This is a genomic window from Halomonas sp. MCCC 1A11062 (assembly GCF_021404355.1).
Lineage (GTDB): Bacteria > Pseudomonadota > Gammaproteobacteria > Pseudomonadales > Halomonadaceae > Halomonas > Halomonas aerodenitrificans.
In genome coordinates this window covers 57672-114303 of the sequence record NZ_JABFTW010000015.1, presented here as the reverse complement: position 1 = coordinate 114303, position 56632 = coordinate 57672, and the positions used below count along the sequence as shown (strand labels likewise).

General features: G+C 61.9%; 52 protein-coding genes and 3 pseudogenes (1 of these 55 running past the window's edge). 27 read left to right on the top strand and 28 right to left on the bottom strand.

From position 1 onward, the window contains the following. Positions 1-63 precede the first annotated feature (63 nt). Positions 64-219, bottom strand: coding sequence for a hypothetical protein (locus HOP58_RS16000; RefSeq protein WP_234260867.1), 156 nt, complete (start codon positions 217-219; stop codon positions 64-66). A 360-nt stretch (positions 220-579) separates the two neighbouring features. Here HOP58_RS16000 and HOP58_RS23185 point away from each other — a divergent pair. The 7 genes and pseudogenes from HOP58_RS23185 to HOP58_RS15965 all read left to right on the top strand — a co-directional run. Then, a pseudogene (locus tag HOP58_RS23185) lies at positions 580-780 on the top strand (GntR family transcriptional regulator); the annotation flags it as partial. Then, positions 760-1500, top strand: a pseudogene (locus HOP58_RS23180) (FCD domain-containing protein). The pseudogenes HOP58_RS23185 and HOP58_RS23180, both read left to right, overlap by 21 nt. A 64-nt stretch (positions 1501-1564) precedes the next feature. Continuing rightward, positions 1565-2152 carry a YdeI/OmpD-associated family protein gene (locus HOP58_RS15985; RefSeq protein ID WP_234260864.1) on the top strand — a complete coding sequence of 196 codons (588 nt, stop codon included), beginning with the start codon at positions 1565-1567 and terminating at the stop codon, positions 2150-2152. Positions 2153-2212: 60 nt separating this feature from the next. Then, positions 2213-3052: an isocitrate lyase/phosphoenolpyruvate mutase family protein gene (locus HOP58_RS15980; protein ID WP_234260863.1), complete on the top strand. Its 840-nt coding sequence runs from the start codon at positions 2213-2215 to the stop codon at positions 3050-3052. An 86-nt stretch (positions 3053-3138) separates the two neighbouring features. Then, a complete protein-coding gene (locus tag HOP58_RS15975; RefSeq protein ID WP_234260862.1) occupies positions 3139-3687 on the top strand; it encodes a nucleotidyltransferase family protein in 549 nt (182 codons plus the stop codon). 106 nt (positions 3688-3793) lie between these two features. Next, complete coding sequence (locus HOP58_RS15970; protein WP_234260861.1) at positions 3794-4300, top strand: DUF6622 family protein; 507 nt, start codon at positions 3794-3796, stop codon at positions 4298-4300. Positions 4301-4484: 184 nt separating this feature from the next. Next, the gene (locus HOP58_RS15965) at positions 4485-4784 is read left to right on the top strand and encodes a nuclease-related domain-containing protein (protein WP_234260860.1); all 300 of its coding nucleotides are present in this window, start codon (positions 4485-4487) and stop codon (positions 4782-4784) included. Between the two features lie 194 nt (positions 4785-4978). Here HOP58_RS15965 and HOP58_RS23275 read toward each other — a convergent pair. Both HOP58_RS23275 and HOP58_RS23270 read right to left on the bottom strand, forming a co-directional pair. Continuing rightward, positions 4979-5293, bottom strand: a pseudogene (locus HOP58_RS23275) (recombinase XerD); the annotation flags it as partial. Then, positions 5257-5835, bottom strand: coding sequence for a phage integrase N-terminal SAM-like domain-containing protein (locus tag HOP58_RS23270; RefSeq protein WP_346657476.1), 579 nt, complete (start codon positions 5833-5835; stop codon positions 5257-5259). The pseudogene HOP58_RS23275 and the gene HOP58_RS23270, both read right to left, overlap by 37 nt. A gap of 224 nt (positions 5836-6059) precedes the next feature. Between HOP58_RS23270 and HOP58_RS15955 the strand changes: the two genes are divergently transcribed. The 9 genes from HOP58_RS15955 to HOP58_RS15915 all read left to right on the top strand — a co-directional run bounded on the left by HOP58_RS15955 (position 6060) and on the right by HOP58_RS15915 (position 12538). Beyond that, entirely contained in the window at positions 6060-6521 is a 462-nt protein-coding gene (locus HOP58_RS15955) for a hypothetical protein (protein WP_234260859.1), read from the top strand. 103 nt (positions 6522-6624) lie between these two features. Beyond that, entirely contained in the window at positions 6625-7248 is a 624-nt protein-coding gene (locus HOP58_RS15950) for a RusA family crossover junction endodeoxyribonuclease (RefSeq protein ID WP_234260858.1), read from the top strand. A 119-nt stretch (positions 7249-7367) separates the two neighbouring features. Further along, a complete protein-coding gene (locus HOP58_RS15945; protein ID WP_234260857.1) occupies positions 7368-7538 on the top strand; it encodes a hypothetical protein in 171 nt (56 codons plus the stop codon). A gap of 356 nt (positions 7539-7894) precedes the next feature. Further along, positions 7895-8191: a hypothetical protein gene (locus tag HOP58_RS15940; protein ID WP_234260856.1), complete on the top strand. Its 297-nt coding sequence runs from the start codon at positions 7895-7897 to the stop codon at positions 8189-8191. Positions 8192-8281: 90 nt separating this feature from the next. After that, a complete protein-coding gene (locus HOP58_RS15935; RefSeq protein WP_234260855.1) occupies positions 8282-9193 on the top strand; it encodes a TIR domain-containing protein in 912 nt (303 codons plus the stop codon). Between the two features lie 911 nt (positions 9194-10104). Then, positions 10105-10419 (top strand): carboxymuconolactone decarboxylase family protein, encoded by a 315-nt coding sequence (locus tag HOP58_RS15930; RefSeq protein ID WP_234260854.1) that lies wholly within the window; start codon positions 10105-10107, stop codon positions 10417-10419. A 235-nt stretch (positions 10420-10654) separates the two neighbouring features. Next, entirely contained in the window at positions 10655-10969 is a 315-nt protein-coding gene (locus HOP58_RS15925; protein ID WP_234260853.1) for a monooxygenase, read from the top strand. Between the two features lie 195 nt (positions 10970-11164). Beyond that, entirely contained in the window at positions 11165-11650 is a 486-nt protein-coding gene (locus HOP58_RS15920) for a VOC family protein (protein WP_234260852.1), read from the top strand. 417 nt (positions 11651-12067) lie between these two features. Further along, on the top strand, positions 12068-12538 hold the full coding sequence (locus tag HOP58_RS15915; protein WP_234260851.1) for a GNAT family N-acetyltransferase: 471 nt from the start codon (positions 12068-12070) through the stop codon (positions 12536-12538). Positions 12539-12616: 78 nt separating this feature from the next. On the opposite strand, the gene nirD is transcribed toward HOP58_RS15915, so the two are convergent. The 5 genes from nirD to HOP58_RS15890 all read right to left on the bottom strand — a co-directional run bounded on the left by nirD (position 12617) and on the right by HOP58_RS15890 (position 18913). Then, on the bottom strand, positions 12617-12991 hold the full coding sequence (nirD, locus tag HOP58_RS15910; RefSeq protein ID WP_234260850.1) for a nitrite reductase small subunit NirD: 375 nt from the start codon (positions 12989-12991) through the stop codon (positions 12617-12619). A gap of 147 nt (positions 12992-13138) precedes the next feature. Then, positions 13139-15652, bottom strand: a complete 2514-nt coding sequence (gene nirB, locus HOP58_RS15905; RefSeq protein WP_234260849.1) for a nitrite reductase large subunit NirB — start codon at positions 15650-15652, stop codon at positions 13139-13141. After that, positions 15649-16959 (bottom strand): FAD-dependent oxidoreductase, encoded by a 1311-nt coding sequence (locus HOP58_RS15900; protein WP_234260848.1) that lies wholly within the window; start codon positions 16957-16959, stop codon positions 15649-15651. Before HOP58_RS15900 ends, nirB begins: the two co-directional genes overlap by 4 nt. 284 nt (positions 16960-17243) lie before the next feature. Next, positions 17244-18284 carry a CmpA/NrtA family ABC transporter substrate-binding protein gene (locus HOP58_RS15895; protein ID WP_234260847.1) on the bottom strand — a complete coding sequence of 347 codons (1041 nt, stop codon included), beginning with the start codon at positions 18282-18284 and terminating at the stop codon, positions 17244-17246. Further along, positions 18281-18913: an ANTAR domain-containing protein gene (locus HOP58_RS15890; RefSeq protein WP_234252909.1), complete on the bottom strand. Its 633-nt coding sequence runs from the start codon at positions 18911-18913 to the stop codon at positions 18281-18283. The genes HOP58_RS15895 and HOP58_RS15890 overlap by 4 nt, the downstream gene beginning before the upstream one ends. A 466-nt stretch (positions 18914-19379) precedes the next feature. Between HOP58_RS15890 and HOP58_RS15885 the strand changes: the two genes are divergently transcribed. The 3 genes from HOP58_RS15885 (at position 19380) to HOP58_RS15875 (ending at position 24270) form a co-directional block, all read left to right on the top strand. After that, the gene (locus HOP58_RS15885) at positions 19380-22169 is read left to right on the top strand and encodes a nitrate reductase (protein ID WP_234260846.1); all 2790 of its coding nucleotides are present in this window, start codon (positions 19380-19382) and stop codon (positions 22167-22169) included. Then, entirely contained in the window at positions 22129-23079 is a 951-nt protein-coding gene (cobA, locus tag HOP58_RS15880) for a uroporphyrinogen-III C-methyltransferase (RefSeq protein WP_010629460.1), read from the top strand. Before HOP58_RS15885 ends, cobA begins: the two co-directional genes overlap by 41 nt. 126 nt (positions 23080-23205) lie before the next feature. After that, entirely contained in the window at positions 23206-24270 is a 1065-nt protein-coding gene (locus tag HOP58_RS15875) for an AI-2E family transporter (RefSeq protein WP_010629459.1), read from the top strand. A gap of 18 nt (positions 24271-24288) precedes the next feature. On the opposite strand, the gene HOP58_RS15870 is transcribed toward HOP58_RS15875, so the two are convergent. From HOP58_RS15870 to HOP58_RS15855, 4 genes are all read right to left on the bottom strand, one after another. Beyond that, positions 24289-26781 carry an EAL domain-containing protein gene (locus HOP58_RS15870; protein WP_234260845.1) on the bottom strand — a complete coding sequence of 831 codons (2493 nt, stop codon included), beginning with the start codon at positions 26779-26781 and terminating at the stop codon, positions 24289-24291. Then, positions 26774-28108, bottom strand: a complete 1335-nt coding sequence (locus HOP58_RS15865; protein ID WP_234260844.1) for an HD domain-containing phosphohydrolase — start codon at positions 28106-28108, stop codon at positions 26774-26776. The genes HOP58_RS15870 and HOP58_RS15865 overlap by 8 nt, the downstream gene beginning before the upstream one ends. An 85-nt stretch (positions 28109-28193) precedes the next feature. Then, a complete protein-coding gene (locus HOP58_RS15860; RefSeq protein ID WP_234260843.1) occupies positions 28194-28679 on the bottom strand; it encodes a peroxiredoxin in 486 nt (161 codons plus the stop codon). A gap of 92 nt (positions 28680-28771) precedes the next feature. Then, positions 28772-29191 carry a GFA family protein gene (locus tag HOP58_RS15855; protein ID WP_346657474.1) on the bottom strand — a complete coding sequence of 140 codons (420 nt, stop codon included), beginning with the start codon at positions 29189-29191 and terminating at the stop codon, positions 28772-28774. A gap of 265 nt (positions 29192-29456) precedes the next feature. On the opposite strand from HOP58_RS15855, the gene HOP58_RS15850 reads away from it, so the two are divergent. After that, positions 29457-30668, top strand: a complete 1212-nt coding sequence (locus tag HOP58_RS15850; protein WP_234260842.1) for a cardiolipin synthase B — start codon at positions 29457-29459, stop codon at positions 30666-30668. A gap of 21 nt (positions 30669-30689) precedes the next feature. Here HOP58_RS15850 and HOP58_RS15845 read toward each other — a convergent pair whose 3' ends face one another. Next, entirely contained in the window at positions 30690-31589 is a 900-nt protein-coding gene (locus HOP58_RS15845; RefSeq protein ID WP_234252914.1) for a LysR family transcriptional regulator, read from the bottom strand. A 131-nt stretch (positions 31590-31720) separates the two neighbouring features. Between HOP58_RS15845 and HOP58_RS15840 the strand changes: the two genes are divergently transcribed. Genes HOP58_RS15840 through HOP58_RS15825 form a run of 4 tightly spaced genes read left to right on the top strand, consistent with a single transcriptional unit; the run spans position 31721 to position 36403 of the window. After that, entirely contained in the window at positions 31721-32695 is a 975-nt protein-coding gene (locus tag HOP58_RS15840; protein ID WP_010629452.1) for a TAXI family TRAP transporter solute-binding subunit, read from the top strand. Between the two features lie 21 nt (positions 32696-32716). After that, positions 32717-34630: a TRAP transporter fused permease subunit gene (locus HOP58_RS15835; RefSeq protein ID WP_234252915.1), complete on the top strand. Its 1914-nt coding sequence runs from the start codon at positions 32717-32719 to the stop codon at positions 34628-34630. After that, on the top strand, positions 34627-36045 hold the full coding sequence (locus HOP58_RS15830; RefSeq protein WP_234260841.1) for an acyclic terpene utilization AtuA family protein: 1419 nt from the start codon (positions 34627-34629) through the stop codon (positions 36043-36045). Before HOP58_RS15835 ends, HOP58_RS15830 begins: the two co-directional genes overlap by 4 nt. Continuing rightward, a complete protein-coding gene (locus HOP58_RS15825; protein WP_191223381.1) occupies positions 36032-36403 on the top strand; it encodes a hypothetical protein in 372 nt (123 codons plus the stop codon). The genes HOP58_RS15830 and HOP58_RS15825 overlap by 14 nt, the downstream gene beginning before the upstream one ends. A gap of 65 nt (positions 36404-36468) precedes the next feature. Here HOP58_RS15825 and HOP58_RS15820 read toward each other — a convergent pair whose 3' ends face one another. The 6 genes from HOP58_RS15820 to HOP58_RS15795 form a co-directional block, all read right to left on the bottom strand. Next, positions 36469-37329 carry an ABC transporter ATP-binding protein gene (locus HOP58_RS15820; protein WP_234251421.1) on the bottom strand — a complete coding sequence of 287 codons (861 nt, stop codon included), beginning with the start codon at positions 37327-37329 and terminating at the stop codon, positions 36469-36471. A gap of 11 nt (positions 37330-37340) precedes the next feature. Continuing rightward, positions 37341-38195 carry a nitrate ABC transporter permease gene (ntrB, locus tag HOP58_RS15815; protein ID WP_234245114.1) on the bottom strand — a complete coding sequence of 285 codons (855 nt, stop codon included), beginning with the start codon at positions 38193-38195 and terminating at the stop codon, positions 37341-37343. Positions 38196-38220: 25 nt separating this feature from the next. Continuing rightward, entirely contained in the window at positions 38221-39525 is a 1305-nt protein-coding gene (locus HOP58_RS15810) for a CmpA/NrtA family ABC transporter substrate-binding protein (RefSeq protein ID WP_103968969.1), read from the bottom strand. 317 nt (positions 39526-39842) lie between these two features. Beyond that, on the bottom strand, positions 39843-41135 hold the full coding sequence (locus tag HOP58_RS15805; RefSeq protein ID WP_234238424.1) for a nitrate regulatory protein: 1293 nt from the start codon (positions 41133-41135) through the stop codon (positions 39843-39845). A 90-nt stretch (positions 41136-41225) separates the two neighbouring features. Next, positions 41226-42578 carry a NarK family nitrate/nitrite MFS transporter gene (locus tag HOP58_RS15800; RefSeq protein WP_103968967.1) on the bottom strand — a complete coding sequence of 451 codons (1353 nt, stop codon included), beginning with the start codon at positions 42576-42578 and terminating at the stop codon, positions 41226-41228. A gap of 336 nt (positions 42579-42914) precedes the next feature. Next, positions 42915-43640, bottom strand: coding sequence for a murein L,D-transpeptidase catalytic domain family protein (locus HOP58_RS15795; RefSeq protein WP_234260840.1), 726 nt, complete (start codon positions 43638-43640; stop codon positions 42915-42917). Between the two features lie 195 nt (positions 43641-43835). On the opposite strand from HOP58_RS15795, the gene HOP58_RS15790 reads away from it, so the two are divergent. Further along, positions 43836-45461 carry a L,D-transpeptidase family protein gene (locus HOP58_RS15790; protein WP_234260839.1) on the top strand — a complete coding sequence of 542 codons (1626 nt, stop codon included), beginning with the start codon at positions 43836-43838 and terminating at the stop codon, positions 45459-45461. 72 nt (positions 45462-45533) lie between these two features. On the opposite strand, the gene HOP58_RS15785 is transcribed toward HOP58_RS15790, so the two are convergent. The 4 genes from HOP58_RS15785 to HOP58_RS15770 form a co-directional block, all read right to left on the bottom strand. Beyond that, positions 45534-45800, bottom strand: a complete 267-nt coding sequence (locus HOP58_RS15785) for a hypothetical protein (protein WP_191223384.1) — start codon at positions 45798-45800, stop codon at positions 45534-45536. A 537-nt stretch (positions 45801-46337) separates the two neighbouring features. Continuing rightward, a complete protein-coding gene (locus HOP58_RS15780) occupies positions 46338-48197 on the bottom strand; it encodes an ABC transporter ATP-binding protein (protein ID WP_234260838.1) in 1860 nt (619 codons plus the stop codon). Between the two features lie 95 nt (positions 48198-48292). After that, positions 48293-50047: a peptidoglycan DD-metalloendopeptidase family protein gene (locus HOP58_RS15775; RefSeq protein ID WP_234260837.1), complete on the bottom strand. Its 1755-nt coding sequence runs from the start codon at positions 50045-50047 to the stop codon at positions 48293-48295. Positions 50048-50278: 231 nt separating this feature from the next. After that, positions 50279-51127, bottom strand: a complete 849-nt coding sequence (locus tag HOP58_RS15770) for a pirin family protein (protein ID WP_234260836.1) — start codon at positions 51125-51127, stop codon at positions 50279-50281. A gap of 99 nt (positions 51128-51226) precedes the next feature. On the opposite strand from HOP58_RS15770, the gene HOP58_RS15765 reads away from it, so the two are divergent. Then, the gene (locus HOP58_RS15765) at positions 51227-52126 is read left to right on the top strand and encodes a LysR family transcriptional regulator (RefSeq protein WP_234252925.1); all 900 of its coding nucleotides are present in this window, start codon (positions 51227-51229) and stop codon (positions 52124-52126) included. A 99-nt stretch (positions 52127-52225) separates the two neighbouring features. Then, positions 52226-53230, top strand: coding sequence for a glutathione S-transferase family protein (locus HOP58_RS15760; RefSeq protein WP_010629436.1), 1005 nt, complete (start codon positions 52226-52228; stop codon positions 53228-53230). Here the strand turns inward: HOP58_RS15760 and HOP58_RS15755 are convergent. The 5 genes in view from HOP58_RS15755 to HOP58_RS15735 are tightly spaced (at most 60 nt apart) and all read right to left on the bottom strand, a layout consistent with a single transcriptional unit that may run on beyond the window. Continuing rightward, positions 53227-53676: a YaiI/YqxD family protein gene (locus HOP58_RS15755; protein WP_234252926.1), complete on the bottom strand. Its 450-nt coding sequence runs from the start codon at positions 53674-53676 to the stop codon at positions 53227-53229. The genes HOP58_RS15760 and HOP58_RS15755 overlap by 4 nt on opposite strands. A gap of 60 nt (positions 53677-53736) precedes the next feature. Further along, positions 53737-54582: a phosphodiesterase gene (locus HOP58_RS15750; protein WP_010629434.1), complete on the bottom strand. Its 846-nt coding sequence runs from the start codon at positions 54580-54582 to the stop codon at positions 53737-53739. Next, positions 54575-55654, bottom strand: a complete 1080-nt coding sequence (locus tag HOP58_RS15745) for an ABC transporter ATP-binding protein (RefSeq protein WP_010629433.1) — start codon at positions 55652-55654, stop codon at positions 54575-54577. Before HOP58_RS15745 ends, HOP58_RS15750 begins: the two co-directional genes overlap by 8 nt. Further along, positions 55651-56442, bottom strand: a complete 792-nt coding sequence (locus tag HOP58_RS15740; protein WP_010629432.1) for an ABC transporter permease subunit — start codon at positions 56440-56442, stop codon at positions 55651-55653. Before HOP58_RS15740 ends, HOP58_RS15745 begins: the two co-directional genes overlap by 4 nt. Beyond that, positions 56439-56632: the 3' end of an ABC transporter permease gene (locus HOP58_RS15735; protein WP_010629431.1), read on the bottom strand. 646 nt of this gene lie beyond the right edge of the window; the window shows 194 of its 840 coding nt (coding positions 647-840); its start codon lies off the right edge, out of view; it ends in the stop codon at positions 56439-56441. Before HOP58_RS15735 ends, HOP58_RS15740 begins: the two co-directional genes overlap by 4 nt.

Sequence of the window (56632 nt, the reverse complement as noted above, 5' to 3'; positions counted from 1 at the left end):
CTTCCAGAAGCTGGAACTGGTCGTCAGCAACGTCAAGTTCCAGGACGGGGAGCAAGTGGTTGATCAATCAGACAGGAATGCGGCCTGATCGCCATCCACCAGATTTGACGATAACTCGTTGCCGGCCACCCTGAGGCGTTCTGTAGCCAGCACCGAGGATGAGATCAGCATGCCTGCGGTGAGCACGGAAGCGAGTTTCAAAAAGTGCGACTTGGACATCGGGGGAACCTCCTTTTTTGTAGGTAAATCAGGTCGAGGTGGGAGAACCCCGGCCGCTTTCTGCACAGGCAAGCAGCATGCCAAGCGCGGTGCCAATCCCTGCCGCTATCCTTGAGATGAGCGCAATTTATTGATGTCTATTGAAAACTATTTTGTATTTCTTTTATTTTATAGAAATTGTCGAATGAATTGCATACAATCTGAAAGATAGACAGCGCACTCAATTTGTGCAAGAACTTTAGGCAGGCTCGATCACGGTGCACGCCTGGATCAGATGCAAGGGAGCCGGACGCACGGGCTTCAGCCACACACGCGGCTACGGCATACTGGGTCCAGCCATTACAGAAAGGACGTAATCTCATGGACGGCTCTACCACGAAACTTGGCATAGAGCAGATCGCAGAACGCATCACCGACGCGGTCATGGAGCATCGGCTGCCGCCGGGCATCAAACTGGTGGAGGAGAAGCTGGCGGGTGTCTTCGGGGTAAGCCGAACCAAGATCCGCCAAGCCTTGACCTTGCTGGCCAAGGAGGGGCTGGTGACGCTCCACCCGAATCGTGGGGCTTTCGTAACGCGGCCCTCCGCAGAGGAGGCTCGGGATCTCTTTGCCACGCGTCGTCTAGTGGAGCCTGAGATCGTTCGCAACGTCATCCAGCGGGCTTGCCCTGAAGATTTGAAGAAACTACGCGCACACTTAGAAGAAGAAGCCGAAGCACGCCGACTTGGAGATCGACGTCGCATCATTCGACTCTCGGGGCAGTTTCATATGCTGCTCGCTCAGGTCAGCGGTAACAGTTTCATTGAAAAGCTCATGGCAGAACTCTGCCCGTTAACCTGCTTGATCATTGCGCTGTACGATGAGCCCCAGACCCCCGCCTGCCCAGAGGACGAACACGGCGAGATCGTCGAGGCAATAGCTCAACGAGATGAAAAGCGAGCAATAAGCCTCATGCTGCATCACTTACAGCATATCGAACAGGCGCTTCATCTGGACCATCCGGCGGAGCGAGACATCCACTGGGAGGCTCTGTACGGGTAAGGCCCGCTACCTGAATATACACACGTCGCCTTCAGCGTCAGTAGAGAGGCCTTCGCCCGCTGTACCAAGGTCATTCGCGAGCAGGGCGTGACGATCTGGAAGGAGAACCGCAGCGAAGGCGACTCCCTCTACTTTCTCGACCCGGACGGCCACAAGCTGGAGATTCACTCCGGTGATCTGCAAAGCCGACTGGCGGCATTGAGAGATAACCCCTATGAAGGGTTGGAGTGGTTCATATAGCGGGGCCCAGGAGTGAGTAAGTACTGACTGGGTAGCCTCGCCGCCAATAACGAGAACAAGGACAATGAACGATACCAATCCAAAAGTGGAAGCCTTGCTGAGCCAGCCGCAATGGAATGACGAGCGCAAGAAGCTGCGCGAAATAGCGCTCTCATGCCAACTGACCGAGAGCGTGAAGTGGGGCAAGCTTTGCTACTCGGTGCAGAACGGCAACGTAGCCATAATCTTCAGTATGAAAGACTACTGCGCGCTCGGCTTTTTCAAGGGCAGCCTGTTGAAGGACCCCGAAGGAATTCTCGTTGCCCCTGGCGAGCACTCCCAGGCGATGCGCCAGGCTCGCTTCACACAGCTGAGCGAGATCGAAGCGCAGGCTGCCATACTGGAAGCCTATCTCCTCGAGGCCATCGAGCTGGAGAAGGTCGGTGCCAAGGTGGACTTCAGCGAGAAGCATGAGCTGACGTACCCGATAGAACTTCAGAGAGCGCTGGATGGAAACACTGCCCTGAAAGCTGCCTTCGAAGCGCTCACCCCCGGCCGTCAGAGAGGCTACATTCTGCATTTTTCCGGCGCCAAGCAATCGAGCACGCGAGCGTCACGAATCGAGAAGTGCATGCCCGATATTCTGGCCGGAAAGGGGTTAAACGGTCGTTGATACCGGGCGTGATGGGTTAGTGAGTACTGACTGGGGTTGGTTGCGCCATTAGGAGGTGTCATGGTCGATCTTGAGTTAAGACGCGCGGAATTTGCCAGACTTCATGAGTCCGGTTGCTTCGTGATTCCCAATCCCTGGGATATCGGTACGGCGCGCTTTCTCCAGCACTGCGGTTTTCGCGCGCTGGCAACCACCAGCGCAGGATTTCAATTCAGCCAGGGCCAGGCCGACAGCGTGCTCGGTCTTTCTTGCGAAGCGGCACTTGCCCACATCACCGAAATGGTGAACGCCACCGATCTGCCGGTGAATGCGGATTTCCAGTCCGGCTATGCACACGAGCCCGAAGGCGTGGCGGCGAATGTCGCCCGCTGTGTCGGAACCGGCGTGGCCGGGCTCTCCATCGAAGACGCCACCGGAGAACCCGGGCAGCTATACGACCTGGCGCTTGCCGTGGAGCGCATCCGCGCTGCCCGCACTGCGATAGATGAGGCGGGAGCTCAGGTTCTGCTCACTGCACGGGCAGAAAGCTACCTGGTGGGCCAGCCGGAGCCCCTGAAGGACGTGTTACAACGTCTGACAGCCTACGCGGAGGCGGGCGCTGATGTGCTATTCGCCCCAGGGCCGCGAACGCGAGAGGAGCTGAGCGCCATCGTCAGTGCCGTCGCGCCCAAGCCGGTCAACGCCATCGTCATGGGCAATATGGGGCTGGCGGTTCAGGATCTCGCCGAACTTGGCGTGCGGCGTATCAGCGTTGGCTCGGCGCTAGCCCGCACCGCCTGGGGCGCCTTCATACGGGCTGCCAGAATGATGGCAGAGGAAGGGAGCTTCGAAGGCCTGGGCAATGCGGCAAGCTTCGATGAGTTGAATGCTATTTTCGAAGCCTATGATGCTCGGACGTAAGAAGCTTTTTTCCGGCCAGTTTTTGCATGAATGGTGTCTTGTGAAGTGAACAAGACCTAAGCCTGGAAAAATGGGCGGAGCGACTTATGAAAGAGAAGCTAATCGAGTGGATTCGGTCGGACCACTATAGAATGGCCGCACTGGAAGCCGCCAGCCGGCTACAGCTCAAGGATTGGTGCTTGGCAGCCGGCTTTGTCCGTAACCTGGCGTGGGATAGACTTCATGGCTATGTTCAGCCCACGCCGCTAAGCGACATCGACTTGGTTTACTTTGACCGTGCTTACGCTTCTGCAGAGAGAGATGAGGCTCTTGAGGCACGGCTCCACACCATGTCGTCACACCCATGGTCGGTCAAGAACCAGGCGAGGATGCATACTCGGAACGGAGACCCACCTTACTCATCGACAGCGCAGGCAATGAGCCATTGGGTGGAAGTGGAGACAGCTGTCGGGGTGACGTTCGATCGTGAAGCGGATGAGCTCAAGCTGGTAGCCCCGTTCGGGGTTCGTCCCTTGTTTGAGAAAACGATCACGATGAACGCGAAGCGGAGAAAGCCAAAAGAATTCGCGGCGCGAATACGGGATAAGGGTTGGCAGCGTACCTGGCCACAGCTCACTGTAATTTATGACTCCTGATCACCAATCCTCTTCATGGAAAGGTCTTAGGGGTTAGTAAGCACTGACTGGAGGAGCTGGCTTTGCCTCGCTATGCTGGGGCGAAACACAACGCCAGGGAATACCGATGCTGATCGAGATAATAAGAAACACACCGCTATGGGTATGGCCGCTGCTGCTGTTTTTGCTCTACCGGGGCTATCAGCAGAGCCAGGACAGAACCATCGGCCTTTCCAAGCTGGGTATCATCCCGGCGATTTTCCTCTTCCTCGGGCTCTCTGGCCTGATCAATGCATTTGGCGCCGAGCCGGTAAGTCTCACGCTCTGGTCGCTCGGTATCGGTCTCGCTGTACTCCTTCATCTCAAGCTCGAACTGCCCAGAGGTGTGCGTTTCTCACCGCAGGACCAAACCTTCCACGTGCCGGGCAGCTGGCAGCCGCTCGCTCTCATGCTGACGATCTTCTGCGCCAAGTTTGCCGTTGGCGTAATGGTCGGCATGCAGCTTCCCATAGCTGATACGGCCACCTTCGCTGCTACTGTCAGTCTCGTATACGGCCTACTCGGCGGTATGTTCTTGGGCCGAGCCGTGGTGATCTGGCGGGCTTCTCAGCTTGGGGCGAAGCGGGTTACGTAACGAGTCAAGCTCGTCGACTCGATGTAAGCCTTTGCTTACAAGGAGTAAGCCATTGACTTGATCGACACGACCAAGGTCAAAAGTCAGTCTCGTTACGTAGAATTACACGATAGAAAGCGCTAGCGTGACCTAAGCAGACTGAAGCAAACGTCACTAGCCGAATCGCTGAAGCGAGAGGAAGCCTTTGGACTATTCGATCCTCTTTGAAGCCGCAAGGCCGCTATGGTGGGTGCTGCCCCTCATCGTGCTCTTGGGCGTGCTCAAGTCCCGCTGGTTCAAGGGCATGTTCGGCGAGGCCTTCGTCAAGCTGATCGCCAAGGTGCGGTTGCCGGCGGATGAGTACCGCGGCGTTCACAACGTCACGCTGCCTACGCCTGACGGCACCACCCAGATCGACCAAGATGTCACGACACGTGCCGATGGTTTATTTGGCAAGACTAGTGTGAATAAGTGCTTTGAATCGGATTCCAACATCGTCCGATGATGACATGTCGGCGGCCAGTAACTGCCATAGTGGGAGGCCGATGAGCGGCATTCCCGGGCGGTAGCGTGGCTGAATGCCTCGATTGTACTCAGCCCAGAGGACTGCGAACGCTGGCAAAGCCCTTGCCCAGTACATGCGTATATTTGAGTGGTTTCCACGCTCTTGTGCCCCAGCAATTCCTGAACGGTGCGGATATCGGTTCCCTGGCTCAGCAACTGAGTGGCGAAGCTGTGCCGCAGAGTATGGCAGGAGCCGGGGCGTGGTAGCGATGCGGGTCGCATGGCGTGTCTGACGGCTCTTTGCACTGCCGATGGGTGAATATGATGGAGAACCACCTTGCCATCCATATCGCAGCAAGGCCGGGTGGCAGGGAAAAGCCACTGCCAAGCCAAAGAGATGCCGGCATTGGGGTACTTGCGATCCAGCGCGTGAGGTAGCGTTACCGGTACGCGGCCATGCAGCAGCCGATAGTCTAGTTGCTGTTTGGCCGTGGAGATTTGATGCTGCAAGGCGGGAATACAAGTCGCTGGCAGCAAAGTGGTTCTGTCCTTGTCGCCTTGCCAGCTCTCACTGTAATCACCTGACGCTCGTAATCGATATCTCGAACTCGTAGGCGGCATGTTTCGATGAGCCGCAGCCCTGAACCGTACATCAATGTTCCCATCAGATACATGGAACCCGAAAGGTGGCTCAGTACGCGCATCACTTCCTCGTGGGATAGCACCACTGGCAGCCGGCGTGGTCGCTTGGCGCGTGAGAATTCACCGATCTCTCCCAAGGGCTGCTCGAGAACATGGCGATAGAGAAAGACGATAGCATTCAGCGCCTGGTTGTGCGTGGCAGCTGCCACTTGGCGCTCCACCGCAAGGTGCTCCAGGAAGGCACGCACCTCGGAACCGCCCATGCTGGCAGGGTGGCGCACGCCATGGAAGCGAATGAAGTAGCGAATCCAGTAGCAGTAGGTTTTCTCGGTACGCGGGCTGTAGCGCTTCACCCGCATGGTGGCCTTCACACGGTCCATAAGCTTCGGTGGCTTGTTGTGCGTATCCATCTGCTAGCTCCTTCTTGGAATGGATATACGTACAGTATTATTGGTTCCGACAAGACGTACAACCGCGCGAATTCTGGATAGGTGGCCGAGCTATACTTCGGCTCAAGAAAAATCAATGAGTTGGAAGAAATGCAGCGCGTCAGATAATTTTACTGAACGCGCAGGGATGTTCATCCAATATCAGAACGCGCAGTCCAATCACTGTTAACTTTTAAGGAGTAATCATGGATATATCAGCAACATTGGCGGCTATCTCAACTGCTAAAGAGTTCGCGACGTTGATGATTGGGCGGAAAGTGGACTCGGCTGTCACCGACAAAGCAATTGAGTTACAAGGTTCAATCATTGCGCTTCAAACCGGCATTCTCGAAATGCAGGCACAACTTCAAAATCTAACACAAGAAAAATTAAACCTCGAAAAATCACTTAAAGAAGCGCTGTGTTGGAAAGCTGAAGATGAAAAGCATGAACTGGTAACGATAGTAAAAGGGGTTCATGTTATTCGAAATAAAGACAGCAAAGGCAACAGGGTATCTGATGTTTGGTATTGTCAGAGTTGTTGGGAGAAACAAATCACGTCCGCTTTTCAGTATGTGACCCAAGATTATGGTGGAACCCATTACTTATGCAGTACCTGTAAAGCCCAAATATATGATCATTCAGACCCAGCAACTATTGCGATGTAAGTTTAAGCTAATAAGCGCCTTAAACATCGCGGCCTGCGGTCGCTGGACTCGCAATAAGTTGATCGCTGTTTAGGCGTGCGTTAGCTACAAACAAAGGGTAATGATGTGTGATTTTAGTGAAGTCCCATTTAAAAATGGGAGCATAAACTTTAAGGTCAATGTTACGCCGGTTTCTCTTCAGAATCGTGGTGATAGGAAGGCTGCCTTTAAACGTGAGCTTCAGGAGATTACGAAAACATCACCATTTGTTGTAACAGGGACGTGTTGGGTTTCGATAGATTATTACTGTCAGCACGTAAAAAGGATCAAGAATCCGGGTGCTTATGATATAGACAACATAATTAAGCCAATCCTGGACTCGCTAGTTGGGCAAGCAGGTTTAATTTTGGATGATGTGCTTGTTGATCGAGTCACTGTTAATTGGATTGATACTCCTCATGAAGATCATATCGAGATACAAGTTGAATATCCTGATTTACTGTTTTGCGGTAAAGATGATTTGATACTGATAAAGCATAGTTCTGGTTGGTGCTTCCCAATTCATCGGCAAATTGCGAAGAGCGATAAGGGTATGGATCTCATTCAGAAATATTTCGATATTTGGAACTCGATAGACGACGAACATGCTTTCAACGCTAGTGTTTGCATGCTACCTATTCAAAATTTCGTGTACTTTACCAAAGTTCGTGAAAGTGGTTTTGAGATAATTGAACTCAAATGTAGCTAACAAAGCAATTAAGTCGGATTCATGAACGCGCGCCGACTCGCTTACGCTCAAACATAACACGCGTTCATTCACCGGTTATTGCGGCGTTAGCCCCAAATTCTATAGAACGGAGACTTTACTTGCCTCAAGAGCTTGTTGAAATTTTAAAATACCTTATGAGTGCAGCCGCTGGGGCTGGACTAACCATTGCAATTGTCGCTATGTTTGGTGAGAAAATGTTATTCAAACATCTCGATCATAAATATGCAGAACGCTTGTCTAGAAAAAATATGAGCTTCAATCTGAGTTAAAGGAAACCAAAAACGCTTTAAATAGGTCGCTTCAACAGGATGTTGCCACATATAAAGCTGACCTGGAAGTTCTAAGTGGGCAGCGAGCTAGATATCTAGAAAGAAAAATAGACAGTATTCTAGAACTCAATAAATCTTACGTTTTCGCTGTCAATACATTTCTAGAGTACATTGATATCAATCATGCTTATATAGAGGAAGCTGCAAACTACTTCATATTTCAAGCCGAAGAAAAGGATTTTTCTGAGTTTTCAGATTATCGAGTTTATGCTGAAATCAAGAGGGAGTACTGGCCAAAAAGGCAAAAGCCTGCTGAGTCTGCAATTAATAAGTATTCGGAGGTGCTGGCATTAAGAATGCCAATTCTACCAAAGAGCTTTGCGTCAGCAGAGCTGAATCTTGTTTCTGAGCTAAATGAAATCATGGATAGAAGCAAAAGTCTTTTTTATAGAACAATGGGGCTCACATCTGAGATTATTGAACCAGAAGAAGAGATGACTCCAGAAGAATGTTTAGTGGACTTCAAAGAGCACATAACAGAAAGCCTAGAGTTAAAGAAAAAAGTTGAGTCTTACCACGAAAAACTTTTAACAAAAGCTCAGGAAAGCAACGTATTAATCGAAAGCCTGTTAACTTCTCAGGTACAGGGCTAACAAGGGTGTCAACGGGATGCATTTACGCTACGCTCCAATGCACCCGTTACACCGGCGTTATGCAAGATTAAAACAGGCAATGGAGTAAGAATGTCTATCTCAACAATTTCAAGTTTGATTGCTAGGTTGCAAAAAGAAGTATCAGATCTCCATCACAAAATGAGTTTGGAGACAAAAAAGGAGTCTGATTGTGGGAATCGGATCGGGCAAATTGAAAGGAGCATTACCAAAAGCACTAGCATTAGCACTTTGAAAAGCAAAAGCGCTGAAATCCAAAGAAAGCAGTCAGAAATAGCTAAGATACAAGTAAATAAAGCAGGTCTTTATAAAAAGCTATCCGACAAAGAAGGGCAGTTGCTAAAGGCTAAGCAAGATCTTCTTAAGGAAGAGGAAAAGGAACGTAAAAAGCAAGCTGTTGCCGACGAGAGAGAAAGGAAAAAACTAGCAGATATAGAAAAGAGGCATCAGAGAGAGCAGCTTGAATATCAGCGCCGGTTGCGAGCAGAGATCAATCAAACTGCGAATATGGCTGCTTCTGTGAAAGAGTTGGCGACCACCCAAAACATTTCGCATACAAATATTGTGAAATATGACTTGTTTATATCCCATGCCTCAGAAGATAAGGAAGAATTTGTTCGCCCGCTCGCTGAAACGCTGGAAAATATTGGGGTCAAAGTATGGTATGACGAATTCACTTTAAAAGTTGGTGACAGCTTGCGAACAAGCATCGATCAAGGGTTGGTAAACTCGAGATTTGGAACAGTGATTCTATCATCTGCTTTTTGCTCGAAGAATTGGACACAGTACGAGCTTGACTCTATGGTTGCGCGGGAAATGAATGGACATAAAATGATATTGCCGATATGGCACAAAATAACAAAGAATGAAGTTATTAATTTTAGCCCAGCACTTGCGGATAAAGTAGCGCTAAACACTTCTTTGCAGAGCATTGAGGAAATCGCCGGAGAGCTCGCAGAGGTAATTTTGGGAGCAAAGGCATAACAATGCGCTGCTACGGAAAATTTACTCGCTGGCGCTCCTAAATTTCCGCAGATCGCGGCGTTATACGGGTAAATATGATTGAGAACGTCAGGTCAAGTGACAGGTATATCTATCATTACACCAAGCCGTAGACGGCAATAGATTTTATTCTTCCGAATGGAAATTTAAGATTTGCGCCTTTTCGAGAAACCAATGATCCTAAAGAGTCAAAAGAGTGGTTTTTCTAATATGGGAGTAACGAGGGGCTAGACTTTGCCAAATACAACGCAACTGAGTTATCTTCTTGGTTATCGTCAGCTCTAAAAGATAGCGCTCAACTTCTATGTTTTTCGGGTGATAAAGAAAGTCTCTCTGGAAACCATCTTCAGGATATTTTTTCGAGAGGATTCTGCAAGTAACCATACAGGCATCTGCCTCGTTTTGATAAAGAACGGTTTACGCAGTAAGTTGAAAGCCAGCTTGGGGCTGATGGTCAAATACTTAAAGGGAATGTTGAGTATTACGATCAGGGTATTACCAGAAGACTATTTGATCAGCGTGAGCAGGAATTCATGATTAACCTTGATCACCTCGAGAAGGTTGGCAAATCGAGATACGTAACTGACCATTTGTTCACCCATTACAGGCGCCTATTTTTCAAAAAAATGAGCGACTGGAGGGACGAGAATGAGTGGCGCTACCTGGTTCATGCGCAGGACTCGGAACCCAAGTACGTCGAATATCGAACTTCCTTAGTTGGAATAATGTTCGGAGAGAACACCCGTGATGATAGAAACAGAGTGGTAAAGCTGGCAGTTATGCTCTACCACATGCCAAGGTAAAAGCTAACAAAGCGCTGCTGTCGAACAGGTTTTTCGCTGCGCTGCAAACTTGCCGCAGAGCAAGGCGTTAGGCCCTATAAGGAAGCTACCATGAGCGTGTCAAAAGCGTTTGCCTTATTCATGCAAGAGGCCCCGGCCCATGCCAAGGCTTGGGCGCAAGCCGCAGAAGCACTTGATATTGCTAGTGCTCTAGACAAGAAGACCGAAGAATTAGCTTACATTGCGGTGCTGGCAGCCACTGGAAATACCTCTGGCATTCCGTTTCATGTGCTTTCAGCAAAGTCGCACGGTGCGTCGAGGCAGGAGGTGTTGAGTGCCGTTCTTCTTGGCCTGCCCGCCGCTGGCGCAGTTGTTATTGGCGCTCTCCCCGCTGCCGTGGAGGCTTATGATGGGCAAAACCAATAAGCTATGGCATGAGAAACATCGTATGCCAAAGAACGCAACTGTTCAGCAGCGCATTGAGTGGCACTTGGCTCATGCGAAGGCTTGTGGATGTCGTCCGATTCCGCCATCCATACTCCAGCTAATCGAGGGGCATAAGCCGACTGATGGAGCCTAACAATTCATTCAAGTCGACACTGGAGTTCCCCCACTTCAGTAAATACGCATGGATTAGTCTCCCCCTGACGAGAGGAAGAAAATGCTCATTGCTATCACTAAGTTCAAGTTGCCCAAGCCCGTCACTCGGGGCGAGGCACGCGAAATCTTTTTGAGCACCGCTCCAAAATATCAAGGCATGTCGGGCCTCTTCCGCAAGCACTACGTCATATGGGAGGACGGCTCCACCGTCGGAGGAGTCTATTTGTGGAGATCGCGAGCGGATGCGGAGGCCCAGTATACTGAGAGCTGGAAATCCTTCGTCCGGGAGAAGTACGGCACAGAACCGTCTATTACGTATCTCGATAACCTGATCACCGTCGACAACATCACCGACGAGATGCTCACGCATGAGTAGCTGGGCTCTTCTGCGCATCCCCCGGCCTTCCATGCATACACCTAACCGGTCGTTACACCTGACATGCACCAGTAGGCTCTGCCTGCTGGTGCATGTCAGGTGAATTCCAGCGTTAACCACCCCTGTCGATTCCGACCAGCTCCGTTCGACGTTAGGTTGCCACTCACAGCAATCACCCACAGAAGGGAGCTGATCATGAAGCACATGGCAAAGAATACGATCTGCCTTTGGTACGATGACGCCGCTGAGGAAGCCGCGCGATTTTATGCCGAGACGTTCCCCGATTCCTCGCTCGACGCGGTGCACCGGGCCCCTGGTGATTTTCCGTCGGGTCAGGAGGGAAGCGTCCTGACGGTTGAGTTCACCGTACTAGGCGTTGCGTGCCTCGGGCTGAACGGCGGGCCTATGTTCAAGCACAGCGAGGCGTTCTCGTTTCAGGTGGCGACCGAAGACCAGGAGGAGACGGATCGCTACTGGAACGCCATCATCGGCAATGGCGGCGAGGAGAGCCAATGCGGGTGGTGCAAGGACAAGTGGGGCATCTCCTGGCAGATTACCCCGGTCGCGCTGACGAAGGCGTTCACCAGCCCCGACCGTGCCGCCGCCAAGCGGGCGTTCGATGCCATGATGACGATGAGGAAAATCGACATCGCCGAGATCGAGGCAGCCTTTCGCGGTTGAGATGAGAGCGGGGTTATCTAAAGCCGCCGGCGCTTTTTTCAGCGTCGGCGGTTTTTTTCTTTCCCCAAGGCAGTGCTCTAGTGCCTAGCTTGGCAGAAAGCCCAGAGTATGCAGATATGGGAACATATCTCCGATTAGGAATTTTGTTATTTGCTGCCATTCTTGTGATTGTAGAATTTTTTAGAATCTTGTTCCTTCGCTTCTGTGTGGTTAATGTGAAGGGAGTGAGCACGGTGTTTTGGCTTCCTGCTCCTGTTGATATAATTTTAATTTAACCGGTAGGGCGCTATGCTGAGTCCAGCATAGATAGCCTCTTGACAATGATATGGGTCTGATAGATTAATAGCGTAAAGGGCTATGCATTTTTCAGGAGTATGAGCTATCAAAACCCAACAATGCACCACCTACTTTCTTGAAATGAAATCACGGAGCGAGCTCAAACCAAAGCCGCTCCCCGCCACATTGACCATTGTCGAGTGTGAAGAGCCCCAGTATCAGCTCAATCGATTTTTGTACCAGTTGGTAGGTGCCGAGTGGGAGTGGGCTGACCTTAATACTTGGACGGACGATCAATGGAGAGCAGTGGTAGAAAGCGACGATCATCGTACTTGGGTGGCCTATTATCGAGGCAGTATCGCCGGTTATTTCGAGCTATTCCGGCCTGATGGAAAAAATGTCGAGATCCTCTACTTTGGGCTGGCGCCAACTGCCATCGGGAAGGGATTTGGTGGGCCTTTGCTGAGCCATGCAATCGAGTCGGCGTGGGATTGGCCCGGCACGCAGCGTGTTTGGGTTCACACCTGCACATTCGACCATCCGCGTGCGCTGGATAACTACCGGTCGCGAGGGCTGAAGGTGTTTAAGGAAGAGGTTTCGTACATCGACTGAGCTTGGGCTGTTCTTCACGGCTCCGAGAGCTTTAAGAGCAGCCCTCGGAGCCGTAGATTTAATCAGACCGCCAGTGTTTCAAGCCTCGATCCACACCTCATCGCCCTTGAAGCTCACCTTCCAGGTGCGCAGGGTGACGCTTTCGTCTTCCAGGCACAGGCCGTCTTCCAGGCGGAAGTGCTGCTTGTAGATCGGCGAGGCGACGACTGGCTGGCCCTTGAGGTCACCGACGATGCCGCGGGCGATGACGTTGGCGTTGGAGAAGGGGTCGTGGTGGTCAATGGCATAGAGTTCCTGCGCGTGGCCCGGCAGGTAGAAGATGGCCACTTGGGCCGGGCCTTCCGGGGTTTCCACCCAGGCGGCGACGCCGGAGTAGGGCACCAGGTCGGCGCGGGTGCAGAGGGTTTGCCAGGTCTGGGTCATGGTCTTGGCTGCTGCATTGGCGATTGTCATAAGAGATTCCTAGCAATGGTGTCGGGGAATCGGCGAGCGAGATGAAGCGCTAGGCGCGCGGCGGACCGAAGGCGAGACATAACGTGGGGTTAGGCGAGCCTTCGGGGTACCGCGCAACAACGCGCTTCGCTCGCGCAGCGATTTCCATCACGCTGGACGGAGCTGGCCGCGCTCGGTGGTGTAGATAATGTCCGGATCCGGGCGCGCGTCGTTGACGAAGCTGCGGAAGCGCTTGAGTTTCTCCGGGTCGCTGATGGCGTTGGCCCATTCGCACTCGTAGGTGTCGACCACGGCCTGCATCTGCCGCTCCAGCTCTTCGCCGATGCCGAGGCTGTCTTCGAGGATCACTTCCTTGAGGTAGTCCAGGCCGCCTTCCAGGTTCTCGCGCCACACCGAGGTGCGCTGCAGGCGGTCGGCGGTGCGGATGTAGAACATCAGGAAGCGATCGATGTAGCGGAACAGCTCTTCGTCGCTGAGGTCGGTGGCGAACAGTTCGGCGTGGCGCGGGCGCATGCCGCCGTTACCGGATACATACAGGTTCCAGCCGTTCTCGGTGGCGATCACACCAATGTCCTTGCTCTGGGCTTCGGCGCACTCGCGGGTACAGCCGGAAACCCCGAACTTGATCTTGTGCGGCGCGCGCAGGCCCTTGTAGCGGTGCTCCAGCCGGATCGCCATGCCGACGCTGTCCTGCACGCCGTAGCGGCACCAGGTGCTGCCCACGCAGGATTTCACCGTGCGTAGCGACTTGCCGTAGGCGTGGCCGGTTTCGAAGCCGGCTTCGATCAGCTCGCCCCAGATGGCCGGCAGGTCTTCCAGGCGGGCGCCGAACAGGTCGATGCGCTGGCCGCCGGTCACTTTGGTGTAGAGGTTGTACTTCTGCGCCACCTGCCCCAGCACCACCAGCTTGTCGGGGGTGATCTCCCCGCCGGCGATGCGAGGCACCACCGAGTAGGTGCCGTTCTTCTGCATGTTGGCCATGAAGGTGTCGTTGGTGTCCTGCAGCGGAATGTGGGCCGCGTCGGTGATCGGCTCGTTGAAGCAGGAAGCGAGAATCGAGGCCACTGCCGGCTTGCAGATATCGCAGCCAAGGCCGTGACCCACCTTGGAGCCATGCTTTTCCATCAGCTCGCTGAAGGTCTTGATGCCCTCCACCCGGACGATGTCGTAGAGCTCCTGACGGGTGTAGTGAAAGTGTTCGCAGATCGACTTGTCGACCTCCACGCCGCGGCTTTCGAGTTCGTGATCCACCAGGGTCTTGAGCAGGGCGGCACAGCCGCCGCAGCCGGTGCTGGCCTTGGTGGCGCCTTTCACCGTGCCCAGATCCACCGCGCCGCCGTCGATGGAGGCGCATACATCCGCCTTGGTGACGTTGTGGCACGAGCAGATCATGGCGGTGTCCGGCAGGGCGTCCGGCCCCAGCGCGGGGGCGGCACTGCTGCCGGCCGGCAGGATCAGCGAGGCCGGATCCTCGGGCAGTTTGATGCGGTTGGCGTAGTACTGCAGCAGGGTGTCGTAGTAGCTGTTGTCGCCCACCAGCATGGCGCCGACCAGGCGCTTGCCGTCGCTGGAGACCACCAGCTTGCGGTACTGCTGCTTGAGCGGGTCGAGAAAACGGAACTGGCGTGCTCCGGGTGTACGGTCGCCGTGGGCGTCGCCGATGGAGCCCACGTCGACGCCCATCAGCTTGAGCTTGGTGCTCATGTCGGCGCCCTTGAAGGGCTCATTGCCTTCGAGCAGCGTGACGGCGGCGGCCTTGGCCATCTGGTAGCCGGGGGCGACCAGGCCGAAGATGCTGTTATTCCACAGCGCCACTTCGCCGACGGCCAGGATGGCCGGGTCGCTGGTCAGGCAGTTGTCGTCGATCACTACGCCGCCGCGCTCGCCGATCTCCAGGCCGCAGTCGCGGGCCAGCTCGTCGCGGGGACGAATACCGGCGGAAAAGACGATGAGATCGGTTTCCAGCACCTTGTCGTCCTGAAACACCATGCGGTGGCGGCTGCGTTCGCCGTCGACGATCTCCTGGGTCGCGCGACCGGTGAGCACTTGTACGCCCAGCGATTCGATCTTCTCACGCAGCAGCTCGCCGCCTTCGGTGTCCACCTGCATCGGCATCAGCCGCGGGGCGAACTCCACCACGGCGGTGTCGAGGTTGAGCCCGCGCAGGGCATTGGCGGCTTCCAGGCCGAGCAGGCCGCCGCCTACTACCACACCGGTGGCGGCGTTTTCAGCGGCCTCGCGGATGGCGTCGAGGTCTTCCAGAGTGCGGTAGACTAGGCAGCCTTCACGGTCATTGCCGGGAATCGGCGGCACGAAGGGGTAGGAGCCGGTGGCCAGCACCAGGCGGTCGTAGGGGTAGCGGTCCTGATCGGTGACCACCTCGCCGGCATTGCGGTCGATGGCGAACACCGCTTCGGAAAGGCGCAACTCGATGCCGTGCTCGGCGTAGTAGTCGGCGGTGGAGAGGGCGAGCGAGGCGGCGTCACGCCCGCTGAAGTACTCGGAGAGGTGCACGCGGTCGTAGGCCAGGTGACGCTCCTCGCCGAACACGGTGATGGCGTAGCGCTCGGTGGCGCCGCGCTCGACCAGCTGCTCGACCAGGTGGTGGCCGACCATGCCGTTGCCGATGACGATCAGTTGCGGTTTGACGGGCGTGTTCATGCGGCCTCCTTCGCGGGGCGTTGCGGTGATTCGTTCAGTGCGTCGTCGAGCAGGGCCTGGGCGTCGGCGGCGCCGAGCAGCAGAGCGGCGCGGCAGACGCTGAGGTCGCGCCCGGCCAGGGCCTGCTCGAAGTACCAGGGGCCGGAGGCGGTGTCGCCGTAGAGCACGGCACCTTCCAGGCGGCCGTCACGCAGCAGCAGGCGGCGGTAGTCGCCCTGCTGGGGGTCGCGATAGCTGAGTACTTCGTGTTCGGGCTCGGGCTCGGTGGGGCCGAAGGCGTAGAGCGAGATGCCGCTGACCTTGAGCTTGGTGGCGGTCGGTTTCTCGACGTAGCCCTGGGTACTCTCGGCGCTCTCTGCACTAGCGCGGCAGAGCTTGTCGGTGAGCACCTCGACCTGGCGCCAGATCGGCTCGACCAGGCCGTAGAGATTGCCGAGGTGCTCGCAGCATTCGCCCAGGGCGTGAATGGCCGGGTCGCTGGTGGTGAGCCACTCGTCGACCACGATGCCGCGGTTGACCTCGAGTTCGGCCACCCGGCCAAGCTCGACCTGAGGCACGATGCCGATGGCCACTACCACGCAGTCGGCGGCCAGGTGGGTGCCGTCGGCGAGCAGGGCGGCGCACACCTGGCCCTCGGCGTCGGCCTCCAGGCGCTCGAGCTGGGCGTCGGTGTGAATGTCGAGCCCGCGACCGCGCAGCTCGCTTTCCAGCAGGCGGGCGGCGGTGAGGTCGAGCTGGCGGTTCATCAGGCGGTCTTCACGCTGCAGTAGGCTCACCTGCATGCCGCGTTTGCGCAGCCCTTCCGCCGCTTCCAGGCCGAGCAGGCCGCCGCCGATCACCACGGCGTTGCGGCCGGCTTCCGCGGCACGTGCCAGGGCGTCGGCATCGTGCAGGTCGCGGAATACGTGCACACAGCCTAGCTCGAGCCCCGGCACCGGCGGGCGGGCCGGGGTGGAGCCGGTGGCCAGCACCAGGCGGTCGTAGCCGAGTCGGCGACCGGCATCGGTGGTGAGCGTGCGTGCGTCGCGGTCGATGCTTTCCACCCGTTCGCCCAGTACCAGCTCGATGCCCTGCTCGGCGTACCACTCGGCGCTGCGCAAGGTCAGGGCATCGCGCCCCATTTCGCCGGCCAGCAGCGGTGAGAGCAGGATGCGATTGTAGGCCGGTGCGGTTTCGGCACCGATGACGGTGATCGCGGGCCGCTCGGGCCGGGCGAGCAGCGCTTCGACCAGGCGGTGGCCGGCCATGCCATTGCCGACGATGATCAGGCGGTCGGTTGTCGATGTCACGGGATGTCGCTGTGGCATGCGAACACCTCCTTTCGCTGCGCTTGTCGTGGTGGTGGCCCAGTGGCTGGGCACAAACGCAACGACGCCTCGGCGCGGCCCCTGTCGATGCGATGATCGAACCGGGTGCGCAGAGACGTCGTTGTCGCTAGCTGTGTGTGGCGACCTTCATTGATCGCCGGTTGATCATCGGTTTCAAGAAGCTGGCCAGGATGTGCCTAGCGGACGATTTTTTCTTCTATTTCATTGGGCTGGGGTAGGGCGGGAGGGCCGGTATCGGCATTGGCCCATACCGGCCGTGCACATCAATGGTGCGTTGCGGCATCGAAATGCACAGGGCTGTAGCACGCGGCGAGTTCGCCGGGCGAAAAGCGTCCTCCTTGAGCTTCCAGCTGCCTGGCGATGGGCTCGGCGAAGTGCAGTGCATCCTGCGGGGTGGGGCGCAGCATGCCGGCACCGTAGAGGCGCTGCCGAATGGGGGCAACGCCGAGTTCGAGCGACTCCAGATGCCGTACCGAATGGTCCAGGTAGGGCGGCAGGGCGAGCCATGCCAGCGCCTGGCGGCGGTTTTCCGGTGAGGCGGCCAGCCATTCGCTGGCCGCTACCAGGGCGCGCAGCAGGGCTCCCAGGGTGGCCGGGTTGCGCTCGGCCCAGGAGCGGGTCACGCCTAGCACTTTCTCTGGGTGGTCGGGCCATAGCTGGTCGCCGGTGGTCACCAGCCGTCCGGCGCCGCAGTGCCGGGCCAGGGTGCCCCAGGGCTCGCCGGCACAGAAGCCGTCGATCTCTCCGCTGCGCAACGCTTCCACCATGCGCGGCGGTGGCAGGGCCACCAGTTCCACGTGGCGTTCGGGATCGATGTCGCCGAGGGTCAGCCATTCGCGTAGCTGATAGTGCTGGCAGGAGTAGGGATAGACCATGGCCAGGCGGGGGCGCTTGTCGCTGCCGGGGCCGCGCAGCCAGTTGCCCAGTGCCAGTGCGCTGGCAGCCGGGTCGTCGCCTAGCGTCGCGCCGCTGGCCTCGCTCAGGGCCGTGGAAAGCGTCACGGTGTTGCCGTTACGGCTGAGCAGCAGCGGGGCCAGGGTGTCGCAGGGCGCCCGGCCCAGCCCCATGCTCATGGCCAGCGGCATGGGGGCGAGCATCTGGGCGCCGTCGAGCAGGCCGGCGGCGACCTTGTCGCGCAGAGTGGCCCAGGCGTTCTCCCGCGAGAGGGAGACGTCGAGCCCCTGATCGGCGAAGCAGCCGCACTCACGGGCGACGATCAGCAGGGCGGCATCGAGCAGCGGCACGAAGCCGAGGGTGAGGCGTTCCAGTTCCGGCGAGGTGGCGTGATGGTGCGGGTGGCTCATGAGCGGGGACCCCGTTTGTCGGCGGTTCGCCCCTGGGGCGATGTCAGGTTCAGGCGTTCGAGAACGTCAATGACGCTGTCGGCGACCTCGGCGATGCGCTGGCCACGGTCCATGGCCAGCTTGCGCAGCATGCGGTAGGCCTGCTCCTCGTCGCAGGATTGATGCTTCATCAGCAGGCCCTTGGCGCGTTCGATGCGCTTGCGTTCGGCCAGTTGGTTGCGTGCCTTGTCGAGCTCCTGACGCATGCTGTGAAAGGAGTCGAAGCGGGCAATGGCCACCTCAACGATGGCTTTGACCCGCTCGGGCACCAGGCCGTCGACCACGTAGGCGCTGACCCCGGCCTTGAGCGCGGCCTGCAGCATGTCGGAGTCGTGCTGGTCGGCGAAGAACACCACCGGTCGTGGGTTCTCGCGGTTGAGCAGGGCCATGCTCTCCAGGGTGTCGCGGTCGGGGCTCTCCATGTCGATGATCACCACGTCGGGCTGGTGACGCGCGACCATCTCGTTGAGGCTGGCGGGGCTGGTCAGTCGGCAGATGACCCGGTGACCCTCGGCCATCAGCGCCTCCTCGACCATGGCGGCGCGAACTACCTCGTCGTCGACCAGCAGGATGTTCAGGGGTGAGGGCATAGGCGTCGCTCGTGTCTGGCGTTATCGGGTCTGGCTCTGGTTTCGCTACCGAGTACCTGGCAAGAAACATGCAAAAGATATTCCAGTTGCGCATTTTCACGCCCATGCGCCCGCCAGGCGCCACTCTCCTGGTGAGTGAAAGGCCGCACAGCAGCAGCGGAATTGGCCACTCGGCACCAGCCTGGTGCATGGCCGGGCCGGGGCGCCGGGTCATGGTGCGAAGCAGCATGAAGCACGACGCTGGGCGGGAAGGCAAAGCATGACATCTGCCTGAAAGGGGATGGTTATTCTCGCCATGGCACGCTTTCTGCTTGATACACATCAGTGAATATCGACATGGGCGCACCGTCAGCGCCCGAGCGGCAACGACGCCCGCCAACCTTCCCTCAGTAATATCCCGGGGAAGCGTTGGCGGGCGTCGTCGTTTCGAGATCGTCGTTTCAAGAGTGCTCCAGAGGAGATCGACATGCGCGAAGCCCGAACCACCTGCCCCTACTGCGGCGTTGGCTGTGGCGTGGTGGCCAGCGTCGAGAAGAATGAGATCGTCGACGTGCAGGGCGACCCGCAGCATCCCGCCAACTTTGGCCGCCTGTGCGTGAAGGGCTCGGCCCTGCACGAGACGCTGGGTCATGGCGGTCGCCTGACCCGGCCCATCGTCGACGGTGTGGAGAGCGATTGGGCCACCGCACTGGATGCGGTGGCCAGCCGCCTGGGGGCGGTGCGCGATGCCCACGGTCCCGAAGCACTTGCTGCCTACCTATCCGGGCAGTTGCTCACCGAGGACTATTACGTTGCCAACAAGCTGTTCAAGGGCTTTCTCGGCACGCCTCACCTGGATACCAATTCGCGCCTGTGCATGGCCTCGGCGGTGGCGGCCCACAAGCGCGCCTTCGGCGCCGACGCGGTGCCGTGCTGCTACGAGGACCTCGAAGAGGCCGAGCTGGTGGTGCTGGTGGGCTCCAACCTGGCCTGGAACCATCCGGTGCTCTATCAGCGGCTGAAGGTGGCCAAGCAGCGCAACCCGCTGCTGCGGGTGGTGGTGATCGACCCGCGGGTGACCGACACCTGCGAGCTCGCCGACCTCTACCTGGGGCTCAAGCCGGGCAGCGACGCCCGCCTGTTCACCGGGCTGCTGGCGTGGATGGCTGCGCGCAACAAGCTCGACCGGGTGTATCTGGAGGCGCATACCCAGGGCTTCGAGGAGGCGCTGGCCGCGGCGCAAGAGCAGGATGCCGGCGTGGAAGCCATCGCCGCCGACTGCGACCTGGATGCGGAGCGTCTGGAGACTTTCTTCTACTGGTTTGCCAGCCACCTGCACGTGGTCACGATGTTCTCCCAGGGGGTGAACCAGTCGAGCAGCGGTACCGACAAGGGCAACGCCATCATCAACTGCCACCTGGCCGGCGGCAAGATCGGCCTGCCGGGGGCGGGGCCGTTCTCGATCACCGGCCAGCCCAACGCCATGGGCGGGCGCGAGGTGGGCGGGCTGGCCAACCAATTGGCCGCCCACATGGATTACGACACCCCCGGGGCGCGGGACCGTGTGACACGTTTCTGGACCACCGCGGGGCTGGTGCCGTGCCTGCCCGAAGGACCAGGCCACAAGGCGGTGGCGCTGTTCGAAGCGATCGAGCGCGGCGAAGTGCAGGCGCTGTGGATCATGGCCACCAACCCGGCGGTGAGCCTGCCGCGTACCGACCGGGTACGCGCGGCGCTGGCGAAATGCCCGCTGGTAATCGTTTCCGACTGCATGGCCAATGCCGACCTGCTGGCCTATGCCGATATCGTGCTGCCGGCTTCGAGCTGGTCGGAGAAGGACGGCACGGTGACCAACTCCGAGCGGCGCATCTCGCGCCAGCGCGGCATCCTGCCACCGCCGGGCGAGGCCCGGCACGACTGGTGGGCGCTGTGCGAGGTGGCCAAGCGGCTGGGCTTCGGCGAGGCCTTCGGCTACACCCACCCCAGCGAGATCTTCGACGAGCACGCCCGGCTCTCCGGCTTCGAGAACGGCGAGGGGCCGGGTGAGCGGCGCCGGCTGTTCGACATCTCCGGTCTGGCCGGGCTCGACCGCGCCGCCTACGATGCTTTAGAGCCGATCCAGTGGCCGGTCAATGTCGCTGCCCCCCGCGGCACCGCGCGGCTCTTCACCGACGGCCGCTTCGCCACGCCCGATGGGCTGGCGCGGATGGTAGCGGTGCGTTCGCGTGCGCCCGCCCAAGAGCTGGACGCGGCGCGCCCGCTGCGGCTCAATACTGGGCGCATTCGCGACCAGTGGCACACCATGACCCGTACCGCCCGCTCGCCGCGGCTGATGAACCACCGTGCCGAGCCGTTCATCGAGATCGCCCCGGAAGATGCCGCTGCGCTGGGGGTGGAAGAGCAGGGTCTGGCCTGCCTGCAGGGCGTCGGCGGTCGCTATGTCGGCCGCGTGCGGGTGTCGCGCGGGCAGCGCCGCGGCGAGGTGTTCGTGCCGATGCACTGGAACGGTTACTTCAGCGGCTCGGCCTTTTCCGGAGCGCTGATCGATAACCATGTCGACCCGGTTTCCGGCCAGCCGGAATCCAAGCACGGGGCGGTGGCGCTGGCGCCGCTGCCGGTGGAGTGGGAGGCCACCCTGCTGGTGGCGGACGACCTGGGTGTGGCCGAATCGCGCTGGTGCGACCGCAGCCAGTACTGGGCGCGGATTCCGCTGGGCGCCGCTCAGCGCTGGCAGCTGGCCGGCGGAGAACCAGCTAGCGCCAACGGCAGGATTGAAAGCGCCCGCGGCGAAATGGAAACCGCCTCGCCGGAGTGGCTGAGCTGGCTCGAGGCGACCCTGCCGGTGCCGCCCACCTTGTGGTGCACCGACCCGGCTAGCGGGCGCCTGCGTGCCGCGGGGGTCGATGACGCCGGGCGCCTGCGCTGGTGGTTCATGTCGGGGCCGCCCAAGGAGCTGCCCAACCTGGCCTGGCTCGCCGAGCGTTTCGGCGAAGCAGCAAGTGGCGAGAGCATGGCCGCCGAGCACCGCCGCCGCCTGCTGGCCGGCTGCGACGATGGCGCCGCCAACCAGGGGCCGGTGGTGTGTAGCTGCCATCAGGTGGGTCAACGCGCTATCCTAGGAGCCATCCGTGAAGGCGACGACAGCGTCGAGGCGCTGGGCGCCCGGCTAGCCTGTGGCACCCAGTGCGGAAGCTGCATTCCCGAGCTGAAATCGCTGATCGAAGAGGAGAAGGCCCATGCGCTCGCTGAGCCAATTGAAGACCCTGCTGTCGCCTGAGGCCTGGCTCAAGGCGCTGCTGCCGAAAACGCTGGGTCAGGCGGCACTGTCGCGCCTGCACGGCCTCGGCCATATCGTGCGCTCGCCGTTCGGCGGGTCGCGCTCCACGCCGGCGCCCACCGTGACCTTGGACGGTGAGTGTCGTGCCGGCTGCGTCTACCTGGTGGGGGCGGGCAGCGGTGACGTCGAGCTGCTAACGCTGAAGGCCGCGCGCCTGCTGCAGCAAGCCGATGCGGTGGTCTACGACCGCCTGGTGGGCGACGACGTGCTGGCGTTGATTCCCGCCGGCCACGAGCGCTACTACGTGGGCAAGGAGCGCGGCCACCACAGTGTGCCCCAGGCCGAGATCGGCGCGCTGCTGGTGAAGCTGGCACAGGAAGGTAAATCGGTGGTGCGACTGAAGGGCGGCGATCCCGGCGTGTTCGGTCGCATGGGCGAGGAGCTCGCTGCGCTGGCGGAGGGCGGCATTCAGGCCGAGATCGTGCCGGGCATCACCGCCGCCTCGGCGGCGGCGGCCGGCATGGGCATTCCGCTCACCGACCGCGCCCACGCCCAGCAGCTGCGCTTCATCACCGCCCAGCTGTGCCGCAAGGACGGCGAGCCCGACTGGGCCACCCTGGCGCGCCAGGACGAGACGCTGATCTTCTACATGGGGCTGACCAAGGTCGAGGCTATTTGCGCCGGGCTGCGGCGCAACGGGCTGCCCGACGACTGGCCGATCATGCTGGTGGCCAACGCCAGCCTGCCCGAACAGGCCTCGCTGGTGGGCACCCTGGCCGACATGCCCGCCAAACTGGCCGCCTCGCCGCTGCCTTCGCCCTGCCTGATCGTGGTCGGCAGCGTGGTGCGCATGACCGAGACGACCCCCGCCGCCGGAGACAAGGCTCTGGCAGCGCCGCCGACACCGTAACGCTCGTCACTCAAGAACACGCTCGCAGCTTCTGCTTATTAGGCGCAGCTCGCTGAAGGGGACTAGGCTGATTCTCGACCTCGACGCAGTCGGGCTGGATGCCCTCTCTTACGGCAAGGAGCTGCCATGCAGGAAATCGAGCGGAACGAGAGTGCGCTCTCACGTTTCACCCGACGCACGCTGATCGTCATCGGGCTTGCCAGCCTGGTGGCGGTGCTGCTGTTCTTCGCCAGTCAACTCATCGATGTGATGCTGCTGGTCTTTGCCAGCATTCTGGTTGCCGTGTCCATCGACGGTGCGGTGCGGCTGTGTCAGCGCTATCTGCCCTTGAGTCGACCCTGGGCGCTGTTGCTGGCGCTGCTCATGATCTGCCTGAGCATGGTGGGCTTGGGAGCTCTGATCGGCCCACGTATCGGCGAGCAGCTGCCGCAACTGGTGGCTGAACTGCCCCAGGCGTTCCAGCAGTTCCTGAACAACTTCCGTGAGCTGCCCGGCATCGAAACGGCGATGGCGGAAGTGGAGGAGCCGGCGCAACTGATCGGCGAGCCCGTCATCGACTATTTCACCAATTTCTTTGCCACCACCTTCGGCGCCATTGCCAGCTTCTTCCTGATCTTGCTGATCGGCTTCTATTTGGTGCTCAGCCCGGCCAAGTACATCGGCAACGTGTTGCTGCTGTGCCCGCCCGCAAAACGCGACCGGCTGGCCCAGGTGCTGTGCATGCAGGGCAGGGCACTGCGCCTGTGGCTGCTGAGCCGGCTCGTCTCGATGGTGTTCGTGGGCGTTTCCGTGGCGTTGGGGCTGGTCCTGCTCGGCGTGCCCATGGCTGGCGCCCTGGGCCTGGTGGCGGGGCTGTTCACCTTCATTCCCTACCTGGGGCCGATCATCGGTGCCATCCCGACGATCCTGATCGCCTTTCTCGAATCGCCCCAACTGGCGCTGTATGCCCTGATTCTCTATTTCGTGGTCGAGACCCTGGAGTCGAACCTGGTGATGCCGCTGGCCGCCAAGGGGCTGGTGCGACTGCCACCCGCCTATACCGTCATCGTGCAGCTGGCCGGGGCGGCCGTGGCCGGTGTGGCCGGCGTGATTCTCTCGACGCCCCTTGCGGTGGTTGCCGTGGTCACGCTGCAGGCGCTCTACATCAACGACGTGCTGGGGGACGACATCGAGGTTCTCGGCGGGCGCTAGAGGGCGGCCGGCTCACGCCTATCCCCCTCGACCGGTATCGTCGTGCAGTGAGACGGCCTCGCGTACGGTCTGGTGCACGATGAGGCGCAGTTCGTCATCGTCCCAGGGCTTGGTCAGGAACTTGTACACGGCGCCCTCGTTGATGGCTTCGGTGACCGTTTTCAGGTCGGTATAGCCGGAGAGCAGGATCTGCAGCGTTCGCGGGTAGAGTGCCTTGATGCGCTTGAGAAACTCCGTGCCGTTCATCTCGGGCATGCGCTGGTCGCTGATGACCAGGGCAACCTCCTCGGTGGCCAGCAGCTCGAAGGCCTGCTGGGCGCTGCTAGCGGTCAGGATGCGGTAGCCCTCGCGGCGCAGTGTGCGGGTCAGGGCGCGCAGGACGTTGATCTCATCGTCGACCAGCAGGATCGTCGGGGTCGAGGCGTCGGGCTGGGCAAGGTCGGTCTCGTGAGCCCTCGCGTTATGTTCTCTCATGAACGCGACCAGATCGTCGAAGGGCATGGGGCGAGCGAAGTAGAAGCCTTGGAAGAGATCGCACCAGAGCCTGCTGAGATAGGCATGGTGAGCCTGCGTCTCGACCCCCTCGGCGATGACCTTGAGCTGCAGGCGGTTGGCCATGGCGATGATGCCCTGGACGATGGCGGCATCGCGATGGTCGCTGATCACATCCTTGATGAAGGAGCGGTCGATCTTGATCTTGTCGATGGGCAGATGCTTGAGATAGCTCAGGCTGGAAAAGCCGGTACCGAAGTCGTCGATGACCACGCCGATACCATGCTGGCGCAGGGCGGACAGGGTCTCGATGGCCTTGTCGGTGCTGTCCATCAGGATGTTCTCGGTGAGCTCCAGCTCCAGCAGGGCGGCCGGCAGGCCGGTCTCTTCCAGCATGGCCAGCACGGCCTCGACGAACCCGCTGCGATGGAACTGCGTCGGCGAAAGGTTGACCGCCATCGGGAGCTGCCCCAACCCCATGTCCATGAGGCGGCGATTGTCCTGGCAGGCGGTGCGCACGACCCAGTCGTTGATGGCGACGATCTGGCCGGTTTCCTCGGCCAGGCCGATGAATTCTCCCGGCGGGATGAAACCACGCTCGGGATGGTGCCAGCGAATCAGCGCCTCGTAGCCGACCACGCGGCTGCTGGCACCGTGGAACTGCGGCTGATAGTGCAGCTCGAACTGACCCTCGTCGATGGCGCGCTGCAGGGCGCTGCGCAAGGCAACGCGATGGCTGACTCTGTCATCGAGCTCGCGCGAGAACCAGTAGTAGGTGTTGCGGCCGCGGCGCTTGGCCTGGTACATCGCCAGATCGGCCTGCTGAATGAGCTGGTCGGGTGCACCGCTGCCATCGTGCAGGGCGATGCCGATGCTGGCGGTGAGATGCAGCTCGCGCTGGTCGATGAGATAGGGGCGGGCGACGGCTGTGAGCAGGCGTTCGACGATGGCGATGATGTCGTCCGGTTCGGGCAGCATCACGATGAAGGCATCGCCGCCAATGCGCGCCACGGTATCGCTGCGGCGCACCTGCTGCACCAGTCTGGCGGCAACTTCGATCAGGATGCGATCGCCCTGCTCGTGACCCAGGCTGTCGTTGATCGACTGAAAATCGTCCAGGTCGAGGTAGAGCAGGGCGATACGCTGCGGCTGCCCCGGCGAGGGCGTGCAGCTCTGGCGCAGGCGCCGCTCCAGATAGTGGCGATTGGCCAGGCCGGTGAGAACGTCGTGGTCGGCATGATAGGCCAGCCGCGATTCGTACTCCCGCTCCGCCGAGATGTCGTTGAGGATGCCGATGTAGTGGCTGATCTGCTGCGTATCGTCCCTCACCGGAGAAATGTGTAGATCGTTCCAGAAGGGCGAGCCATCCTTACGATAGTTGCACAGGGTCATGTGGAAATCGCGCTGTGCGTCGAGCTCGCGACGAATGCGCTGACCCAGGGCAGGGTCGGGCTGGTCGCCCTGCAGAAAGCGGCAGTTACGCCCCATGACCTCGTCGCGGCTGTAGCCGGTGATGCGTTCGAACGCGGCATTGACGTAGACGATGGGCAGGTCGGGCGCGCGGGCATCGGCAATGACCACGCCGTTGACGCTGGATTCGATGCCTCGCTCGAGGATGCGCAGCTTTACATCGGCTTTCTTGCGCTGGCCGATGTCCTGGAAATAGATCGCCAGCCCCTCTTCGTTGGGGTGGACGCTCACCTTCACCCACAGATCGAGCTTGGCATAATAGGCCTCGAAGCTGGCCGGTACCGACTCGTCGAAGGCGCGACGATACTCCGTTTCGAAGCGGGTGCCCTTGACATCGGGAAAGGCGTCCCACAGCAGCTGGCCGACCAACGCTTCCCGAGGGCTTCCGATGATGCGCTCAGCCGCCGGATTGACGTTGGTGATGCACCACTCCTTGTCCACCTTGATGAAGCCATCGGTGATGCTTTCCAGTAGGCGATTCAGGCGCGCCTCGAGGCGCTTGCACTGCTCCTGGCAGCTTGCAAGCTGAAGCTCGAGAGCGTTACTCATCGTCCTTGTCCTCGCGATACACCAGGATCGTGTAGCGCTGATTCTCGGCTTCTTCGAGCAACATCAGCTTCTCGATCAGGTGGGCCGTGAGCTCCTTGCCCTCATGCAGCAGCAGCATGCCGCTGGTGGAACGAATGTCCTGAGCGAGTACCATCCTGGGCTGAAGCTGGCGGGTTTCCAGTGCCGTCACTGGGCGGCCATGGCTTTCGAGGTCGGGCGCCTTGTCCTGGCACAGGGCAATGAAAGCCCGGCACAGGCTGGGGTCGTAGAGGCGCCCGCTGAACTTGCGCAGCAGTTCCAGCGCACGTGGGCGAGTCACCTGCTGCGGCAGGATCATGCCGCGCTGCAGCTCGATGAAGTCGACGGCGAGCCCCAGCAGGCGTGAACCATAGGGAATGGCCTCGCCCTGCAGTCGGTCGGGAAAGCCATTGCCGTTCCAGTGCTCTCGGTGATGGCGAATCAGCCGTGCCGCCCCCTCCATGTGCTCCAGGGATATCAGCAGGTTTTCCCCTGTGGTCGGATAGAGGCGATAGAGCTGGCGTTGCTCGCCCGTGAGCTGTTCGGCGGGGGAAGCGATCATGCGGTCGCTCCAGGCCAGCTTGCCCAAGTTGTAGAGGGCGGCGGCCAGCTCCAGCTCATGCTGCAGCTTCTCGTCCAGGCCTTGCTCGGTGGCGAAGGCCTGCACCAGGACGCCTACCTTGGCATTGGTTTGATAGCGCGGCGGAAGACGCTGTCCCATCAGCGACGAGAAGACCTTGGTTGCCGTCACATAGCTTTTGCGCAGCTCCTCGAACGCCACTTCCAGCATGTCGGCGGTCTGTTTGAGTTCCTGGGTACGCGCTTCGACGCGCTGCTCCAGCGTCGCGTTGAGCGCGGCGAGCTCCTGGTTTTGAGCGCGCGTGAGCTCTTCGAGTCGTTTTCTCTCACTTTCGGTGCGCTGATGCTGGAGGGCCTGACGCAGGGTCAGGCGTAGCCCATCGTCGTCCCAGGGCTTGGCCAGATAGCCGTAGATATGGCCGTCGTTGATGGCACGCACGGTGGCGGCCAGATCGCTCTGCCCAGTGAGCAGCAGGCGCTGGCAGTCCGGCCATTGCTGGCGAACCCGTGAGCACAGCTCGGCGCCATCCATCTCGGGCATCAGGAAGTCGCACAGCAGCAGATCGATCGGTTCGCGTTCGAGTACTTCCAGAGCGGACGGCCCGCTTCCGGCGGTATGCAATACGTACCCTTCATGACGAAGCACTCGGGAGAGCGCGGCGAGCACATTGGGTTCATCGTCGACCAGTAGCAGCCTGGCGGGTACGGGTTCCTGTGCCACGTCTTCCATGCAGCTTCCTCCCATCCTGGTGAGAACTGTGCCGAAACGGCTTTATTAACACTTATCGGCAGATGAAGAGGAAGCTTTAGGAAATTCAGCCCGGGAGGTGCTCGAGAATGGTATCGACGCTGCTCTTGTCGATCACGCCACGTTCGGTATCGATGCCTACGTAGCTGACGACACCATCCTCGGCGATCAGCGCGAAGCGCAGGCTGCGGATGCCCATGCCGGCGCCGCTGGCGTCTTTCTCCATGCCCAGGGCACGGGTCAGCTCGGCATTGCCGTCGGCCAGCATCAGAATCGCCTGGGCATTCTGATCCTTCTGCCAGGCGCGCATCACGAAGGCGTCGTTGACCGACATGCAGGCCAGCGTATCCACTTTTTCCAGCACCTGGTCGGCCTTGATCACGAAGCCTGGCATGTGGGTATTCGAACAGCCCGGCGTGAAGGCCCCGGGTACGCCGAACAGCACCACGCGCTTGCCGCTGAAGATGTCGCCGGTGGAGATATCCTCGGGGCCGTCGGGGCCGATGGTCTTGATCGTTACGTCGGGGATCTTGTCGCCTACCGAAATGGGCATGGGCAGCTCCTTGTCTGGGGATGGGGTCTTGGCATCGCCTGGATACTGTAGAGCAATTCCTGGATCAGGGTCGTTGCCGAATGTAGCGAGTTTCAACTGCCCTGATAGGCATCGAAGACTTCCTGGCCGGTCATGTTGTGGGTCTCGTTGGCAAAACGGTAGTACTCGGGTTTCTGGTCGATGAAGATCTGGGTGTCGAAGGTCCAGGCTTCGCCGCCATCCACCAGGCCTACCGGAACGGCATAGTGATCGCCGGTCTTCAGCCGGTAGAAGAGGTGGGTGCCGCAGCGCTTGCAGAAACCTCGCTCCGCCCAGTCCGACGAGGGATAGACGGTGACGTTCTCCTCGCCTTCGATCTCGATGTCGCTGACCGACTCCAACGCCAGCAGCGGCCCGCCGCCCCAGGTGCGGCACATGCTGCAGTGGCAGGCGCCGACATTCTGCTTATGGGCGGCCACCGCCACGTTGACGGCACCGCACAGGCAGCTGCCGCGCGCGTTCATTCCATCCATCATCCATTTTCTCCTGCGTTACACGACGGAAAGGGTTACCGACTCCAGCAGTGTAGCTATACCGGCGCCAGGCCACTCGTCTCCTTTTCAAACTGTATGGATGGATATCCAACGCTGCCTGACCAGAGGCGAGGGAGCGATGTTTGCTACGGTGTGTAGAGTCAAATGACGTCAGGGAGACGGCACATTGCAGCGACGCAAGAAGCTCAAATGGATAGGAGCCACTGCACTGACGGTTGCGTTACTCTTCGCGATCGGTGCGGTCATGATGTCCAACCTCACCCCCAAGCCCAAACGTTTGGTCGAGCCGATAGTGATCGATCATGGCCTCGACGACCCACGCTTCATGCGGTCGTTGGGACAGATCCTTCCGCATCCCCTCGTTGGCGGCAACGGTATCGACCATATCGAGGGTGGCGAGGCGATTTATGCGGCCAAGCTCGACGCCATCGCTGCGGCGCAACATTCCATTAACTTCGAGGTTTTCGAATTCTTTGGTGACGAGGCGGCGGCGGCCTTCGCCGACGCGCTGGCCGAGGCGGCCGAGCGGGGCGTGGCCGTACGCGCATTGCTCGACTACGTGGGTACCATGCCCGCCGAGGAGGAACATCTCGAACGCATGGAGGAGGCCGGGGTGGAGGTGATTCGCTGGCGCGAGCCGGCCTGGTACCAACTGCCGCAGTTCAATCACCGCACCCACCGCAAGCTGCTCATCGTCGATGGTGAAATCGGCTTTACCGGGGGCGCCAACGTCACCGACAGCTGGCTGCCGGAAGACGACGCGCCGGGTTACCGCGACCACCACTTCCGCATTACCGGACCGGTAGTGGGCAACATGCAGGCGGCCTTCGTCGAGGTCTGGCTCGAGGCGAGCGGGGAGCTGCTGCACGGCGAAGACTACTTCCCCGAGCTAGAACCTCAGGGAGAGCTGCTCATGCAGATGGTCAGCAGCAAGCCTCGCGAGGGCATGCATCGGATTCGCATGATGTTCAAGTACGCCATCGCTGCCGCCCAGGAGCGCATCACGATCTCCTCGGCCTATTTCTACCCCGACCCAAGCTTCCTCGATGCGCTGACCGAAGCCGCCGAGCGAGGCGTCGAGGTGCGTATTCTGGTGCCCGGCGACAGCATCGATTACGGCTTCGTCCGGCATGCCTCGGTGAACCGCTGGGGCCCCATGCTCGAAGCAGGAGTGGAGATCTACGAGTATCAGCCTGCCATGTACCACGCCAAGCTGATCAGCATCGACGACCGCTGGGCCAGCATCGGCTCCACCAACATCGACAACCGTTCGTTTCGCATCAACAAGGAGGGCAACGTCAACGTCTACGACGAGGACTTCGCCCGCTACGTTCGTGGCCTGGTAGAGGACGATCTCGACGACGCCATTCTCTATACCGTCGAGCGCTGGGAAGAGCGCCCCTGGCACAAGCGCCTGGCGGGCTGGGTGAGCATGATCGCCGGCGCGCATTATTGAGCCGGCGGCGCATGGGGGGAGCTAGCCGAGCGATTCCTGCGCACGTTCCTGAATCAGGATGCGCAGCGCGGCGGCGGCGGCCGAGAGCGGGTGGCGGTGGCGGATGACGATACCCAGCGGCCTTTCCACGTCCGGCGCCGTCAACGGCCGGTACTCGATGCCCTGAGTGGATATCTGACGAAAGCTGAGCCGCGGCAGCACGCTGATGCCGAGCCCGGCGGCGACCATGCGCCCCACGGTGGCGATCTGACTGGCATCGCAGAGGATCTCGAGCGGCTCGCCCACCTCGGCCATGATGCGGTCGATCTCCTGGCGCGAGCTGGAGAGACGGTTGATGCCGATAAACGGGTGACCGGCCAGCTGCCGCCAGGCCAGGCTCTCGTGTGCCAGCAGTGGGTGGCCGCTGGGGCACACCGCCACGTAGCGGTCCATCAGCACCGGCTCGAAGGCCAGCTCCTCGGTGTCGTGGGGCGCCACGGAAAGGCCCAGGTCGGCGCGCCCCTCACGCACCATCTGACTGACCTGCTCGGCCAGCACGTCGTGCAGGCTCAGGTTGATGCGCGGGTAGCGGGCATGGAAGGCGGCGATGATGCCCGGCAGCAGGCCCGCCGCCAGGGTGGGCAGGGCAGCCACGGTGACCTTGCCGCGCTGCTTGGAGAAGCGCTCTTCGAGATCCTCGAAGGCCTCGGACCAGTCGTTGAGTAGACGCACCGCCACCGGCAGGAAGGCCTCGCCCTCCGGGGTCAGGGTCAGCTGGCGCGTGGTGCGCGAGAACAGCGCGCCGCCCACTGCCTCTTCCAGTTTGCGCAGGGCGATGGAGATCGCCGGCTGGGAGAGATGGATGCGTTCGCTGGCTTCGGCCAGGCTGCTCGACTGGGCCACGGCGACGAAGGCGCGCAGCTGCTTGATGCTGGGTTTCATTTAGAAAGTAAAACACAATTTAAAAACAATTCAATATACAAAATAGTTGGCCCAATCCAAGCTGCTTCATGGGGAAACCCACGTGCAACACGACAAGAACAAGCCCGCAAGCCGGGCCCAAGGAGCCACTCATGAAGCCAACGCTGAAGACCCTGCTGGCCGCCGCCGCCAGCGCCACCTTCCTTACCGCGGGCATGGCGCAAGCCAACGAGCGCCTGCTGATCGGTTCGACCTCCAGCTCGTCGAGCCACTACGGCTACTTCGTCGCCGTCAACCAGATCATCAACAGCCAGGTCGAGGGCGTGAGCGCCTCGGTGGCGGAAACCGGTGCCACCGTCGACAACCTGCGCCGCCTGAGTCGCAATCAGATCGACATGGGCCTGGTCACCACCAACACCGGCTACCACGCCTACGCCGGCCAGGAGGACTTCGACGGCCGCCCGGTCGACAGCCGCCTGCTGTGGGTCTATACCGTCGCTCCGCAGAACGTGGTGATGCGTCAGGATGCCGGCGTCTCGACCCTCGAGGACCTCGATGGTGTGCGCTTCAACCCGGGCATCACCGGTTCGGCCACCGAGAAGACTACCGAGGCGGTAATGCGTACCCTCGGCATCTCGCCCAACTACGTACGCGGTTCCACCACCGACATCGTCGATGCGATGAAGGATGGCCGGGTGATGGGCTCGGCCAAGTCCGGCGTCGGCAACCGTCTCGACGGTTCGAGCATGGACATCGCCACCTTCACCCCGATCAGCGTGATCTCGCTCACCGACGAGCAGGCCGCCACGCTGCGTGAGGAGATGCCCGACGTGGCCATCATCGACGTGCCCGAAGGTGCCGGTGAGGGTATTCCGGCCTACACCACCTGGGCCTTCGGCGTGGCCGTACACGCCCATCCGGATCTCGACGAGGAGACCGCCTACCAGATCGTCAAGGCGGTGATGGAAAACCCCGAGCCCCAGGCCAACGCCTTCTCCGCGGTGCGCGACGCCGATCTGGCGCAGATGACACTGGAAGTGGGCACCGTGCCGCTGCACGCCGGGGCGGCCCGCTACTTCGAGGAGCAGGGCCTGGAGATTCCCGACGCGCTGCGGCCCGTCGAGTAACGGCCAGGGGAGACGATTGCCATGCGCGAGAACCTGACCAAGCTGCTGGCCCTCTTGCTGGGCGGGCTGATCCTCTACACCTCGGCGACCGGCCCCTTCGAGAGCATGGTTCAGCGGGGCATCTTTCTTGCGCTGGTGATCCTGCTGGGGCTGACGCTCTATCCGCTGGGCGCGGGCAAGCGCTGGCGCCCGCTGGGGCTGGCCTGCGACCTGGGGCTGGCAGCCGGCGTGGTGCTGGCCTGCGGCTACGTGGTGATGAACTACGAACGCATTCTCGTCGAGCTGCCCTGGGCCACGCCGCGGGACATGCTATTCACCGCCGTGCTGGTGGTGGCGGTGCTGGAGCTGTCGCGGCGTGCCATCGGCGTTATCTTTCCGCTGCTGGTGTTGGCGGGGCTGGCCTACGCCTGGCTCGGCGCGGCGATTCCCGGACCGCTGGGGCATCGCGGCTTCGATCTCTACTACATCACCGAGACGCTCTATCTCGGCGATCTCGGTGTGTGGGGCATGCTGGTGGGCGTGGCCGCCACTACCATCGCCGCCTTCGTGCTGTTCGGCTGCCTGCTGTTGCACACCGGCGGCGGCCAGACCTTCATGGACCTGGCGCTGCGTATCAGCGGGCGCTCGCCGGGAGGTGCGGCCAAGGTGGCCACCGTGGCCTCGGGGCTATTCGGCATGGTCAGCGGCAGTGCGGTAGCCAACGTAGCCACCACCGGCAACTTCACCATTCCGATGATGAAGCGCCTCAAGTACCCGGCGCCCTTCGCTTCGGGGGTGGAGGCGGTGGCCTCCACCGGTGGTCAGATCGCGCCACCGATCCTCGGTGCGGCGGCCTTCATCATGGCCGAGATCCTCGGCGAGAGTTACCTGCGCATCGCCCTGGCGGCGCTGCTGCCGGCCATCCTGTTCTATCTCGGTGTGTTCCTGACCATTCATCTGGTGGCGCGGCGGCGCAACCTGCAGGTGGTGCCCGACGAGGAGCTACCCACCTGGCCCGAGGTGCTACGGCCGGAGCGGATCATCCCGATCCTGGCGGCGTTGGGCGGGCTCTTCTACGGCGTGCTTTCCGGGCGCTCGATCCAGATGTCGGCCTTCTACGGCATTCTGATGACGATACTGACCTTCGTGCCCTTTGCCCTGCTGGCGCGTACGCCGCTGCGCGAGATCGCCGGCAAGCTGCTCTCGGGGCTGATCGATGCCGGCAAGGGCATGGTGATCATCGGCGTGCTGCTGGCCGGCGCGCAGATGCTGGTGGCGATGATCGGCATGACCGGCATCGGCGTGACCCTGGCCAGCCTGATCGTCAACGTGGGCGGGCAGTCGCTGTTCCTGGTGGCCTTCATCGTCGGCGGGGTGTGTCTGATCCTGGGCATGGGCATTCCCACCACGGCGGCCTACGTGCTGGTGGCCTCGGTGCTCGCGCCAGCGCTCACCAGCATCGGCGTCGAACCGCTGATCGCCCACCTGTTCGTGTTCTACTTCGCCACCCTGTCGGTTATCACGCCGCCGGTGTGCGTGGCGGTATTCGTCGCGGCGGGCATCGCTGGGACCAACTGGCTGCCGGCGGCGGTAGAGGCGGTGCGCCTGGCGGCGGCGATCTACGTGATCCCGTTCCTGCTGCTGATCTATCCCGCCCTGGCCGGCTTCGGCAGCGCCATCGACATTCTGCTGGCCAGCTCCCAGGGCGTGGTGTTCGTGCTCGCCTTCGCCACGCTGATGTCGCGGGTCGCCGTCACCGGCAGCCGGCTGCTCGACGTGGCGGGCTTGGGGCTGGTGGTGGGTCTGGCGCTCATTCCCGGCTGGCTGACCACCACTGGCGCCTTGCTGCTGCTGGTGGCGCTCTACGCCCGGCGGCGTCAGCGTCTGGCAGCGGCTCCGGTCGCTGCTAAGGCCCCAGGTGCACATGGCATGACGGCCAAGGAGACCCACTCATGACCTTTCTGTTGGGCAGTGGCGCCGGCTTTTCCGGCGACCGTACCGATGCCGCCATTCCCGTGGTGAGAGAGCTGATCCGCCGCGGCCAGCCCGCCGCGCTGATCTTCGAGACCCTGGGCGAACGTACCCTCGCCGCGGCTCACCGCGCCCTGCGCGACGACCCGACGGCGGGCTACGAGCCATTGCTGGAAGAGCTGCTCACTCCGGTGCTCGACGACTGCCTGCAGCACGGCATCGCCATTCTCGGCAACTTCGGTGCGGCCAACCCGGACGGCGCCTGCGGCGTGGTAGCCGAACTGGCCGCCCGCAGCGAGCGGGGCGGGGCGAGAATCGGCCGGGTGCACGGCGACGATATCCGCGCACGGCTGGGTGAAGTCGATCTCAAGCGCTGGGAGGCGGAGAGCCGCGAGCTGCCCGGCGAAGAGGCGCTGATCTCGGCCAACGTCTATCTCGGTGCGGCACCGCTGGTCGAGGCGCTGGAGCTTGGCGCCGAGGTAGTGGTCAGCGGGCGGGTGGCCGATCCGGCGCTGTTCCTGGCGCCGCTGGTGCACCACTTCGGCTGGGCCTGGAACGACTGGGACCGCCTGGCTGCGGGCATGATGGCCGGCCATCTGGGCGAGTGCGGCGCGCAGGTCACGGGGGGCTATTTCGCCGACCCCGGCTGCAAGGAGGTGCCGGGCCTGGCCCAGGTCGGCTATCCGATCATCGAGGTGGAGGAAGACGGCAGCCTGGTGGTGACCAAGCCCGCCGGCACGGGCGGCACCGTCACCGAACGCACGGTCAAGGAACAGCTGCTCTACGAGGTGCACGACCCGGCCAACTACCTGACCCCCGACGTGGTGGTGGATCTTTCCGCCGTGCGGGTAGAGCAGATCGGCCCCGACCGGGTGGCGGTGCGCGGCATTCGCGGCAAGCCGGCACCGCAGCGGCTCAAGACCACCGTCTGCTACGAGGGCGGCTGGCAGGGCGAGGCGGAGATCTCCTACGCCGGCCCCAACGCGCTGGCCCGGGCTCAGCTGGCCGCCGAGGTGCTGCGCGAAAGGCTGACCTTCCGCGCGCCGCCGGAGCTGCGCACGCGGCTGGACATCGTCGGCCATGCCAGTGTGTTCGACAGCGATGCCGGTGATCTGCAGCGCAGCGTGCCGGCAGCCGCTGGCGGTGACTATCGACTGCGGCTGGCCGCCGAGCACGCCGAGCGACGCTGGGTGGAGCGCGCGACCCAGGAGCTGCTGGCGCTCTACTGCGCCGGCCCGGCCGGCGGCGGCGGGGTACGCCGGCAGTTCCAGCGGCGCGTATGCACCGCCTCCTACCTGGTTGAGCGCAGCGACGTGGAAGCCTTTGCCGCCCTGTTCGATACCACTCTTTTCGAGACGAAGATGGCCAACGAGAGGAGAGTCGCCCATGGCGCACGCTGACGTGAACTCGGCCGCGAGCCTCCGGGCGAAACATGCGGTAGCCCTGCACCGCCTGGCCCATGCCCGTGCCGGCGACAAGGGCGATCGGCTCAACCTGGCGCTGTTCGCCTATGAGCCGAAGCATTACGAGACGCTGGTGGAAGCGGTCACCGAGGAGCGGGTGCTGGCGCTGTTCGCCCATCGCGGGGCGAGCCGCGTTCGCCGCTACCTGATGCCGGGCCTGGCCGGCATGAACCTGGTGATCGACGACGTGCTGCAGGGCGGGGTCAATGGCGCCCTCAACCTGGACGGCCACGGCAAGACACTCTCTTACCTGCTGCTGGGCATGAGCGTGACGACCGAAGACGATTCGCTCTAGATTCGCTCCTGCAGGCAAAACGGGCCACCCTTGGGTGGCCCGTTTGCGCTGGGACAGGACGAGGCTCAGGCCTTGGCCATGCGCTTCTCCTTGGTCTTCTCCTTCTCGCTGCCAGCGCCGCGCCGCTGGGCCAGGCTCTCCACCTTGCGCTGCTTCTCGTAGAGAAAGCGCAGCACTTCCTGGCGGTAGTGGTTGTAGCGCGGGTCGTCGGCCAGGGCGATACGGTCGCGGGGTCGCGGTAGCTCGATGTCGAGTATCTCACCGATGCGCGCCGAGGGGCCGTTGGTCAGCATCACGATGCGATCCGAGAGCAGTACCGCCTCGTCTACGTCATGGGTGATCATGATCACGGTGTTGCCCAGCTCGTCCTGGATGCGCATCACCTCCTCCTGCAGGTGAGCGCGAGTCAGGGCGTCGAGTGCGCCGAAGGGCTCATCGAGCAGCAGCACCTTGGGCTCCATGGCGAGTGCTCGGGCGATGCCCACGCGCTGCTTCATGCCGCCGGAGATCTCCGCCGGGCGCTTGTCCAGCGCATGCCCCATGCCCACCATCTCCAGGTTCTTGACGATCCACGCGTGGCGCTCGGCCTTGCTCTTGGTGCGCGCACAGGTCTTGTTCACCGCCAAGGCCACGTTCTCGTAGACGGTGAGCCAGGGCAGCAGCGAGTGGTTCTGGAACACCACGCTGCGGTCGGGTCCCGGCGAATTGACCTCCTTGCCGTCGAGAATCACCGCCCCGGAGGTGGACTCGGTCAGCCCGGCGACGATGTTGAGCAGGGTCGACTTGCCGCAGCCGGAATGGCCGATGATGGAGATGTACTCGCCGCGGTCCACGGTCAGGTCGATGCCCTTGAGCACCTGGCTCTCCACGCCCTTGGCGGTGAAGGTCATGTCGACGTTCTCGATACTCAGATAGCGGTTGCTCATGTTGTTGCTCCTCAGCCTTGGGCGGTGCCGCGGGTCACCCGGCTGCCGATGAAGGCGACCAGGCGGTCGAGGACGAAGCCGACGATGCCGACGTAGACCAGCGCCAGGATGATGTCGCTGATCATCGAGGCGTTCCAGGCGTCCCAGATGAAGAAGCCGATGCCCACGCCGCCGATCAGCATCTCGGCGGCGACGATGGCCAGCCACGACAGGCCGACGCCGATGCGCAGCCCCGAGAAGATGTAGGGCGCGGCGGCGGGTAGCATGATGCGGGTGAAATACTCCATGCCGTTGAGGCGCAGCACCCGGGCCACGTTGCGGTAGTCCTCGGGGATGTTACGAATGCCCACCGAGGTGTTGATGATGATCGGCCAGATCGCGGTGATGAAGATCACGAAGATCGCCGAGGGAGTGCTGTCCTGGAAGCCGGCCAGCGAGATCGGCAGCCAGGCCAGCGGCGGCACGGTACGCAGCACCTGGAACACCGGGTCGAGGCCGCGCATGGCCCAGGTCGACTGCCCCACCAGCACGCCCAGCGCGATGCCTGCCACCACGGCCAGCGAATAGCCATAGGCCACCCGCTCGAGGCTGGCCAGTATCTGCCAGGCCATGCCCACGTCGTTGCCGCCATGGTTGTAGAACGGATTGACGATCAGCTCCCAGGTATCGCGCAGCACCTGGGAAGGGGGCGGCAGCACGGCACCAGGGGAGGAGCACAGCAGCTCCCACAGGATGCCGAGCAGGGCGATGATCACCACCGGTGGCAGCACCCGCTGCACCAGCACTTGCTGCATGGCGGCGAAATCGGGAGCCCAACGGAACGAGGCCGTCTTGGCCAGGGCGTTGCTGCGTTGCATGCTACTCATGACGATGTCTCCTTCTCGTACGAGATCAGGCGAGGCGCTTGATCTCGAGGCTGTCGAGATAGGCCTGGGGATCTTCGGGATCGAAGGTCTTGCCATCGAAGAACGTTTCCACGCCGCGTGAGGTGGAATCGGGAATGTCAGCGGAGTCGATGCCGAGAGCGGCAGCCGCTTCGCGCCACAGGTCCTCGCGGTTGACCTGTTCGATCAGCGCCTGGCTGTCGAAGTCCTGGGGCAGGTAGCCCCAGCGCTTGTTCTCGGTGAGGAACCACAGGTCATGGCTCTTGAACGGGTAGGAGGCCTGGTGTTTCCAGTAGCGCATCATCTGCGGATGGTCTTCGATCACCAGACCGGTGCCGTAGTCGAAGTTGCCCTGGATGCGGTCGATCAGATCGGCATAGGGGGCATGAATCCAGCGCCGACGGGAGCAGATCTGGGCCATCTCCTCGTGGTTGGCCGGATCCTCGCACCACATCTGCGCTTCCATGATCGCCATCAGCAGCGCCCGGGTGGCATTGGGATTGGCCTCGACGTAATCGCTTCTCAAGGCGAAGGCTTTTTCGGGGTGGTCGTTCCAGATCTCGCCGGTGGTATTGGCGGTATAGCCGATGCCCTGGTTGATCAGCTGACGGTTCCACGGCTCGCAGACGCAGAAGGTCTCCATGCTGCCGACCCGCATGTTGGCCACCATCTGGGCCGGCGGCACCACGATAGTGGAAATGTCGCGGTTGGGATCGATGCCGCCGGCGGCCATCCAGTAGCGAATCCACATGTCGTGGGTGCCACCGGGGAAGGTCATGGCGGCATTGACCGCATCGCCGCCGCTGCGCTTGGCGGCGATGGCCTCGGCGAACTCGGCGGTGTCGAGTCTCACCTTGAGTTCGGCATGCTCGTTGCCCACCGAGATGCACTGGCCGTTGAGGTTGAGCCGCGCCAGGATGCTCATCGGCACCGGCACGTTGTTTGGGGTCATGGCGCCGCTGGCAATGAGATAGGGCATCGGCGTGAGGATATGGGCACCGTCGATGCCGTTGCGCTGCGAACCAAGTACCAGGTTGTCGCGGGTGGTACCCCAGGAGGACTGCTTGAGTACCTCCACATCGGTCATGCCGTGGGCGGCGAAGAAGCCCTTTTCCACCGCCACGAACAGCGGCGCGGCGTCGGTCAGAGCGATGAAGCCGAGCTTGGCCGAGGTGGTTTCGGGCCGTCCGCTGGCCACGGCCCAGCTCAGCGGCAGGCTGCTGAGCAGAGCGGTACCGCCCACGACGCCGGCGGTCTGCTGCAGAAAACGGCGGCGGTCGAGTCCGGGATTGCCCTTGTTGGTCTTGTTCATGGATATGGCTCCCAATAAGAAGTGTCTGGCCAAATAAAGACGGCGCCTGCCCCGATTCGCATGACAATGTCACGGGAACCTGGGCAGACGCCGTTGTCTGGTCCTGGTGCTGCATGGAAGCGCTGAACCGTCGTTGACTCAGCGGACGGTAAGGCTTTGCAGCTTGGGTGCCATTGCGTCTTTTTATCGATTTATTTCATTTAAAATCAATTCGTTGCTATTTCGTTTGTGATGCCTGTCAAGAGGTGTGTCCGACTCACAGGCGCCGAGACGGTGCGCTCGGGTTGTGCGATGCACCATTGCTGCCTGTGTCATCTTCAGGACTCGATCCCCGTTTCGGCCGTTGGCTGGAGGATGTCGGCCAGCCCCAATACGGTCTGGGCGATCTCGGCCATGCTCTTGCTCTGGTCCATGGCCATCTTGCGCAGAAAGGCGTAGGCCTGCTCCTCGCTCATCTTCTGGTGGGACATGATCAGGCCCTTGGCACGCTCGATCAGCTTGCGCTCGCGCAGCGCCCGGCGTGTGTCCTCCAATTCGTCGCTCAGGGCCTGCAGGCGCCCGGCCTGGGCGCGCATCAGCTCCACCAGTGAGCGATTGAGCGAGGAGCCTACCACCCGGGCGGTGACCTCGCCGAGCTCCTGGCTGGCGCTGCCGTCGAGCAACTCCACCAACTGCTGACACACGCCCGGCAAGGCATCGTTCAGCTGTCGGGTCAGCTCCTCCCGCTGTGTCAGGCTACGCCGTGCATCCAGAGTCCGCGTCAGGCACAGGCTGGTCAGTTCGCCGATCATGAAGGTTTCGACCCGCTGCATGGCGTCGATCCGCCAAGTGGTCAATTCGTACCAGGTCTCGCCCAGGGTGCTGGCGTTCTCCGGCAGCGCAACGTCGCCGCAGGCCATCTCGCGCAGTTGCTGAATGCCGGCCAGCGTGCGGCCGGGCATCTCCTGCTGCCACAGTTGGCGCACCGCCTCGCTGGTGAATTCGAGGCAGGTGTCGAAGCAGCGCTGCTGGGCGTCGATCAGGTGCAGCAGCAGCTGGCGATGGGCGTCGTCGAAGGTGCCGGAAGTGAAGCCGGCGGCGCCGCAGGCGCGCTCCTGGCCGGCCAGCTCCTTGCCCTGCATCAGGTGAAAGATGGCAACCAGGGCCAGGGTGATGTCGGGGTCGCCGGCGGTATCGGCGACTTCGAACACCACCGAGAGCAGGGCGCTGATGAGCTGATTGTACGATTGCGTTGCCGCATCGGGGCTGGTGCCGAGTGCGGCGATGTCGTCACGCAGTGCGTCCAGGCCTTCCAGGGCGTGCCAGACGAAGGCGACCCGCTTCAGCAAGCGGGCGGTGGCGGCGGGGCGACCGGCGGTCTCGCCCAGTGCCTCCAGGCGGGTGCGCAGGGCGCGCTCGGTGGCCTGGCACTCGTCGATACGCTCCTGACGGCGCTCGGTAAAGCGCTGTCCGCCGGAGGCCAGATAGACGTTGGAGGCGCCACGCTCCTTTTGCAGCGCATGGATGAAACGACTGACGTCGCCGACGATGTCGCAGGCGGCGGTAAGGTGCTCGAGATCGTCGATTTCGCAGCGCTTGGCTGCCAGCAGCAGGCATTCGGCGGGTGTCATGGCTCACCTCATTCACGCAATGGCCGCCGCCCCGAGGGCGGCGGCCAGTTTGGGCAAGCATTGCGGCAGTGAATGCCGCTGTGCTTGCGATCAGCGCAGCGACAGCGCGCCGGCGCCGGTATCCTCGCCCACGGCCTGGCGATAGGCTTCGGCTTCCTCGGCTTCCGTTTCGTCGCTGAAGCGCACCAGCAGAGCGCAGGAGGCCAGCACCAGCACGATCAGGCCGAGGTAGAACAGGCCTTGCTGATAGGTGATGGCTTCGCTGCGGAAGAGGAAGGCGGCAGCCACGGCACCCACATTGCCACCGGCACCGACGATGCCGGCCACCGCGCCCAGGGCCTTCTTGTTGATGAAGGGCACCACGCCGTAGGTGGCACCTTCGGCCATCTGCACGAACAGGCTGAACACCAGCATGATGCCAATGGCGTACGACAGCACGTGCATCTGCGAGAAGGCCACCAGGGCAATGCCTTCGCAGATCAGGGCGATGAACAGCCAGCGCACGCGCCCCTTGAGGCCACCGTTGCGGGCAAACAGGTCGGAGAACACGCCGCCCAGGGTGCGGGCGAAGACGTTCATCAGCCCGAACAGACCGGCGATCATGCCGGCGGTGGCCAGGGTCAGGTCGAAGTGATCGAAGAAGTAAATGGCGGCGATGTTGTTGATGGTCAGCTCGACGCCGAAGCAGATGGCATAGACCACGAACAGCGCCCACACGCGGATGTCCTTGGCGGCGGACATGAAGCTCTTGCCGGCACTGTTCTCGCCGTTGGCGGGGGGCAGCTCGCCACGTGCGCGCAGCTCATCGAAGTTGCCGTTGGGAGCGTCCTGGGTGAACAGCCAGTAGCCGATGCCGGTGGCGAACATCACCACACCCGGCACCACCATGGCCAGACGCCAGCCCAGCGTCTCGCTGACGCCCAGCATCAGCAGCCCGGAGAAGATCAGCGGCATGACGATCTGCGTGGTACCGCCGCCCAGGTTACCCCAGCCGGCGCTGGTGGCGTTGGCCGTGCCCACCACGTTGGGGGCAAACATCATGGTGGTGTGGTACTGGGTGATGACGAACGAGGCGCCGATGGCGCCGATGGCCAGGCGCGCCAGCAGGAAGGTCTCGAAGCTGTTGGCGAAGCCGATGCTCATCACCGGAATGGAGCCCAGCACCAGCAGGCCGGTGTAGGTCTTGCGCGGCCCGATGCGATCGCACAGCACGCCGATCAGCAACCTCACGATCACCGTGATCAAGACCGAGGCGATGATGGTGTTGCCGATCTGGGTTTGGGTCAGGTTCAGGTCTTCGCGCACCACCGCCATCAGCGGGGCGATGCCGAACCAGCCGAAGAAGCAGATATGAAAGGCGAACCAGGAGAAGTGGAAGGCACGCATCTGTGGCGTGCGCAGGCTCAAGAGACGAATTCGGTTCGCCTTGTTGAGAATTTCCATGGGCTATGACCTCGTACGGATTGTCGATACATGAGTTCGCCCTTCTCCGTTGAAGGTCAGGTCTGACGCACTCGTACTTCCCCTGGAAGCCTGGTCCACGCCTACCCGGCAATTTGATTCATATCAAGCAATCCGTTTGCCATATTCTTTTGTTGTTCAGTTAAAACATCGAGTTATGGTTTGATGGGTGGATCGAAGCTCGTACGATCCTGGAAGAGAATGGCAAGAGAGCGGCAGGAGAGTCGCCACAGGGTGGCAAGAATGGTGCAGTGCCGCACGAAAATGCCCCCTGCTGGTGCTAGGGGGCGAGATCAGACCGGCAGGTTTCAGCTCGTGTCAGTACATGGCCAGTTGGGTGGCGTCGCGCTCACAGCTGAGAAAGGTGGAGTTTTCCAGCCATTCGGGATCGGGGAAGTAGGCGAACAGGTAGTGGTCTTCCTTGATACTGTCGATCAGCGGATAGGTCACTTCCTGGCGTACCGCCGGGCAGCCGTGGCTGCGCCCCAGCCGGCCGGTCTGGCGGATGAAGGCCTCGCTGACGTAATCGGCGCCGTGGATCACGATGGCACGCTGATAGGCCAGGTCGTTGACGCCTGGCTCCAGCCCCTCGAGACGCAGGGAGTAGCCGTTGCGTCCGTAGTAGCTGTTCATGGTGCGAAACAGGCCGAGGCTCGACTGATAGCTCTCGGGGGTGTTGGAGAACACCGTGGCCTCGGCATCGCCCGAGCCGCGGCCGTGAGAGACCAGCTCCTCGAACATCAGGCGCTCCTGGCTCAGGTCGAAGACCCACAGGCGCGGCTCGGTAGAGGGGCGGGAGAAGTCGATGACGGCCAGGCGTCTGGCGTCGGGCTCGGCGCAGGCCACGGCCTTGGCGGCAAGTTTCAGCACCACCGGGTTGGCGTCGGGAGCCAGGTTGGCCAGGGTCCGGCCGAGCGGTGCGGCAGCGGAATACGAAAGCCCCGCCTGGCTCAGGAAGTTGCCGGCATGGGCGGTGGGCAGGGTGACCAGCAGAGAGGCGGCCAGGGTCGAGAGCGGAAGTCGTAGCGTCGGTAAAAAGCGCATCGGCATGCCTATGGCGTTGAAATAGCGCAGCGGCAGCACCGCTAGCGGGGTAACGTAAAGAAAGGTGGTGGGCTCGGCCGGCTTGCAGCCACGGGCCAGGCACTATTATGAAGAGAGGGGCCAGGAAGGCCAGACCAGCCATCAACGGAGCAGGGGTTATCGATGCGCTTTATTACACGGATGGGAGTACTGGTAATGCTGCTTGCCTTCATGCCGGGAGCCTTGGCAGAGGAGCGAGCGCGGCAGTCGAGCGTTGACGATACGGGCGACAGGCCGAGTCTGTCTCGTGCGCTGGCCGACGAGAGCGAGTTGCTGCAAGCGTTTTATGCACGGCGCGACCATCGGCCGGCCTGGCAGGATGAGGAAACGATAGCCGGGCTCGTTTCAACGCTGCGGGCCCTGGAGGAGGACGGCCTGACCCCCGAGGATTACCGTCCCGACGAGATCGAGGCGGAGTACCGCAACGTGCGCGACGAGGACGCGGACAGCGAACGGCAACTCCGCTACGAGCTGTTTGCCAGCCGCATGTTGTTCACGGCGCTCAAGCATCTGCAGCGGGGCAAGGTCGATCCCCAGTCGCTGAGCGCGGATTGGGAGGTGCCGGTGGAAGCGCCCGACCTGGATCTAGGCGCGATATCGGATGCCATCGACCAGCAGCAGTTCGAACGCATTCTGGAAGAAGCGCGGCCGCCCTATACGCCCTACCTACGGCTGCGTGAAGGGCTGGCTCGCTATCGCGACATAGAACGGCAGGGCGGCTGGGAGCGGCTGCCGGAACGCGATAGTGCGCTGCGTGTGGGAGACGACGACGACGACGTGGAGCTTCTGCGTGAACGTCTGGCCGTGGCCGGTGTGCTCGAAAATGGGGCGACCGACGACGGGGATGAAGACAACAAGGCGACCGACAATGGCGCCGCTTCCGGGGAGGCTCGGGAGGGCGCCGATCCGCGGCGCTTCGACAGCGAACTGGAAGCGGCAGTGCGCCGTTTCCAGCGGCGGCACCTGCTGGAGCCCGACGGTATCGTCGGACGTCAGACGCTTGCGGCGCTCAACGTTCCCGTCGAGCGGCGTATCGATCAGATCCGCCTCAACATGGAGCGTGCCCGCTGGCTGCTGCACGGCCTGCCCGAGGCCTACGTGCTGGTCGACATCGCCGGCTACGAACTCAGCTATTTCCGGCCCAACGGTGAGGTCTGGCGCTCACGTATCGTGGTGGGGCAGCCCTATCGGCGTACGCCTTCGCTACGCTCCGAGATCACCCACATGACCGTCAATCCCACCTGGACGATTCCCCCCACCATCCTGCGCCAGGACGTGCTTCCGGCGGTGCGTCGCGACCTGGGCTATTTATGGCGGGAGCGAATTCAGGTGCTCAGCCCATCCGGGGAGCCGCTCGACCCATGGCGGGTCGACTGGGACAACCCCGGCAACATCGTGCTGCGCCAGGCGCCGGGTCCGCAGAATGCCCTGGGACTGCTCGCCATCCGCTTCCCCAACGATCATATGGTCTATCTGCACGACACGCCGGCCCAGGGCAACTTCTCGCGCCAGCAGCGTGCTTTCAGCTCCGGCTGCATCCGCGTCGAGAACATTCGTGAGCTGGCCCAACTGCTGTTCGACGATACCGACAGCGATCACGACATCGAGGCGCGCATCGACAGCGGGGAAACGCGCAACGTCTCGCTCGCCAACCGCATGCCGGTCATCCTGCACTACTGGACCGTCAACCCGGACGACGACGGCGCGCTCTCGTTCCGCCCCGACATCTACGAGCGTGACGACGAGCTGCTGCATGCATTGGATCGCCCGCTGGCCCTGTGAGCCAGCGAGCGTGCCCTGTGAGCCGGCGGGCATAAAAGAAAGCCCCGGCCACGTCCTGTGGCCGGGGCATGGCTAAGCCAGGCGTGCCCCGCAGCGCGGACAGACCTCGCGAGGGCTTTCGCTTGCAGCGGTGGCAGCGCCGGCAGTCGCTACGACGTCACTCTTGCCGGAGGCGATGCGTTCCGGGTTGGTCGGTACCAGCTTGCCGCGCTCCCAGCGCAGGCCGATGTCCTTGAGTATGCGTGGGTCGCAGTCGCGCAGCAGGGCATCGCGGCGACGGTTGGCGTAGTGGGCGCCCACGGCGCGCAGCAGACGACGGGTAGTGCGAAGTAGTGCCATGATCTCGGTCTCCTTGAGTGGAGGCCGGGAACTTGTGCGCGGTAGACGGGAAAAGTGCTATCCAGGCTTGGCCGCGACAAGTGCCGCGGCCAGCGTCCTTCAGGTGTCGTCGTTTCGACGGCCGGCCCACGGCAGCAGCAAACGGGTACGCATCGCGTTAATGCCTACGCGATGTTGCCGATTTGCCTTGTTGCCTGGAAGTAGCCAGCGCATGAGGAACGCTTCTCGATGGGTAATGAACGATGGATGGTGCCGCATCGACGATGCGACCTTTTTCTTATAGCCAATTGCTCAACAAGCGTCAACGGATACAGGGAGGGTTTTTCTAGGGAAGCGCTGAACAAATCGACGAGCGAGATGAAGCACAAGGCGCACGGAGCACAGTACCGAGCGAAGCGACAAACAGCCGTAGGCTGGCCCCGAAGGGGCGAGAAGCCCCAGGCTTCGAGTCAACCGGAGCATATGGGGTATATGTGAGGATTCCGAGCACCGCGCAACGCAGTGATTCGCTCGCGCAGGCATTTGTGCAGTGTTTCCCTAGCGATAGCCTTCCGCCTGCAGCCGGAAAAGCCTGGCATAACGGCCGTTCTGCGCCATCAGGCTTTCATGGTTGCCGCGCTCGATGACCTTGCCGTCGTCGATGACGAGGATCTGATCGGCGGCGCGCACGGTGGAGAAGCGGTGTGAGATGAGGATGGTCATCTTGTCGCGGCGGTGCTCGCGGAAGTCGGCGTAGACGGCCGCTTCGGCGGCGGCGTCCATGGCCGCGGTGGGTTCGTCGAGCACCAGGATGTCGGCGCTCTCGCGCATGTAGGCCCGCGCCAGGGCGATCTTCTGCCACTGGCCGCCGGAGAGTTCCTGGCCACCCTTGAACCAGCGGCCGAGCTGGGTGTGATAGCCGCCGGGCATGTGGCGGATGAACTCGTCGGCCAGGCCGCGCTCGGCCGCCTCCTGCCAACGCGCTTCGTCACCGAAGGCCTCGACGTCGCCGGCGCCGAGGTTCTCGCCCACCTTGAGCTGGTAACGCACGAAATCCTGGAAGATCACGCCGATGCGCCGGCGCAGGGTCGCCACGTCCCATTCGCGCAGGTCGCTGCCGTCGAGCAGGATGCGGCCTTCGCTGGGTTCGTAGAGTCGTGTCAGCAGCTTGATCAGCGTGGTCTTTCCCGAACCGTTGGCGCCCACCAGCGCCAGGCTTTGCCCGGGCGCGAGATGCAGCGTGATGTCTTGCAGCGCCGGCCGCTCGGCGCCAGGGTAGGAGAAGCCTACCCGCTCGAAGCGAATGCCGTCGCCGGGGCGGTCGCCCTGGGTGAGGCGGCCGGGTTCGGGCGTCACCGGCTGTTCCAGGTACTCATAGAGATTCGACAGGTAGAGGTTGTCCTCGTACATGCCGCTGATCGAGGTGAGGCTGGCCGAGAGCGCCGCCTGGCCCTGCTTGAACACCATCAGGTACATGGTCATCTCGCCCAGGGTCAGCGTGCCGGAGATCGTTTCCGCCACCACCCAGGCATAGGCGCCGTAGAAGGCCAGCGTGCCGAGCAGGCCGAGCAGAAAACCCCAGCTCTCGCGGCGAATGGTCAGGCGACGATCCTCGCCGTAGAGGGTGTCGAAGATCTTGCGATAGCGCTCCAGCAGCAGCGGCTCCAGGCCGAACAGCTTGACCTCCTTGATGCTGTCCTCCCGGGCCAACACGGTTTCCAGGTACATCTGCATGCGGGTCTGGGGTGAGCGCCAGCGGAACAGGCGGAAGGCGTCGCCGGAGAACTTGGCCTCGGAGACGAACACCGGCAGGGCACCGAGCACCAGTATCAGGATGGCCCAGGGCGAGAACTGCACCAGCAGCACGCCGAAGCTGACCAGCGAGATGGCGTTCTGCAGCAGCGAGAAGGTCTTGTTGACCAGCCCCAGCGGGCGGATCGAAGCCTCACGGCGCGCCCGGGTGAGCTTGTCGTAGAACTCGGAGTCCTCGAACTGGGCAAGCGACAGGGTGCCTGCCTTCTCCAGGATCATGACGTTGACCTTCTGGCCCAGCAGCGCCCGCAGCAGTGACTGCTGGGCCGACAGGCCGCGCTGGGCCAGGGCGATGGCGGCGATCACGCCGGCTTCCGCCAGCACGTAGCGCAGTACCGGCCAGGCGCTCTCGAAGGTGAGGGTGGCGCCGGTCTCGCGGTGATAGGCCATGGCCTCGACCACGGCATCGACGATCAACTGGCCGATCCAGGCCGCCACTGCCGGCAGCACGCCGGCAACCAGGGTGCAGACTGCCAGCCCCAGAGTGAGAGGGCGGGAGGTTTGCCATACCAGGGCCAGTGCGCGGCGGCTGTAGCGGAACACGCCGAAGAAGGCGGTCAGGCGATTGCCACTGGCTGGCGGAGGGGCTGGAATGGCGCGGCGCATGGGTTAGCTGAAGACGGCCTGGGAGAGGTGTTCAATGAACGACGCCCTGCGCTTGGGCAGGGCGTCGTTTGGCGTGCATCGTCGACGATACCGGGTCAATCGTCGTCGCGCTCGGCGCTGGTGCTGGCCTGTGCCACTGCCGGACCGGTCTGGCCGGAGCGCAGCGTGGCGAGCAGCGGCTCTGCCTGGCGCTGGAAGGCCATCAGACGTTCGCCTTCCAGGCTCTTGCTTTCAGGCAGATCGACCTTCATGGCATCGACGGCGTTGTTGTTGACGATCACCTCGTAGTGCAGGTGAGGGCCAGTGCTGCGGCCGGTATTACCCGACAGTGCGATGCGCTCTCCCATGGTGACACGGTCGCCGCGGCTCACGATGGCGCGAGAAAGGTGGAGGTAGCGCGTGCGGTAACCGTTGTCGTGACGGACCACCAGATAGCGACCTGCCACCGGGTGGTTGCCCACCTTTTCCACGCGGCCGTCGGCCGGGGCGATGATCGGCGTGCCGATGGGCATGGCCCAGTCGGTGCCGCGGTGCGGGCTGACCCGGCCGGTGACCGGATGGGTACGGCGCGGATTGAACCCTGAGCTCATGCGATAGCTGCCCTCGAAGGGGTAGCGGGCGAAAGCGGGGTCAAGGCTCTGGCCATCCGGGGTGTAGAAGTTGTTGTCGTCGCTGTTGCGCACCAGGGTCAGGTCCATGCGCGCCCCGGTGTACTGAATCGCCAGTACGCGGGAGTCGAAGCTGCTGCCATCGATGATGTCGGATTCGACCAGCACCTTGAATTCATCGCCGCGGCGGGTGTCGCGGCGGAAGTCGAGCTTCTTCTCCAGCAGCCGTGTGACCTGTGCCACTTCGGTACTGGAGAGACCGGTGGACTGAGCGGAACGGGCAAAGCTGCCGCTCACGCTGCCGGCGAACAGACGCTGCGTGGCCTCGCCGGCACGTTCGATGGTGGCGACGTCGAAACCGTCTTCGTCGCGCTCGAGCAGGAAACCTTCACGGGCATTGCGCATCACGCGCAATGCCAGCAGTTGGTCGTGCTCGTCGAGCTGATATTCGAAGGTGTTGCCGACCCGCCAATGGGTCAGCAGGCGCTTGTCCGGGAGGCTGTCGAGCAGGCGCATGGCCTCGCTGTAGCCCATGCCCAGTTCATTCTGTGCCAGCACGGCGAAGGTATCGCCCTGCTCTACGGTATAGGTGCGCCATTCCGGCACGAAGGGCTCGGCAGCAGCAACCTCATGATCGAAGAGGATCGGGCCGTCCACGAACAGCGCCAGCTCTTCGTCAGGATAATCTTCGTAGGAGGTGGCATCGTCGAAGGAGGTGGCATCCGCCGCGGCCAGTGCTTCGTCATCGGTATGGATGTCGTCGAGCATGCCGTTGGCCAGGGTGCCGATCACCATCGCCATGTGCAGCGCCCCGGGGTCGAGCTCCGTTGTCAGTTCGATACCGCCGTCATCGGGCATGGTGGCGGTATCGAGCTCGGCAGCGGCTCTGACGGGGGTGGGCGGTGTCGCCTGTTCTGCCTGAGCCATAGCGACCCCGGAGAGGTCGATGATCTCGGTCGGCTTGAGCTGGGAGAGCGGAATGTAGTCTCGGGTGGCATCGATGGCCTGAGTGGCGATCTCGATGGCATCGGCGACGGAATAGCGGTCACTGTTGAGTGCGGGGAGGCCTGGATGAGCCTCGGGCGACAGGGGGAACAGCACGGTTTCGGGAACCTGACCCTGACGCTGGGTATTCTCTACGACGGTAACGATCTTTTGTGCGCCCAGCACAGTCACCATGGTGGCAACGGGTAGCAGCAGCAACTTATGCGTGCGGGGCAGCGAATGAAGGATTCGCAACATTGGTATCGGCCATAAAAAAAGATGACAAGAATATAAAAAGGCATGGGAACCTTAACCCATGATATATGGCCTGCCTAGACTGTACGTGCATACAGCAAGGTGCGCCCCGGCGCCTCACTGTCGAGACCCCGGGCCGTCAAGTGTTGTCGAACACTGTTCAACAATGTTCATTGAACGTGAAGAAAAGAGGGAAGACAACCCCTTTTCGGTAACTTTTACTGAACCGCCTGTTTAGTCAGTGAAGGTGCCGTTGCGGTAGTCGCGCAGGGCCTGCTCGATCTCGTGCATGCTGTTCATCACGAACGGACCGTAATGAGCGATCGGTTCGCGGTGAGGTGTGCCCGCCAGCAGCAGGCACTGGGCGCCAGGCTGGCTGGAAAGGGCCACCGAATCGCCGGGGCTCAGCCTGGCCAGCTGACCGGCGGCCACATTCTCCCCCTCGATCTGCAGAGTGCCTTCGAAGACGTAGACGGCCAGTGTCTCGCTCGGCGCCGTGAGTGTGAGCTTCCCATCGGCCTCGAAGCGGGCATGGGCCACGCCGCCACTGCCCGCCAGGGCGTCCAGAGGTCCCGACACGCTCTCGCCTTGCTGTGTCGACCAATTGCCACCGAGAGCAATCAGCTCTGCCTTCTCTTTCTTAAGGCGCGGCATCTCGTCGCTGCGCACGTCGCGATAGCGCGCCGCACTCATCTTTTCCCGGGCGGGCAGGTTCAACCACATCTGGAAGCCATGCAGCCCCTGGCTGTCGGTGAGCGGCATTTCCGAGTGCACGATGCCGCGCCCGGTGTGCATCCACTGGGCGTCGCCGGCCTGGATGGTGCTGCTGTGCCCCAGGTGGTCCTCGTGGGTGATGCCGCCATGCACAATGTAGGTCAGCGTCTGGATGCCGCGGTGCGGATGCGGCGGGAAGCCGCCGATGTAGTCGTCAGGACGGTCGGAGCCGAGCTCGTCGAGCATCAGGAAGGGGTCGAGCTCGCCGTCGAAGCAGTGGATACGCTGGATATGAACGCCGTCGCCATCCTGGCTGGGGTGGCTGTGAAACAGGCGCTCGATGCGCCGGATGCTGGGGCTGGTGGCCATGACTTGCAGTCTCCAATGATGGATATGACTGGTATTTTAGGCCGTTTTTTTCGAAGATTAATCGCAACGTTTCGCACTTTTCATTCGAGGAAGTCGAATATGTCTCGCGTTACCCTGGCCCAGTGGCAGATGCTTGCGGCAGTCGTCGATCACGGCGGCTTCGCTCGCGCCGCCGAGGTGGTCCACAAAAGTCCCTCCACGCTCAATCATGCCGTACACAAGCTGGAGCAGCAGCTTGGCGTCAAAGTGCTGGAACCCGTTGGGCGGCAGGTACGGCTGACCGATGCGGGGGAGCTGCTGCTGCGCCGGGCGCGTCAACTGATCGAGAGTGCCGAGGCGCTGGAGGACGTAGCCGGCCGGCTCTCCGAAGGCCTCGAGGCGGAAGTGGTGCTGTCAATCGACCAGATATTTCCCAACGCCGCGCTGGCGGTGGCGTTGAGTCGCTTTTCCGCCGCTTACCCCTATGTGCGCGTGCAGCTCCACGAAACGGTGCTCAACGGCGGCATAGAGATGCTCTACGACGGCCGCGCCGATATCGCCATATCGGGTCTGGCGGCTCAGGGGTTTCTTGGCGAGCCGCTGGTCACCGTGCGTTTCGTTGCGGTGGCGCATCACGAGCATGAACTGCATGGGCTCGAGCGGCAGCTCGATCTGCGCGATCTGCAGCGGCATCGCCAACTGGTGGTGCGCGACTCGGCGCTGCGCCAGTCGATGGATGCCGGTTGGCTCAAGGCCGAGCAGCGCTGGACGGTGAGCCATCTCGAAACCTCCATCGACATGGTACGGCGTGGCCTGGGCTTTGCCTGGCTGCCCGAGACCCGCATCCACACTGACTTGGAGAGCGGCGTGCTGCGACCGCTGCCGCTTGCGGCCGGTGGGGTCCGCGAGGTGCCCATGCAGATGATCTTCCGCGACCGGGACCGGGCCGGCCCCGCCACCCGTGCCATGGCGCGTGCGCTCAAGGAAGCCGTGGCGAGTGAATGTACGGGTCGAGTGTGACCGTTCGGAATTTTCATTGCATGAAACGGAAAAACTGCGCTTGAGCGAGAGGCCGAACGGTTTACTCTGACTAGCAAATTCTGTTTGCCGGAGAACGTTATGGGCCTGCTGATCGACGGAAAGTGGCACGACCAGTGGTACGACACCAAGAAGCACGGCGGCGAGTTCGTACGCGAATCCGCCAAGCTGCGCGACTGGGTCACGCGTGACGGCAGCGCCGGCCCCGAGGGCCATCGCGCCGTGCCGGCCGAGGCGGGGCGCTTCCATCTCTATGTCTCGCTGGCCTGTCCTTGGGCGCATCGCACCCTGATCATGCGCAAGCTCAAGGGGCTGGACGACCTGATCGGAGTGTCCTGGGTCAGCCCGCTGATGCTCGACCAGGGCTGGACCTACCACGAGGACGAAGGCGCCAGCGGAGATCCGGTCAACGGCGTCGAATACCACCGCGAACTCTACACGCTGACCGACTCTCGCTACACCGGCCGGGTCACGGTGCCGGTGCTGTGGGACAAGCACGAGAAGCGCATCGTCAACAACGAGTCGGCCGAGCTGGTACGGATCTTCAACGATGCCTTCGATGACCTGACCGGCAACCGTCTCGACTTCTACCCCCTCGACCTGCGCGAGACCATCGATGCGATCAACGATGACGTCTACGACCACATCAACAACGGGGTCTACAAGTCGGGCTTCGCCACTGAGCAGGCGGTCTACGAGAAGCACGTCACGGCCCTGTTCGAGGCGCTGGATCGGGTCGAGAGACGGCTGACCGAGCACCGTTACCTGGCCGGGGAGTGGCTCACAGAGGCCGACATCCGCCTGTTCACCACCCTGGTGCGTTTCGATGCGGTTTACTATGGCCACTTCAAGTGCAACTTCCGCCGCATCGAGGACTACCCCAGCCTCTCGAACTACCTGCGTGAGCTGTACCAGTGGCCGGGCGTGGCCGAGACGGTAAGCCTGGACCACATCAAGCGCCACTACTATTACAGCCACGACACCATCAATCCGACCCGCATCGTGCCCAAGGGGCCGCTGCTCGACTTCGACCGGCCCCACGATCGGGAGCGGTTGCCGGGGCAGGGCATTCGCGAGAAGGGTTAACGGTTCTTGGCCAGCCAGCGATCCAGAGCATTGGCGAACTCGCGCCGGTCGGTGTCCGAATAGCCTTTCGGCCCGCCGGTGTGTTCGCCGCTGGAGCGCATCGTCTCCATGAAATCGCGCAGCTGTACCTTGGCGCGAATGTTATTTTTATCGAGCATCTCGCCGCGAGTGGTCATCACCGCGGCGCCCTTGTCGATGGCCTCCATGGCCAGCGGCAGGTCGGAGCTGATCAGCAGGTCCCCGGCGGCGAGGCGCGCCACGATCTCGTTATCGGCGGCGTCGAAGCCATGGCTCACCGACAGCGATTTGACCCACTTCGAGGGCGGCAGCGGGATCGAGTGGTTGGCGACGAACCAGGTGGGCGTGGTAGTGCGCTCGGCGGCGCGAACGATGATCTCGCGCGCGACCTTGGGACAGGCATCGGCATCGACCCAGAGCGTGGGCATTCGGCAGGGCTCCTCGTGAAGACGAGGGCAAGATAATAGCATGCCCCCGTCTCCTGCCGATCAGTCGATCAGACCGTGTTCGTCATAGAAAGGGAAGGGTCCGGGATAATCGCCAATGACGGCTTGGTGAGTCACCAAGCCGTGGGTAAGGCTCCATTGATGCAACAAATAGCCCGGTGGCTCGAGGTGGAAGCCTGAGGGGCCGTGCGGATCGAGATCCAGGCTGACCTGATGCGATACACCGGGACAGCTCATTGCCAGGGTGCCGGCGAAGCGTGTCTGGATCGCGCGATGCAGGTGGCCACAGAGTACCCGCTCCACCTGAGGGTGAGACGCAATGATCTCGGCCAGAGCCGCCGGCTCGTGCAGGGGCTGACGGTCCATATGGGCGATACCGCTGGCAAAAGGGTGGTGGTGCAGCATCACGAGGGTGGGGCGGTTGGGCCGCTGCTTCAAGGTCTCGTCGAGCCAGCGTAGGCGTTCGGCGCAGAGTTCGCCATGGGACTGCCCGGGTACGCTGGAATCCAGACCGATCAGCCGCACCGGGTGATCCTCTACGACCCATTGCAGGAAACGAGGGTGCTGAAAAAGGTATTCGTGCCCGGCGAAGGCGTCGCGCATGGCGGTGCGATCGTCGTGGTTACCGGGCACCAGGTAGTAGGGCACCTGGAGCCTCTCCAGCAACGCTTTGCAGGCGGCGTACTCCTCGGGGTGGCCGAAGTCGGTCAGGTCGCCGCTGATCAATACCAGCTTCGGTGCGGGAGTCAGTGAGTTGAGGGCCTCGACGGCCCGGTGCAATGCCCCAGCCGTATCCACCTGGCGGTAAGAGAGGCGCCCATCGGTCTTGATGTGTGGGTCGCTGATCTGGGCAATCAGAAAAGGTTCGCTTGAGCTTGGGTCATGCATGATTTGTCTCCAGGTCCTTGGCTGGATACGCATGAGACTCTGGGTGAAACAGAGTTTCTGGCGGTAGCCGGAGACCAATGGGTTCATCCGCACGCCACTGGCGGCGCGAAGCGGTCTCGACCTGTAAGCATGTGCTGTCGCCAAGGTCTATCAACAGACGCTGGCTCTGGCCAAGAAAGATGCTCTGACGCACTTTTCCGCGTAAGTCTGCACTGTCAGCCGTCACTATCTGAACGTCTTCCGGCCGGCAATAGACCGCTGCAACTCCGGCGAGGTGCGGTGCGTGCAGTTCGCCACCACTCACGCGCAAGCGGCGGTCAGCCGACGTGGCGTGAACCTCAAGGCGGTTGACGGCGCCGATGAAGTCGGCCACGAAGGTGCTGGTAGGGCGGTGATAGATTTCCCTCGGTGTTGCGAGTTGGGCGATGCGCCCCGCCTGCATCACGGCGATACGGTCGCCTAGCGCCATGGCCTCGGCCTGATCGTGGGTAACGTATACGGCCGTGATACCAAGCTCGCGTAGCAGTTGGCCGATTTCCAGGCGCAACCGGTCGCGTAGCTTCGCGTCCAGTGCTGCCAACGGTTCGTCAAACAGCAAGACCTTTGGCCGCACGGCGATGGCTCGGGCCAGCGCCACACGCTGCTTCTGGCCGCCGGAGAGTTCGTGAATGCGCCGTGTGTCGAAGCCCTGGAGATCGACCATGGCCATCACTTCTTCCAGCCGCCGGCGGATCGCGTCTCGAGGCAAGCCTTTGATCCGCAGGCCGTAGGCAATGTTGTCGGCAACGCTCATGTTGGGAAAGAGCGCATAATTTTGAAACACCATTCCCACGTCGCGCTGCTCGATGGGCAGAGCGGTGACATCACGCTCGCCGAAGCGAACACGGCCGCCGGCGTCCGGACTCTCCAGGCCGCTGATGATGCGCAGGGTGGTGGTCTTGCCACAGCCGGATGGGCCGAGCAGGACCAGGGTTTCTCCGGCGGCGACGGTGAGATCCAGTGGGTGCAGCGCAACCTGGCCGCCGGGGAAGGTGCGTCCGCACCTTTCAAGAGTAATGGAGGTGGAAGTCATGGCGTTCTCGAACGATTGACGAAACGCCCTGCCCATTGAATCACGACAAGTAGAGGCAGGGTCATGGCGAGAAAGATCAGCGTGTAGGCAGAGCCGATTTCCAGCCGCATCGAGGCGTAGCTGTCGGCCAGGCCTACCGGCAAGGTCTTGTTGAGCGGAGTGTGCAGCATCCAGGTGATGTTGAATTCGCCGATGGAGAGAGTTACCACCATCAGTGCGCCGGCGAGTATGCCGCCTATGCAGTTAGGCACCACCACGCCGAGGAAGCGCTGTCTGAAGCCGGCGCCGAGACTGGCGGCGGCCTCCTCCAGTTCGGCCAGCCGGGCGCCACGCATGACCGCCAGTACCGGGCGGATCATGAATGGCAGGGTGAAGAGAACATGGCCAATGAGAATGAACAGCCAGCTCTCACGGAATCCGCGCATATGGCCGTAGGACAGCAGCAGGGCCAGCGCTGTGGCCAGTCCGGGTATTGCCACTGGCAGTAGTAGCGCCTCTTCGATGGCGTTCGCCCAGCGGCGCTTGCTGCGCAGCAGGCCGTAGGCGGCAGGCACACCGAGCAGCACGGTGAGAAACAAGCAGGCCAGGGCGAGCCGAATGGAGAGCCATATGGTATCTGCATAAAGCGCCCACACCTCTATTACCCAGCGTAGCGTCAGGCCGCTCTGCAGGCCGATGAAGTAATTGGCGGTAAGGCCGGCCATGACCGACATGATGACCGGTACGATCATGAACAGGCACACCACCAGGGTGAAGCTCAGTTGCAAGTAGAAACGTAAGCGATTCATGCCGGTGCTCCCAGGCTGGCACCGGCCAGCTTGCGGGCAAGGCTAAGTGCCAGCCAGGTGATCACGCCGAGCACCACCGAAAGTGCCGCAGCCATGGCGAAGTTGGCGTAGTTGGTGAACTCGCCGTAGATGGTCAGCGGCATGATGCTCATGCGTGTGCCCAAGGTGAAAGCAGTGCCAAAGGCTCCCA

Coding starts and splice junctions, on each gene's coding strand:
- HOP58_RS16000 (WP_234260867.1), bottom strand. CDS start 219: ATGTCCAAGTCGCACTTTTTGAAACTCGCTTCCGTGCTCACCGCAGGC.
- HOP58_RS15985 (WP_234260864.1), top strand. CDS start 1,565: ATGAACGATACCAATCCAAAAGTGGAAGCCTTGCTGAGCCAGCCGCAA.
- HOP58_RS15980 (WP_234260863.1), top strand. CDS start 2,213: ATGGTCGATCTTGAGTTAAGACGCGCGGAATTTGCCAGACTTCATGAG.
- HOP58_RS15975 (WP_234260862.1), top strand. CDS start 3,139: ATGAAAGAGAAGCTAATCGAGTGGATTCGGTCGGACCACTATAGAATG.
- HOP58_RS15970 (WP_234260861.1), top strand. CDS start 3,794: ATGCTGATCGAGATAATAAGAAACACACCGCTATGGGTATGGCCGCTG.
- HOP58_RS23270 (WP_346657476.1), bottom strand. CDS start 5,835: ATGGATACGCACAACAAGCCACCGAAGCTTATGGACCGTGTGAAGGCC.
- HOP58_RS15955 (WP_234260859.1), top strand. CDS start 6,060: ATGGATATATCAGCAACATTGGCGGCTATCTCAACTGCTAAAGAGTTC.
- HOP58_RS15950 (WP_234260858.1), top strand. CDS start 6,625: ATGTGTGATTTTAGTGAAGTCCCATTTAAAAATGGGAGCATAAACTTT.
- HOP58_RS15940 (WP_234260856.1), top strand. CDS start 7,895: ATGCCAATTCTACCAAAGAGCTTTGCGTCAGCAGAGCTGAATCTTGTT.
- HOP58_RS15935 (WP_234260855.1), top strand. CDS start 8,282: ATGTCTATCTCAACAATTTCAAGTTTGATTGCTAGGTTGCAAAAAGAA.
- HOP58_RS15930 (WP_234260854.1), top strand. CDS start 10,105: ATGAGCGTGTCAAAAGCGTTTGCCTTATTCATGCAAGAGGCCCCGGCC.
- HOP58_RS15925 (WP_234260853.1), top strand. CDS start 10,655: ATGCTCATTGCTATCACTAAGTTCAAGTTGCCCAAGCCCGTCACTCGG.
- HOP58_RS15920 (WP_234260852.1), top strand. CDS start 11,165: ATGAAGCACATGGCAAAGAATACGATCTGCCTTTGGTACGATGACGCC.
- HOP58_RS15915 (WP_234260851.1), top strand. CDS start 12,068: ATGAAATCACGGAGCGAGCTCAAACCAAAGCCGCTCCCCGCCACATTG.
- nirD (WP_234260850.1), bottom strand. CDS start 12,991: ATGACAATCGCCAATGCAGCAGCCAAGACCATGACCCAGACCTGGCAA.
- nirB (WP_234260849.1), bottom strand. CDS start 15,652: ATGAACACGCCCGTCAAACCGCAACTGATCGTCATCGGCAACGGCATG.
- HOP58_RS15900 (WP_234260848.1), bottom strand. CDS start 16,959: ATGCCACAGCGACATCCCGTGACATCGACAACCGACCGCCTGATCATC.
- HOP58_RS15895 (WP_234260847.1), bottom strand. CDS start 18,284: ATGAGCCACCCGCACCATCACGCCACCTCGCCGGAACTGGAACGCCTC.
- HOP58_RS15890 (WP_234252909.1), bottom strand. CDS start 18,913: ATGCCCTCACCCCTGAACATCCTGCTGGTCGACGACGAGGTAGTTCGC.
- HOP58_RS15885 (WP_234260846.1), top strand. CDS start 19,380: ATGCGCGAAGCCCGAACCACCTGCCCCTACTGCGGCGTTGGCTGTGGC.
- cobA (WP_010629460.1), top strand. CDS start 22,129: ATGCGCTCGCTGAGCCAATTGAAGACCCTGCTGTCGCCTGAGGCCTGG.
- HOP58_RS15875 (WP_010629459.1), top strand. CDS start 23,206: ATGCAGGAAATCGAGCGGAACGAGAGTGCGCTCTCACGTTTCACCCGA.
- HOP58_RS15870 (WP_234260845.1), bottom strand. CDS start 26,781: ATGAGTAACGCTCTCGAGCTTCAGCTTGCAAGCTGCCAGGAGCAGTGC.
- HOP58_RS15865 (WP_234260844.1), bottom strand. CDS start 28,108: ATGGAAGACGTGGCACAGGAACCCGTACCCGCCAGGCTGCTACTGGTC.
- HOP58_RS15860 (WP_234260843.1), bottom strand. CDS start 28,679: ATGCCCATTTCGGTAGGCGACAAGATCCCCGACGTAACGATCAAGACC.
- HOP58_RS15855 (WP_346657474.1), bottom strand. CDS start 29,191: ATGGATGGAATGAACGCGCGCGGCAGCTGCCTGTGCGGTGCCGTCAAC.
- HOP58_RS15850 (WP_234260842.1), top strand. CDS start 29,457: ATGATGTCCAACCTCACCCCCAAGCCCAAACGTTTGGTCGAGCCGATA.
- HOP58_RS15845 (WP_234252914.1), bottom strand. CDS start 31,589: ATGAAACCCAGCATCAAGCAGCTGCGCGCCTTCGTCGCCGTGGCCCAG.
- HOP58_RS15840 (WP_010629452.1), top strand. CDS start 31,721: ATGAAGCCAACGCTGAAGACCCTGCTGGCCGCCGCCGCCAGCGCCACC.
- HOP58_RS15835 (WP_234252915.1), top strand. CDS start 32,717: ATGCGCGAGAACCTGACCAAGCTGCTGGCCCTCTTGCTGGGCGGGCTG.
- HOP58_RS15830 (WP_234260841.1), top strand. CDS start 34,627: ATGACCTTTCTGTTGGGCAGTGGCGCCGGCTTTTCCGGCGACCGTACC.
- HOP58_RS15825 (WP_191223381.1), top strand. CDS start 36,032: ATGGCGCACGCTGACGTGAACTCGGCCGCGAGCCTCCGGGCGAAACAT.
- HOP58_RS15820 (WP_234251421.1), bottom strand. CDS start 37,329: ATGAGCAACCGCTATCTGAGTATCGAGAACGTCGACATGACCTTCACC.
- ntrB (WP_234245114.1), bottom strand. CDS start 38,195: ATGAGTAGCATGCAACGCAGCAACGCCCTGGCCAAGACGGCCTCGTTC.
- HOP58_RS15810 (WP_103968969.1), bottom strand. CDS start 39,525: ATGAACAAGACCAACAAGGGCAATCCCGGACTCGACCGCCGCCGTTTT.
- HOP58_RS15805 (WP_234238424.1), bottom strand. CDS start 41,135: ATGACACCCGCCGAATGCCTGCTGCTGGCAGCCAAGCGCTGCGAAATC.
- HOP58_RS15800 (WP_103968967.1), bottom strand. CDS start 42,578: ATGGAAATTCTCAACAAGGCGAACCGAATTCGTCTCTTGAGCCTGCGC.
- HOP58_RS15795 (WP_234260840.1), bottom strand. CDS start 43,640: ATGCGCTTTTTACCGACGCTACGACTTCCGCTCTCGACCCTGGCCGCC.
- HOP58_RS15790 (WP_234260839.1), top strand. CDS start 43,836: ATGCTGCTTGCCTTCATGCCGGGAGCCTTGGCAGAGGAGCGAGCGCGG.
- HOP58_RS15785 (WP_191223384.1), bottom strand. CDS start 45,800: ATGGCACTACTTCGCACTACCCGTCGTCTGCTGCGCGCCGTGGGCGCC.
- HOP58_RS15780 (WP_234260838.1), bottom strand. CDS start 48,197: ATGCGCCGCGCCATTCCAGCCCCTCCGCCAGCCAGTGGCAATCGCCTG.
- HOP58_RS15775 (WP_234260837.1), bottom strand. CDS start 50,047: ATGTTGCGAATCCTTCATTCGCTGCCCCGCACGCATAAGTTGCTGCTG.
- HOP58_RS15770 (WP_234260836.1), bottom strand. CDS start 51,127: ATGGCCACCAGCCCCAGCATCCGGCGCATCGAGCGCCTGTTTCACAGC.
- HOP58_RS15765 (WP_234252925.1), top strand. CDS start 51,227: ATGTCTCGCGTTACCCTGGCCCAGTGGCAGATGCTTGCGGCAGTCGTC.
- HOP58_RS15760 (WP_010629436.1), top strand. CDS start 52,226: ATGGGCCTGCTGATCGACGGAAAGTGGCACGACCAGTGGTACGACACC.
- HOP58_RS15755 (WP_234252926.1), bottom strand. CDS start 53,676: ATGCCCACGCTCTGGGTCGATGCCGATGCCTGTCCCAAGGTCGCGCGC.
- HOP58_RS15750 (WP_010629434.1), bottom strand. CDS start 54,582: ATGCATGACCCAAGCTCAAGCGAACCTTTTCTGATTGCCCAGATCAGC.
- HOP58_RS15745 (WP_010629433.1), bottom strand. CDS start 55,654: ATGACTTCCACCTCCATTACTCTTGAAAGGTGCGGACGCACCTTCCCC.
- HOP58_RS15740 (WP_010629432.1), bottom strand. CDS start 56,442: ATGAATCGCTTACGTTTCTACTTGCAACTGAGCTTCACCCTGGTGGTG.